This is a genomic window from Maritimibacter alexandrii (genome assembly GCF_005871115.1).
GTDB lineage: Bacteria > Pseudomonadota > Alphaproteobacteria > Rhodobacterales > Rhodobacteraceae > Maritimibacter > Maritimibacter alkaliphilus.
Genome location: NZ_SWKQ01000011.1, coordinates 167776 through 222625 on the forward strand (window position 1 = coordinate 167776; position 54850 = coordinate 222625).

Annotated in this window: 56 protein-coding genes and 1 tRNA gene (2 of these 57 running past the window's edge); 30 read left to right on the forward strand and 27 right to left on the reverse strand. The window is 65.3% G+C overall.

Annotated features, from left to right (window positions below):
• Positions 1 to 514 carry the beginning of a LysR family transcriptional regulator gene (locus tag FCT00_RS08880; protein WP_008335189.1) on the reverse strand. Its footprint begins 725 nt before the window's first position, so the window shows 514 of its 1239 coding nt (coding positions 1-514); the start codon lies at positions 512 to 514; its stop codon lies off the left edge, out of view.
• A 178-nt stretch (positions 515 to 692) separates the two neighbouring features.
• Between FCT00_RS08880 and FCT00_RS08885 the strand changes: the two genes are divergently transcribed.
• From FCT00_RS08885 to FCT00_RS08910, 6 genes are all read left to right on the forward strand, one after another.
• Positions 693 to 1430, forward strand: a complete 738-nt coding sequence (locus FCT00_RS08885) for a PIG-L deacetylase family protein (RefSeq protein WP_138422721.1) — start codon at positions 693 to 695, stop codon at positions 1428 to 1430.
• An 11-nt stretch (positions 1431 to 1441) separates the two neighbouring features.
• Positions 1442 to 2134: a 4-carboxy-4-hydroxy-2-oxoadipate aldolase/oxaloacetate decarboxylase gene (ligK, locus tag FCT00_RS08890; RefSeq protein WP_138422722.1), complete on the forward strand. Its 693-nt coding sequence runs from the start codon at positions 1442 to 1444 to the stop codon at positions 2132 to 2134.
• A 96-nt stretch (positions 2135 to 2230) separates the two neighbouring features.
• Positions 2231 to 3289, forward strand: coding sequence for a 4-oxalomesaconate tautomerase (locus FCT00_RS08895; protein WP_212748002.1), 1059 nt, complete (start codon positions 2231 to 2233; stop codon positions 3287 to 3289).
• Position 3290: 1 nt separating this feature from the next.
• Positions 3291 to 4184 (forward strand): amidohydrolase family protein, encoded by an 894-nt coding sequence (locus FCT00_RS08900; protein ID WP_138422723.1) that lies wholly within the window; start codon positions 3291 to 3293, stop codon positions 4182 to 4184.
• Positions 4185 to 4467: 283 nt separating this feature from the next.
• Complete coding sequence (locus tag FCT00_RS08905) at positions 4468 to 4827, forward strand: protocatechuate 4,5-dioxygenase subunit alpha (RefSeq protein ID WP_008335200.1); 360 nt, start codon at positions 4468 to 4470, stop codon at positions 4825 to 4827.
• 12 nt (positions 4828 to 4839) lie between these two features.
• The gene (locus tag FCT00_RS08910; RefSeq protein ID WP_138422724.1) at positions 4840 to 5688 is read left to right on the forward strand and encodes a class III extradiol dioxygenase family protein; all 849 of its coding nucleotides are present in this window, start codon (positions 4840 to 4842) and stop codon (positions 5686 to 5688) included.
• Positions 5689 to 5779: 91 nt separating this feature from the next.
• Here the strand turns inward: FCT00_RS08910 and FCT00_RS08915 are convergent, their stop codons facing one another.
• The 3 genes from FCT00_RS08915 to FCT00_RS08925 form a co-directional block, all read right to left on the reverse strand.
• Complete coding sequence (locus FCT00_RS08915; RefSeq protein WP_138422725.1) at positions 5780 to 7204, reverse strand: UdgX family uracil-DNA binding protein; 1425 nt, start codon at positions 7202 to 7204, stop codon at positions 5780 to 5782.
• Positions 7204 to 8436: a putative DNA modification/repair radical SAM protein gene (locus FCT00_RS08920; RefSeq protein WP_138422726.1), complete on the reverse strand. Its 1233-nt coding sequence runs from the start codon at positions 8434 to 8436 to the stop codon at positions 7204 to 7206. Before FCT00_RS08920 ends, FCT00_RS08915 begins: the two co-directional genes overlap by 1 nt.
• Before the next feature lie 76 nt (positions 8437 to 8512).
• Positions 8513 to 10138, reverse strand: coding sequence for an AMP-binding protein (locus FCT00_RS08925; protein WP_138422727.1), 1626 nt, complete (start codon positions 10136 to 10138; stop codon positions 8513 to 8515).
• Between the two features lie 100 nt (positions 10139 to 10238).
• Between FCT00_RS08925 and FCT00_RS08930 the strand changes: the two genes are divergently transcribed.
• Both FCT00_RS08930 and FCT00_RS08935 read left to right on the forward strand, forming a co-directional pair.
• Positions 10239 to 10892: a sulfotransferase family 2 domain-containing protein gene (locus tag FCT00_RS08930; RefSeq protein ID WP_138422728.1), complete on the forward strand. Its 654-nt coding sequence runs from the start codon at positions 10239 to 10241 to the stop codon at positions 10890 to 10892.
• A 206-nt stretch (positions 10893 to 11098) separates the two neighbouring features.
• A complete protein-coding gene (locus FCT00_RS08935; protein WP_171042949.1) occupies positions 11099 to 11752 on the forward strand; it encodes a Hint domain-containing protein in 654 nt (217 codons plus the stop codon).
• 159 nt (positions 11753 to 11911) lie between these two features.
• Here FCT00_RS08935 and FCT00_RS08940 read toward each other — a convergent pair whose 3' ends face one another.
• The 3 genes from FCT00_RS08940 to FCT00_RS08950 all read right to left on the reverse strand — a co-directional run bounded on the left by FCT00_RS08940 (position 11912) and on the right by FCT00_RS08950 (position 13899).
• Positions 11912 to 12409: a hypothetical protein gene (locus FCT00_RS08940; RefSeq protein ID WP_008335210.1), complete on the reverse strand. Its 498-nt coding sequence runs from the start codon at positions 12407 to 12409 to the stop codon at positions 11912 to 11914.
• Positions 12410 to 12730: 321 nt separating this feature from the next.
• The gene (locus FCT00_RS08945) at positions 12731 to 13438 is read right to left on the reverse strand and encodes an NUDIX hydrolase (RefSeq protein WP_138422730.1); all 708 of its coding nucleotides are present in this window, start codon (positions 13436 to 13438) and stop codon (positions 12731 to 12733) included.
• Between the two features lie 32 nt (positions 13439 to 13470).
• Positions 13471 to 13899, reverse strand: a complete 429-nt coding sequence (locus tag FCT00_RS08950; RefSeq protein WP_138422731.1) for a DUF983 domain-containing protein — start codon at positions 13897 to 13899, stop codon at positions 13471 to 13473.
• 222 nt (positions 13900 to 14121) lie between these two features.
• Between FCT00_RS08950 and FCT00_RS08955 the strand changes: the two genes are divergently transcribed.
• From FCT00_RS08955 to FCT00_RS08965, 4 genes are all read left to right on the forward strand, one after another.
• Positions 14122 to 14784 carry an EF-hand domain-containing protein gene (locus FCT00_RS08955; protein ID WP_138422732.1) on the forward strand — a complete coding sequence of 221 codons (663 nt, stop codon included), beginning with the start codon at positions 14122 to 14124 and terminating at the stop codon, positions 14782 to 14784.
• 86 nt (positions 14785 to 14870) lie between these two features.
• Positions 14871 to 15458: an RNA polymerase sigma factor gene (locus FCT00_RS08960; protein ID WP_008335217.1), complete on the forward strand. Its 588-nt coding sequence runs from the start codon at positions 14871 to 14873 to the stop codon at positions 15456 to 15458.
• On the forward strand, positions 15445 to 15840 hold the full coding sequence (locus FCT00_RS21435) for a hypothetical protein (protein ID WP_171042950.1): 396 nt from the start codon (positions 15445 to 15447) through the stop codon (positions 15838 to 15840). Before FCT00_RS08960 ends, FCT00_RS21435 begins: the two co-directional genes overlap by 14 nt.
• Positions 15837 to 16361 carry a periplasmic heavy metal sensor gene (locus FCT00_RS08965; RefSeq protein ID WP_171042951.1) on the forward strand — a complete coding sequence of 175 codons (525 nt, stop codon included), beginning with the start codon at positions 15837 to 15839 and terminating at the stop codon, positions 16359 to 16361. The genes FCT00_RS21435 and FCT00_RS08965 overlap by 4 nt, the downstream gene beginning before the upstream one ends.
• Here FCT00_RS08965 and FCT00_RS08970 read toward each other — a convergent pair.
• Positions 16358 to 17728, reverse strand: a complete 1371-nt coding sequence (locus FCT00_RS08970) for a diguanylate cyclase (RefSeq protein WP_138422734.1) — start codon at positions 17726 to 17728, stop codon at positions 16358 to 16360. The two genes, FCT00_RS08965 and FCT00_RS08970, sit on opposite strands and share 4 nt — an antisense overlap.
• Positions 17729 to 17826: 98 nt before the next feature.
• Here FCT00_RS08970 and FCT00_RS08975 point away from each other — a divergent pair, with 98 nt between their 5' ends.
• The 7 genes from FCT00_RS08975 (at position 17827) to FCT00_RS09005 (ending at position 24510) form a co-directional block, all read left to right on the forward strand.
• Positions 17827 to 18105: a DUF3572 domain-containing protein gene (locus tag FCT00_RS08975; RefSeq protein ID WP_138422735.1), complete on the forward strand. Its 279-nt coding sequence runs from the start codon at positions 17827 to 17829 to the stop codon at positions 18103 to 18105.
• Positions 18102 to 18794 (forward strand): HAD family hydrolase, encoded by a 693-nt coding sequence (locus tag FCT00_RS08980; protein WP_171042952.1) that lies wholly within the window; start codon positions 18102 to 18104, stop codon positions 18792 to 18794. Before FCT00_RS08975 ends, FCT00_RS08980 begins: the two co-directional genes overlap by 4 nt.
• Positions 18795 to 18956: 162 nt before the next feature.
• Positions 18957 to 19565: a heme NO-binding domain-containing protein gene (locus tag FCT00_RS08985; RefSeq protein WP_040885339.1), complete on the forward strand. Its 609-nt coding sequence runs from the start codon at positions 18957 to 18959 to the stop codon at positions 19563 to 19565.
• Positions 19562 to 20587: a GGDEF domain-containing protein gene (locus FCT00_RS08990; protein WP_008335227.1), complete on the forward strand. Its 1026-nt coding sequence runs from the start codon at positions 19562 to 19564 to the stop codon at positions 20585 to 20587. Before FCT00_RS08985 ends, FCT00_RS08990 begins: the two co-directional genes overlap by 4 nt.
• Before the next feature lie 166 nt (positions 20588 to 20753).
• The gene (locus FCT00_RS08995; RefSeq protein ID WP_171042953.1) at positions 20754 to 21428 is read left to right on the forward strand and encodes a response regulator; all 675 of its coding nucleotides are present in this window, start codon (positions 20754 to 20756) and stop codon (positions 21426 to 21428) included.
• 122 nt (positions 21429 to 21550) lie between these two features.
• Positions 21551 to 23638, forward strand: a complete 2088-nt coding sequence (locus tag FCT00_RS09000) for a 4Fe-4S binding protein (protein ID WP_138422737.1) — start codon at positions 21551 to 21553, stop codon at positions 23636 to 23638.
• Entirely contained in the window at positions 23635 to 24510 is an 876-nt protein-coding gene (locus FCT00_RS09005) for an FAD:protein FMN transferase (RefSeq protein ID WP_138422738.1), read from the forward strand. Before FCT00_RS09000 ends, FCT00_RS09005 begins: the two co-directional genes overlap by 4 nt.
• On the opposite strand, the gene FCT00_RS09010 is transcribed toward FCT00_RS09005, so the two are convergent.
• Together FCT00_RS09010 and pedF are read right to left on the reverse strand one after the other, a co-directional pair.
• On the reverse strand, positions 24507 to 25400 hold the full coding sequence (locus tag FCT00_RS09010) for a substrate-binding periplasmic protein (protein WP_138422739.1): 894 nt from the start codon (positions 25398 to 25400) through the stop codon (positions 24507 to 24509). The two genes, FCT00_RS09005 and FCT00_RS09010, sit on opposite strands and share 4 nt — an antisense overlap.
• 4 nt (positions 25401 to 25404) lie before the next feature.
• Positions 25405 to 26091, reverse strand: coding sequence for a cytochrome c-550 PedF (pedF, locus tag FCT00_RS09015; RefSeq protein ID WP_138422740.1), 687 nt, complete (start codon positions 26089 to 26091; stop codon positions 25405 to 25407).
• A gap of 190 nt (positions 26092 to 26281) precedes the next feature.
• On the opposite strand from pedF, the gene FCT00_RS09020 reads away from it, so the two are divergent.
• From FCT00_RS09020 to FCT00_RS09055, 8 genes are all read left to right on the forward strand, one after another.
• Positions 26282 to 27466: an ABC transporter substrate-binding protein gene (locus FCT00_RS09020; RefSeq protein WP_235888972.1), complete on the forward strand. Its 1185-nt coding sequence runs from the start codon at positions 26282 to 26284 to the stop codon at positions 27464 to 27466.
• Between the two features lies 1 nt (position 27467).
• Entirely contained in the window at positions 27468 to 28424 is a 957-nt protein-coding gene (locus FCT00_RS09025) for a YVTN family beta-propeller repeat protein (RefSeq protein WP_138422742.1), read from the forward strand.
• A 42-nt stretch (positions 28425 to 28466) separates the two neighbouring features.
• Positions 28467 to 28913, forward strand: coding sequence for a hypothetical protein (locus tag FCT00_RS09030; protein WP_138422743.1), 447 nt, complete (start codon positions 28467 to 28469; stop codon positions 28911 to 28913).
• An 18-nt stretch (positions 28914 to 28931) separates the two neighbouring features.
• Positions 28932 to 29663, forward strand: coding sequence for an ATP-binding cassette domain-containing protein (locus FCT00_RS09035; RefSeq protein WP_138422744.1), 732 nt, complete (start codon positions 28932 to 28934; stop codon positions 29661 to 29663).
• Positions 29663 to 30472 (forward strand): ABC transporter permease, encoded by an 810-nt coding sequence (locus FCT00_RS09040; RefSeq protein ID WP_138422745.1) that lies wholly within the window; start codon positions 29663 to 29665, stop codon positions 30470 to 30472. Before FCT00_RS09035 ends, FCT00_RS09040 begins: the two co-directional genes overlap by 1 nt.
• Before the next feature lie 71 nt (positions 30473 to 30543).
• Positions 30544 to 31116 (forward strand): tetratricopeptide repeat protein, encoded by a 573-nt coding sequence (locus tag FCT00_RS09045; protein ID WP_138422746.1) that lies wholly within the window; start codon positions 30544 to 30546, stop codon positions 31114 to 31116.
• Between the two features lie 138 nt (positions 31117 to 31254).
• Positions 31255 to 31632 (forward strand): c-type cytochrome, encoded by a 378-nt coding sequence (locus tag FCT00_RS09050; RefSeq protein WP_138422747.1) that lies wholly within the window; start codon positions 31255 to 31257, stop codon positions 31630 to 31632.
• Between the two features lie 339 nt (positions 31633 to 31971).
• Positions 31972 to 33738, forward strand: coding sequence for a PQQ-dependent methanol/ethanol family dehydrogenase (locus FCT00_RS09055; protein WP_138422748.1), 1767 nt, complete (start codon positions 31972 to 31974; stop codon positions 33736 to 33738).
• A gap of 247 nt (positions 33739 to 33985) precedes the next feature.
• On the opposite strand, the gene FCT00_RS09060 is transcribed toward FCT00_RS09055, so the two are convergent.
• The 5 genes from FCT00_RS09060 to FCT00_RS09080 form a co-directional block, all read right to left on the reverse strand.
• Positions 33986 to 34060: transfer RNA gene (locus FCT00_RS09060), tRNA-Glu, on the reverse strand.
• 76 nt (positions 34061 to 34136) lie between these two features.
• On the reverse strand, positions 34137 to 34667 hold the full coding sequence (locus tag FCT00_RS09065; RefSeq protein ID WP_138422749.1) for an AAA family ATPase: 531 nt from the start codon (positions 34665 to 34667) through the stop codon (positions 34137 to 34139).
• Entirely contained in the window at positions 34664 to 36412 is a 1749-nt protein-coding gene (gene recJ, locus FCT00_RS09070; protein ID WP_138422750.1) for a single-stranded-DNA-specific exonuclease RecJ, read from the reverse strand. Before recJ ends, FCT00_RS09065 begins: the two co-directional genes overlap by 4 nt.
• Positions 36413 to 36421: 9 nt before the next feature.
• Positions 36422 to 37366 carry a class II fructose-bisphosphatase gene (gene glpX / locus FCT00_RS09075; protein ID WP_008335360.1) on the reverse strand — a complete coding sequence of 315 codons (945 nt, stop codon included), beginning with the start codon at positions 37364 to 37366 and terminating at the stop codon, positions 36422 to 36424.
• Positions 37367 to 37502: 136 nt separating this feature from the next.
• The gene (locus tag FCT00_RS09080; RefSeq protein ID WP_040885911.1) at positions 37503 to 38189 is read right to left on the reverse strand and encodes an FCD domain-containing protein; all 687 of its coding nucleotides are present in this window, start codon (positions 38187 to 38189) and stop codon (positions 37503 to 37505) included.
• 195 nt (positions 38190 to 38384) lie between these two features.
• Between FCT00_RS09080 and dctP the strand changes: the two genes are divergently transcribed.
• Positions 38385 to 39371 (forward strand): TRAP transporter substrate-binding protein DctP, encoded by a 987-nt coding sequence (dctP, locus tag FCT00_RS09085; protein ID WP_138422751.1) that lies wholly within the window; start codon positions 38385 to 38387, stop codon positions 39369 to 39371.
• A gap of 54 nt (positions 39372 to 39425) precedes the next feature.
• Complete coding sequence (locus FCT00_RS09090) at positions 39426 to 39869, forward strand: type II 3-dehydroquinate dehydratase (protein ID WP_138422752.1); 444 nt, start codon at positions 39426 to 39428, stop codon at positions 39867 to 39869.
• Positions 39870 to 39999: 130 nt separating this feature from the next.
• Here FCT00_RS09090 and FCT00_RS09095 read toward each other — a convergent pair whose 3' ends face one another.
• The 6 genes from FCT00_RS09095 to FCT00_RS09120 all read right to left on the reverse strand — a co-directional run bounded on the left by FCT00_RS09095 (position 40000) and on the right by FCT00_RS09120 (position 47592).
• Entirely contained in the window at positions 40000 to 41292 is a 1293-nt protein-coding gene (locus FCT00_RS09095) for a homoserine dehydrogenase (protein WP_008335353.1), read from the reverse strand.
• Between the two features lie 193 nt (positions 41293 to 41485).
• Complete coding sequence (locus FCT00_RS09100; protein WP_138422753.1) at positions 41486 to 42277, reverse strand: crotonase/enoyl-CoA hydratase family protein; 792 nt, start codon at positions 42275 to 42277, stop codon at positions 41486 to 41488.
• Positions 42274 to 42723 (reverse strand): PaaI family thioesterase, encoded by a 450-nt coding sequence (locus tag FCT00_RS09105; protein WP_138422754.1) that lies wholly within the window; start codon positions 42721 to 42723, stop codon positions 42274 to 42276. Before FCT00_RS09105 ends, FCT00_RS09100 begins: the two co-directional genes overlap by 4 nt.
• Positions 42724 to 42789: 66 nt before the next feature.
• Entirely contained in the window at positions 42790 to 43440 is a 651-nt protein-coding gene (gene pdeM, locus FCT00_RS09110; protein WP_008335349.1) for a ligase-associated DNA damage response endonuclease PdeM, read from the reverse strand.
• 247 nt (positions 43441 to 43687) lie between these two features.
• A complete protein-coding gene (locus FCT00_RS09115) occupies positions 43688 to 46081 on the reverse strand; it encodes a ligase-associated DNA damage response DEXH box helicase (RefSeq protein ID WP_138422755.1) in 2394 nt (797 codons plus the stop codon).
• A gap of 185 nt (positions 46082 to 46266) precedes the next feature.
• Positions 46267 to 47592: a P-loop NTPase family protein gene (locus tag FCT00_RS09120; protein WP_008335347.1), complete on the reverse strand. Its 1326-nt coding sequence runs from the start codon at positions 47590 to 47592 to the stop codon at positions 46267 to 46269.
• A 138-nt stretch (positions 47593 to 47730) separates the two neighbouring features.
• Between FCT00_RS09120 and FCT00_RS09125 the strand changes: the two genes are divergently transcribed.
• Positions 47731 to 49356 (forward strand): hypothetical protein, encoded by a 1626-nt coding sequence (locus tag FCT00_RS09125; RefSeq protein WP_138422756.1) that lies wholly within the window; start codon positions 47731 to 47733, stop codon positions 49354 to 49356.
• Between the two features lie 15 nt (positions 49357 to 49371).
• Here FCT00_RS09125 and FCT00_RS09130 read toward each other — a convergent pair whose 3' ends face one another.
• The 6 genes from FCT00_RS09130 to FCT00_RS09155 all read right to left on the reverse strand — a co-directional run.
• Positions 49372 to 49887: a prepilin peptidase gene (locus FCT00_RS09130; protein ID WP_138422757.1), complete on the reverse strand. Its 516-nt coding sequence runs from the start codon at positions 49885 to 49887 to the stop codon at positions 49372 to 49374.
• Positions 49884 to 50747, reverse strand: coding sequence for a tetratricopeptide repeat protein (locus FCT00_RS09135; RefSeq protein WP_138422758.1), 864 nt, complete (start codon positions 50745 to 50747; stop codon positions 49884 to 49886). The genes FCT00_RS09130 and FCT00_RS09135 overlap by 4 nt, the downstream gene beginning before the upstream one ends.
• Before the next feature lie 66 nt (positions 50748 to 50813).
• Positions 50814 to 51392 (reverse strand): tetratricopeptide repeat protein, encoded by a 579-nt coding sequence (locus tag FCT00_RS09140; RefSeq protein ID WP_235888973.1) that lies wholly within the window; start codon positions 51390 to 51392, stop codon positions 50814 to 50816.
• Positions 51393 to 51438: 46 nt separating this feature from the next.
• Positions 51439 to 52413: a type II secretion system F family protein gene (locus FCT00_RS09145; RefSeq protein ID WP_008335341.1), complete on the reverse strand. Its 975-nt coding sequence runs from the start codon at positions 52411 to 52413 to the stop codon at positions 51439 to 51441.
• A 10-nt stretch (positions 52414 to 52423) separates the two neighbouring features.
• Positions 52424 to 53392 carry a type II secretion system F family protein gene (locus FCT00_RS09150; protein WP_008335340.1) on the reverse strand — a complete coding sequence of 323 codons (969 nt, stop codon included), beginning with the start codon at positions 53390 to 53392 and terminating at the stop codon, positions 52424 to 52426.
• A gap of 5 nt (positions 53393 to 53397) precedes the next feature.
• A protein-coding gene (locus tag FCT00_RS09155) for a CpaF family protein (RefSeq protein ID WP_138422759.1) crosses the window boundary here: on the reverse strand, positions 53398 to 54850 show its 3' portion. 32 nt of this gene lie beyond the right edge of the window; the window shows 1453 of its 1485 coding nt (coding positions 33-1485); the start codon falls outside the window, past its right edge — the gene reads right to left on this strand; its stop codon occupies positions 53398 to 53400.

Here is a 54850-nt window from a genome sequence, read left to right on the forward strand (position 1 = left end):
CCGAACGGGCGAAGGCCTCGGCCTGCGGGGTCAGTTCGATCCCGCGACGGCCCGCCGAGAACAGCTCCATCCCCGACAACTTTTCCAGATCGCGCCCGGCCCTGTGGATGGAGGGTTGCGAAATGCCCAGCGTTCGGGCGGCGAGGCTGAAGTTGCCCGCGTCCCGGATCGCAATGAGCGCGCGCAATTGGGCGGCCGTGACCCGCAGGTGGAAATCCGGCACCGGCTTGCCCTCGCGCCGCCCGATCCTGACCGCAAGCGCCGCGCCATGGGCCAGATGCCCGAACATGCGTCGCACCCGCGCCAGAAGCGCGCCACCGGCCTTGGTCGGGAACATGCCTTCGGTCCGCCGGTCGAGAAGTTTGGTCCCCAGCCGCGCCTCAAGCCCCGAGATCGCCTGCGTCACCGCAGGCTGGCTCAGGTGCACCTTATGGGCGGCGGCCGAAATCCCGTGGGCGTCGGCAACCTCCATGAAGGCGCGCAGATGCCTGAGGTTCAGGAATTCGACCGACATATCAGTTCCTTGTGCATGTGGAGTATTCTGAACCTGCCTCTCGCCTATAGCAAATATTTATGCGCGGCGCGTGGGATTCAAATGGAAAGGAACGTGCCGTCTGCACTAAGCCGTGAGCGATGGTCCGGGGTCGCCCGCAGGGCCGTGGCACGAACAGGATCCATGGGAGAGAGACGTTATGTCCGACAAGAAAACCGCCCTCGTCATTTCCGCGCACTCCGCCGACTTCGTCTGGCGGGCCGGTGGCGCGATCGCGAAGCACGCCAAGCTGGGCTACGACGTCACCGTCGTCTGCCTGTCCTACGGCGAGCGGGGCGAAAGCGCGAAGCTGTGGAAGCAGGAGGGCATGACGCTCGACAAGGTCAAGACCGAGCGGCGCAAGGAAGCCGAGAACGCGGCGTCGGCGCTGGGTGTCCACGACATTCAGTTCTTCGATATGGGCGACTACCCGCTGGAGTTCACCCGCGAATGCAAGGACAAGATGGTCGACGTGATCCGCGCGGTGCAGCCGAAGTTCATGTTCAGCCATTCGAAGTGGGACCCCTACAACACCGATCACATGAACACGACGCAGTTCGCGCTCGAAACCCGCATGATGGCGCAGGCCTGGGGTCATAATCCGGGCGAGAAGGTGCTGGGCGCACCCCAGCTTTACCTGTTCGAGCCGCACCAGACCGAGCAGATGAACTGGAAGCCGAACATCTTCCTCGACATCTCGGACGTGTGGGACAAGAAGTGGGCCGCCATTCAGTGCATGCAGGGGCAGGAGCATCTGTGGCACTTCTATGAGAACGTCGCTCAGAACCGCGGCAACCACTTCCGCCGCAACTCCGGCGGGCAGGCGGGCGGCAAGGCCGCGACCCACGCCGAAGGGTTCGAGGCGATCTTCCCGCGCACCGTGGACGAGCTGGACTGAGGGGAGGCCGAATGACCTATCAACCCGGAACCACCGGTATCGTCGTCCAGAACATCGAACGCGCCGACCCGGCCGTGATCGACGGTCTGGCAAAGTGTGGCGTGGCCACGGTGCATGAGGCGCAGGGCCGCAAGGGGCTTTTGAACAGCTACATGCGCCCGATCTATCCCGGTGCGCGCATCGCCGGCTCGGCCACGACCATCCTCGCCCCGCCGATGGACAACTGGATGATCCACGTGGCGATCGAGCAGTTGAAAGAGGGCGACGTGCTGCTTCTCGGCACGATCAGCCCGTCGGATGCCGGATATTTCGGCGACCTGCTGGCGACAAGTGCGATGGCGAGGGGCTGCCGGGGCCTCATCATCGACGCGGGTGTGCGCGACGTGGCCGATCTGAAAGAGATGGGCTTCCCCGTGTGGTCCAAGGCCATCGGGGCGCAGGGCACGATCAAGGAGACGCTCGGGTCGGTCAACGTGCCGGTCGTCTGCGCCGACGAGCTGGTGAACCCCGGCGACGTGATCGTGGCCGATGACGACGGAGTCGTCTGCGTGCGCCGCGAGGAGGCCGCAGAGGTCCTGAAAAAGGCGCAGGCGCGCGAAGCGAACGAAGCCGAGAAGCGGGCCAAGTTCGAGGCGGGCGAGCTGGGGCTCGACATCTATGGCATGCGTCCGCGGCTCGAGGAAAAGGGCCTGAAATACGTCTGAGGGTTTGCGCCGCGGGCCTTGGCCCGCGTCGCGAAAGCGGGGGGCCAGCCCCCCGCACCCCCCGGGATATTTCGGACCGGAAAGAGGAGGATCGCCGTGAGTGGTGGTGTGCGGTGTATGTGGATGCGGGGCGGGACCTCGAAGGGCGGGTATTTCCTGGCCGAGGATCTGCCGTCGGATGAGGCGGCGCGCGATGCGTTTCTGCTGCGTGTCATGGGCAGCCCTGATGTGCGCCAGATCGACGGAATGGGCGGGACCGATCCGCTGACCTCGAAGGTGGCGGTGGTGAAGCGGTCCGAGCGTGAGGGTGTGGACGTGGATTACCTGTTTTTGCAGGTTTTCGTGGATCAGCCCATCGTGACAGACAAGCAGAACTGCGGGAACATGCTGGCGGGCGTCGGCCCCTTCGCCATCGAGCGCGGGCTGATCGCGGCCACGGGCGATGAGACCAAGGTGTCGATCTACATGGAGAACACCGGGCAGGTGGCGGTCGCCGACGTGAAAACGCCGGGCGGGGTCGTGGCCTATGCCGGGGAGGCGTCGATCGACGGGGTGCCGGGGACGGCGGCGCCCATTCCGCTGGAGTTCAAGGACACGGCGGGGTCGTCCTGCGGGGCGCTCCTGCCGACCGGCAACGCTGTGGACACGGTCGAGGGGGTCGAGGTCACGATGATCGACAACGGCATGCCGGTGGTCGTGATGCGCGGCGCGGACATGGGGATCACGGGGGACGAAAGCCCGGAAGAGCTCGAGGCGAACGAGGGTTTGCGCGCGAAGCTCGAGGCGATCCGGCTGGCCTGCGGACCATTGATGAACCTGGGCGACGTGACAGAGAAATCGGTGCCGAAGATGACGATGGTCACGGCACCCAAGGCCGGGGGCGCGGTGAACACGCGCACCTTCATCCCGCATCGCTGCCACAAGACCATCGGTGTCTTGGGGGCGGTGAGCGTGGCGACCGCCTGTCTGCTCGACGGCTCGCCCGCGCAGGCGCTGGCCGAGACCGGGGAAGGGGCCGAGCGCAGCCTTTCCATCGAACATCCCACGGGCGAAATGACCGTGATCGCGAAACTGGATGCCGGCGGCACGCCGGTGTCCGCCGCCATTCTGCGCACCGCGCGCAAGCTGATGGACGGCGAAGTGTTTGGAGACTGAGATGACTGATGTGCAAGTGAAAGACGCCGACTGGCTGGATTTCCACCCGAACCCGAAAAAGCCGGACTTCAAGCTGCCCGAGGGGGCGGTGGACGCGCATTGCCATGTGTTCGGGCCGTCGCCTGAGTTCCCTTTCGCGCCGGAGCGAAAATACACGCCGTGCAACGCGGGCAAGGACAAGCTCTATGAGCTGCGCGATTTTCTGGGGTTCAGCCGGAACGTGATCGTGCAGGCGACGTGCCACGGTAAGGACAACGCCGCGATGGCCGATGCCTGTCGCACGGCGGGCGATCTGGCGCGGGGCGTCGCCAGCGTGCGTCACGACATCACCCGCGAGGAGCTGGCGGAACTGGACGATGCCGGGGTGCGCGGGGTGCGGTTCAACTTCGTCAAACGGCTGGTCGACGCGACGCCGCGCGAGCATTTCATCGAAGTGGCCGAGCGCATACAGGAATTCGGCTGGTCCATCGTCGTCTATTTCGAAGCGGCCGATCTGGAGGAACTGGTGCCGTTCCTCGAAAGCTTGCCGGGGATCATCGTGGTCGATCACATGGGGCGGCCGGATGTCGAGAAGGGTGTCGATCACCCGGATTTCCAGCGGTTCCTGAAGCTGATGGAGGACAACGACAACATCTGGTCGAAGGTGACCTGCCCGGAGCGTCTGTCGGTGCAAGGCCCGCCGGCCTATGACGACGTGGTGCCGTTCGCGCGCGAAGTGGTGAAGCGGTTCCCGGACCGGGTGCTCTGGGGCACGGACTGGCCGCATCCGAACATGAAAAGCCATATGCCGGATGACGGCAACCTCGTGGATTTCATCCCCAAGATCGCGCGGACGGCGGAGGAACAGCAGAAACTGCTCGTCGACAACCCGATGCGGCTTTACTGGGCGCGCTGAGCGCCAGACGGATTGCGTGGCCGGAGGGTCGGGGCGAGAGATCGCCTCGGCCCTTTTCTTTGCGCTATCAGTTTCAGGCAAATGGTGTCTGTCGTATTGAGATCGCTCGCGCTCGATCCGCCGCCTCTGTTGGCTTATCGGGCCCTTCCGGCGGGATGGTCCGATAAGTTTTGCGTATTCTTCATTCAATCTGCGCCCGGGCCGGTGCCGTTTGATTCAGGTCAAATTCCGGCAGCCACACGGCGTGCGACAAGCCATCAGGACATGAAAAGGAGGAACGGCCATGCATGATATGCCGGGCTACGATTACCACATCGACATTCCGGGCACGACGATCTTCGACGGCAAGCAGGCCATGAAGGGCTATGCGCTGAATAAGATGTGCTACGACTTCAACCGCGCCGAGAACCGCGAAGGGTTCAAGGCCGACGAAGAGGGCTGGATGGAGAAATACGGCCTGAACGACCAGCAGAAGACGGCCGTGCGCGAACGCAACGTGCTGGGCCTGATCGAGGCCGGGGGCAACATCTATTATCTCGCCAAATTCGCCGGGATCTTCGGGCTGGGCGTGCAGGACGTGGGCGGGCTTCAGACCGGCAAGACCACGGAAGAATTCAAGGAATACCTGGCGAGCCAGGCGTAAGGGGGACGGACAATGGCGAAAATTCTTGGCGGGATCACGACGTCCCACATTCCGGCGGTCGGCAACGCGATCCAGAAAGAGCTCTACGACGATCCGTATTGGAAGCCGTTCTTCGACGGCTATCCCAAGGTCCACCAGTGGATCAAGGATCACAAGCCGGACTATTGCATCAACATCTACAACGACCACGGGCTTGGCTTTTTCCTCGACCGGATGCCGACCTTCGCGATCGGCTGCGCGAACGAGTACCGCAACGAGGACGAGGGCTGGGGCCTGCCCGCGCTCGACCCGTTTCCCGGTGCGCCGGAACTGAGCTGGCATATCGCCGAGAGCATGGTCGCGGATCATTTCGACCTCACGACCTGTCAGGAACTTGCGGTCGACCACGGCTTCGTCGTGCCGATGCAGCTGTTCTGGCCCGGTGCGCCGCATCACCCGGACATGCCGAAAACGGTGCCGATTTCGGCCAACACGGTGCAGCACCCGATCCCGACGCTGGCGCGGGCGCTGGACTTCGGCAAGGCGTTGGGCAAGGCGCTGCGGTCCTTCCCCGAGGATGCGACGGTCGTGATCCTCGGCACCGGTGGGCTTAGCCATCAGTTGGACGGCGAGCGCGCGGGCTTCATCAACAAGGAATTCGACCGCTATTGCCTCGACAATATCGTGTCGAACCCGGAGGAGCTGACCAAGATCACCCGCATGGAGCTGGTCGAAAAGGCCGGCGCGCAGGGGACCGAGTTCCTGATGTGGATGATGATGCGCGGGGCGCTGGGCGATGACGTGAACGAGATCACCCGGAACTACCACATCCCGATCTCGAACACGGCCGCCGGTACGCTTTTGCTGGAATGCGCCGCTTGAGGTGAGGGTGGGAGCGAGGGGCCAGCCCCTCGCGCTCCCCGAGGTATTTTTGGACCAGAGAAGGGGGGTGCGGGGTTCGCGCTCCCTTTTTCTATGCCGAGAGAAGGCGGTTCGCGGTGCGAAGGTCTTCTATGAACCGGGCTTCTTCGTCGGCTTTCTGCACGGGGTCCGGCAGGCGGAGGATGAAGCTGGGGTGGATCGTCACGAAAAGCGGTGCCCCGTCGCGGGTTTCTTCCATCCGGCCCCGTCGTTTGAGGAGGTCTTTCCGGCTGCCCGTGAGGCTTTCGAGCGCCGTGGCGCCGAGGGCGACGACAAGGTCGGGGGACACGCGTTCGCGTTCGAGGTCGAGCCACCATCGGCAGTGGTCGATCTCATCCCGGTTCGGCGCCTGATGCAGCCGCCGTTTTCCGCGCGGGGTGAATTTGAAGTGTTTGACCGCGTTGGTGACATAGGCCGTGTCACGCGCGATCCCTGCGCTGGCGAGGGCGCGGTCGAAAAGCTGGCCCGCTGGCCCGACGAAAGGGCGACCTACGAGGTCTTCGCGGTCACCGGGCTGTTCGCCCACGAACATCAGGGGCGCATCCGCGGGGCCTTCGCCGGGAACGGCCTGCGTGGCGTTGGTGTGAAGCGGGCAGCGGGTGCAGGCGTCGAGCGCGGCGTGGAAGCGGTCTTGCGAGGCCGTGAGCGCCTCCTGCACCTGGGCCACGCGGGCCAGGACCTTTTCGGCGCGTGCGGGGGCTAGGGTGGGCGCGGCTTCGGCCATTTCGCGGGCACGGGATTGGGCGGTGGCGATGAGGTCGGGGATCAGCCCCGCCTCCGGCATGTTTTTCCAGTATTTCTTGGGCATCTCGGCCTGCATCGCCTTCGGCTTCAGCCGGGCCGGGTTGAAGATCGAGCGAAAATAGGTGCGCCAGAGATCCTCGGCCGGGTCGCCGGGCAGGTCGGGGCGCGGGGCGGGTTCGGTTAAGGTGAGCCTGCCGGAGGCGAAATGCGCAGTCAGATCGGGGGTGAAGATCGACCAGTCCATGTCGCCGAAGCGCTTGGCGAAAAAGGGCGCGGCGAGTTCGAGGATCGGGTGCGATGGCTCGAACCAGGCCGCGAAATGGCGGCGTTCGGTGTCGGAGCCCAGATCGCGGAACCGGACGAAGGCGTGCATCTTGTGGCGGTCGCGCCCGACCTCTTTCGCGAGCGCGTTCAGTTTCGCCGAACGCGGGTCGCCCCTGTCGGCAAGGAAACCGCGGTCGGTTTGCAGCGCCCAGAGCGCGGCGTAGAGGCGGGCGAAGCGTTCAGGGTCCGAATGAAACACCACCAGCCGCGCCAGGGCGACGAAAGACTTCGGCACGGTGATCTGCGCGGCCTTCGCAGGGGGCGGGGTGTCCGCGGCGAACAGATCGCGCGCCTCGGTGCCGCGAGACCACAGGATCGCCTCGGGCGGCGTGCGCGCCGTCAGATGCGCGCGGGCGGCGTCGCGCCATGCGTCGTAGACCCCGGTCTGCGGCAATGTGACGTGATGCATCAGAACAGGCTCAATTGCTCGGGCGGCGGGGCGAAGCGCGCCTTGAGGTCCGCCGTGTCGAGGTTGCGTGGCCGCCAGTCGAGCGTGGTGAGGAAGGGGCGGGCGTTTTTCAGGTTCGCGCCCATCCGCACGAGATCGTCGTAGCGCAGCGTGCGGTGGCGCCGGGCGGCGAGGATGCGTTTCACCGTTTTGGTGCCGAGGCCGGGGACGCGCAGAAGCGTTTCGCGCTCGGCCCGGTTCACGTCGACGGGGAAAGCATGGCGGTTGGCCAGCGCCCAGGCGAGCTTGGGGTCGATGGTCAGGTCGAGGTTGCCGTCTGGCCGCGCCGAGGTGATTTCGCCCACGTCGAAGCCGTAGAACCGCATGAGCCAGTCGGCCTGATAAAGCCGGTGTTCCCGCACGAGAGGGGGCGAGATCAGCGGCAGGGCGGCGGACGCGTCGGGGATCGGCGAGAAGGCGGAGTAGTAGACGCGTTTGAGGCCGTAGCTTGCGTAAAGCCGGGTGGAGCTTTGCAGGATCGTCGCGTCGGTCGCGCCATCCGCGCCCACGATCATCTGGGTCGACTGGCCGGCCGGTGCGAATTTCGGCGCGCGGCGGCCGGTGTGGGTTTTGTCGCCCGCCTCCTCCTTGCGCAGGCGAACGTCGGCCATCGCCTTGCGGATGCGGGCCGGGGATTTCTCCGGCGCGTAGGATTTGACCGCGGCGTCGGTGGGCAGTTCCACGTTGATAGACAGGCGGTCGGCATAGCGGCCTGCCTCGTCCAGAAGGTCGGGCGAGGCGTCGGGGATGGTCTTGAGGTGGATGTAGCCGCGAAAGCCGTGGTCCTCGCGCAGCATCCGGGCGATGCGCACCATGTCGGCCATCGTGTCGTCCGGGGTGCGGATGATGCCGGAGGACAGGAACAGCCCCTCGACGTAGTTGCGGCGGTAGAACTCGAGCGTAAGGGTGACGACCTCTTCTGGTGTGAACCGCGCGCGGGTCACGTTGCTGCTGACACGATTCACGCAATAGGCGCAGTCGTAGATGCAGAAGTTCGTCATCAGGATCTTGAGCAGGCTGATGCAGCGCCCGTCTGGCGCATAGGCGTGGCAGATGCCGGAGCCGGTGGTCGAGCCGATCCCTTTGCCGTCGCGCGAGTCGCGCCTCTGGCCCCCGCTGGAGGCGCAGGAGGCATCGTATTTCGCGGCATCGGACAGGATCGCGAGTTTCTGGTCGAGGGTCAGCGTGGCCATGTGTTCACTATATGTTCACGTTCCTGTCCGGGCAATCCGGGCATGCGGTGACATTTTAGTGACGTGAGAGTCTCGCTTACAAATCGGCGACCATCTTGCGCAATTCGAACTTCTGGATCTTGCCGGTCGAGGTTTTGGGCAACTCGGTGAAGACGACCTTTTTCGGGGTCTTGAAGCCCGCAAGCTGGGCGCGGGTGTGGGCGATCAGATCGTCCTCGGTGACTTGCGCCCCTTCCTTCAACTCGACGAAGGCGCAGGGCACCTCGCCCCATTTCTCATCCGGTTTGGCGACCACGGCGCAAAGCGCCACGGCGGGGTGATGCATCAGCACATCCTCGACCTCGACCGACGACACGTTCTCGCCGCCCGAGATGATGACGTCCTTCGCGCGGTCGGTGATCTTGATGTAGCCGTCGGGGTGCTGAAACGCGATGTCGCCGGAGTGGAAATAGCCACCCTTGAAGGCCTTGGCGGTTTCCTCGGGGTTCTTGAGGTAACCTTTCATCACCACGTTGCCGCGCGCCATGATCTCGCCCACCGTCTCGCCGTCCCACGGCACCTGCTGCATCCGGTCGTCCAGCACCGTGACCTCCTCCATATCCGCGTGACCCACGCCCTGACGGGCCTTGATCGCGTAGCGTTCGGTGTCGGGCTTGTCCTCCCACTCGTCTTTCCAGAGCGTCTCGGTGATGTGGCCGTAGGTCTCGGTCAGGCCGTAGACCTGACAGACGTGGAACCCCAAAGGCTCGATCCCCGCCAAAACGGCGGCAGGGGGAGGGGCGCCTGCCGTGTAGACCTCGACCGTGTGATCGAAGGCGCGGCGGTCGGCCTCTTTCGCGTTCACGATCATGCCCAGAACGATGGGCGCGCCGCCGAAATGGGTCACGCCCTCGTCCGCGATGGCGTCATAGATCGCCTTGGCCGTGATGTCGCGGCAGGTGACGATGGTGGCGCCGACGGCGGGCATGGTCCAGGTGTGGCACCAGTTGTTGCAGTGAAACAGCGGCACGATGGTCAGATAGCGGGTCTTGGGTGTCAGCGCCCATGCCACCGCGACGCCCATCGTGTGCAGGTAGGCGCCGCGATGGGAATAGACCACGCCCTTGGGGCGGCCCGTTGTGCCGGAGGTGTAATTGAGCGCGAGGCTTTCCCATTCGTCCTCGGGCATGATCCAGTCGAAACCGGGATCGCCGGAGGCCAGGAAATCCTCATATTCTTCGTGGCGTCCCGTGGCTGGAAAGCCCGCTTCGGGCGCTGCGACTTCCACCACCTTGGGTTTGGGGCCATTCATCTGGGTCAGGGCTTTTTCCACGACCGACAGGAACTGCGTGTCGCACAGGACGACCTTGGCCTCGCCGTGTTCAAGGATATAGGCGACGGTGCCGACATCGAGCCGCACGTTGATCGTGTTCAGGATCGCGCCGGCGGCGGGCACGCCCCAGCTTGCCTCGACCTGCGCCAGCGTGTTGGGGATAACCGTCGCCACAACGTCACCGGGGGCGACGCCGTTGCGCGCGAGGGCAGAGGCAAAGCGGGTGGCCCGGTCGAAGGTCTGGCCCCAAGTGAACCGGCGGTCGGCATGGACGACCGAGGTGCGTTCGGGAAACAGCCGGTTCGCGCGCCGGATATGCGACAAGGGCGTGAGCGGCACGAAGTTCGCCGCGTTCTTGTCCAGTCCGGTCTCATCCTTGAGCCAACCCATGATGTCCCTCCCGTAAAACCTCGGACCCCGATTAGGGCGGATCGGCCCCGCGCGGTCAATCCGGGTTTTTTCGTATGCGCCGGGGGTTTATGGTCGGCCCATGATCTTTTCACGCGGCCGCCGCTACATTTTCGTCCACGCGCCCAAGACGGGGGGCACGTCGCTGGCCCTCATGCTCGAGGATAAGGCGATGAAGGACGACATCATGCTCGGCGATACGCCGAAAGCGAAGAAGCGGCGCGGCAAGGTGAAGGGGATCGAGACATCCGGGCGGCTGTGGAAGCATTCGATGCTCTCCGATCTTTACGGGCTGGTGACGCAACAGGAGATGGAGGATTTCTTCGTCTTCACCCTCGTGCGCAACCCGTGGGACCGGATGGTGAGCTACTATCACTGGCTCCGGGCGCAGAGCTTCGATCATCCGGCGGTGGGCAAGGCCAAGGCGCTGGCCTTCGAGGATTTCGTGACCGACCCGATGATCCTGAGGTCGATGGAATTGAACCCCTATGGCCGCTATATCGAGGATCAGGACGGGATCGAGCGCGGGGATCATTTCATCCGGCTCGAGCACTTGCGCGAGGATCTGGAACTGGTCGAGGCCACACTTGGGGTGAAATTTCACGAAATTGCCCATGAAAACGCCTCGAATCGGGGGCGCGACTATCGAAGTGCCTACGATCAAAGGGGCCGCGAGGCGGTGGAAAAGGCCTGCGCCACCGATATCGAGCGGTTCGGCTACAGGTTCGACGGGTAAGTCTGTCGCGCTTGGGGCGACAATGGGGCGGACTGTGCCGGGATCGTGCGATAATTCGCAACATTGACTAAAATTCACCTTATTTCTGCCCGAGAATCTGCCCTGAGCCTTTCCAGTCTGTGAACAAGCGACGAGGCCACATGGGCTGCCACCCGGTCTTGTCGCGATCGAAGACTGGGGAATGACCGATGTTCGGGATGCACGACATGCGCGCCACAAGCGCCAGCCGCCAGCGGGCGGGGCGTTCCGACGACGTGTCGGGCGAAGCCTACCGCACCACCGGCCTTGTCGCCGGCACCCGGATCGCAACCGCGATGGGATGGCGGGCGGTCGAGGCGATCGCGGTCGGTGACCTCGTCCTCACCTTCGACAACGGCCTGCAACCGGTCGTCGCCGTGACCCGCACGCCGGTCGCCACACCCCTGCGCCCCTCGTCCCAGACCATGCCCGTCGTCGTGCCCGCCGGGGCCCTCGGCAACGCGACCCCCATGACGCTCACGGCCGAGCAGCGGGTCGTCGTCGAAAGCGACGCGGCCGAAGACCTGTTCGGCGATCCCTTCGCGGTGCTCAAGGCCCGCGATCTGGTGGGCTACGCCGGGATCGTGCAGGATGTGGCACAGGTGCACGACGTCCTTACACTCCATTTCGCCGAAGATCAGGTTCTGCACGCCGATGGCGGCGCGCTGATCGTGGCCACGGCGGATATCCCTGGCGAGACGACGCTCGCCTTCCTGACCAGAACGCCGAAACCGGCACCCTATGCAACCTATGACGGTCTGGCCGCACGTATGCTCGTGTCCGCCATGACCGACCCGGATGCCCGGCTGGGGGAGGGGGGGCTTTTGCGACCCGCCGCCTAGAACGGGCCGCGACGCGCGCCTTCCGCACCCTCGGCGCGCGTCGCGATTTCCCTTAGACCTTACCGAGTTTTTCGCGCTCGTTCCTGCCCCCCCATATCACCAGCGCGAAATGGCCCCGTCCGACCCCCTTGCCGGACGGGGCCTTCTTATATCCGGGGGTCAGTGATGGAATCGCTGTGTGGGGAAGGCGATGATGCCGTCATCCGAAAGCTGTTTCGAGGCATGGGACGACCCCGCGCGGGCGGCTTCGATCAGGTCACGCACGCCTTCGGGCGGATGGCCCGTCGCGGCGGCGATCACGTCGCGCATATGCGGGAACGAGTACGCCTGTTCGGTGAGTGCGGCGGCGCCATAGGCGGTCTGGCCGAGACCCGAGTAATGGCGCAGCGATCCCCCGGCGCGGCGCAACCGTCGTTCGAAGATCGAGCAGGCGATGAGGCAACAATCCGCAAGGCCCCGCAGTTCGCGCGCATCCGCCCGTCTATCCATCGCCGAGACCACCCGGATCGTCAGCCCGTCGACATGCACCTGTTCGCGCATGTAACGGGCGAGGGTGATCGCTATGTAGTGCCGCAAGGTATCGGTGAGCGTAATGCCCGTTTCCTGCATTCCATCGCCGACAAGGTCGTTGGCGGCGGCGACCAGCGCATCCTGCATCACGTGACCTCCTGTTCTTGTCTTTGGGTCCGTGCAGTCTCAACGCCGGACCATGGGAAAAAGGTTAACGCGCCGCCAAATTTGATCAAAAGAATTTTTCCGAGTGTGGCGAATGTGTTGCGGGATTGCCCGCGCCCTGTGCGCCTTTGCCCGAAAGCCGTGCGGTCTGTGGACGGTATCAAGCGGAGCGGGCGTGCGCCCGCGCATGTCTTGCGCGGGTCCGCCTGCGGCGGACACCGCGCGGATTGGGGAGGCCAGCCTCCCCGCGACGTCGGCACGCCGCCGTCGCCCCCCTCCGAGGTTTCTGGAAACGAAGAAGGATCAGGCGAGCGGGCTTTGGCCGCCGAGCCGGATGAAAAGCGACTCTTCCTCGTCGTTCTTGAAATAGGGCACCGATGCGGGGGCATCGAGATCGGGAAGGCGTCCCGCGATTTCGGCGAGCACGACCTGCGTGATGAACGGCAGGTCGAAATCGCGCACGTCGCTGAGTGCGATCCACTGAAGGTGGCTGAGTTCGTCTTCGGCCCGCGAGAAGTCGTCGGGATCGGTTTTGATCCGGGCCGCGTCGGCCACGAAGAACCGCGCGTCGAACCGGCGCGAGCGCCCCGGCGGCGTGATCGCGCGGAACACGAAGGCGAGCCCGTCCGGCGAGGGCAGGTAGCCGGCCCTCGCGAAGCCTTCCCATGTCGGCGGGGGGCTGGTCGGCCAGTCGCCGGGCGTGCCGAGGATCTGCCCGGTTTCCTCGAAAAGCTCGCGGATCGCGGCGGCGAGGAGTGCGGGGCCGATCCCGTCCTTGGCGTCCTCACCCAGTCGGGTACGGCAGGGCTCGGCCCCCTTGTCGCCCAGCGGCAGGCCGTGATCGGCCTTGTCGACCGCGCCGCCCGGAAAAACGAACTTGTTCGGCATGAACGCGGCCTTGGCGCCGCGCTGGCCCATCAGGACGCGCGGCTTCGTGTCCGCGTCACGGATCAGCACGACGGTGGCCGCGTCGCGGATCACCTTGGATTTGTCGATGGTCTCGGTCGCCATGGGCCTCCCTCGCGCGGGGGGAAGCGCCCGCGTCAGTATTCGCTCTTGGCCTCGGGCGGGGCGAAGCCATGCATCCGCTTGGCCCACTGCACCCCCACCATGAGGCCCTTGAACCTTGGCAGAAGGTAGAGGGAGAGCGCAACCGCGAGGATCGCCAGAACCGAGAACAGCACCATCGGATCGGGGCGGAAGATGGTGAAGCCGTAGTGGAAGAACGGCACCATCAGGTGACCGACCACGAGAATGGTGAGATAGGCCGGGCCGTCGTCGGCGCGTTGGTGGTGCAGTTCCTCGCCGCAGACCGGGCAGGTCTCGCGCACCTTGAGATAGCTTTTCATCAACGGGCCGGTGCCGCACTGCGGGCACTTGCGCCGCCACCCGCGCCAGACGGCGGGTTTCAGCGGGCGTTCGTCGCCGGTGTCGGTGGCGCGTGCCAGATCGGCGGTCGTCGAGGCGTCCATGCGTGTCTCTCAAAGTGGTCTCTTCGCTTTGGGTTTACCTAGGGACTTCGTGCCGGGTTGCCTATGGCGCGATATGTCGCGCCGCCCGGATCGGCGGAATGATGCGGGTTTTTTTCGTCATGTGCGACGGAACCGGGCGGGGTGCCCGTTTGAAGGTCATGCAGGGCGCGAGAAACGCCCGGCTTCAAGGCAGGACACCTTGAACCCCGAGAGGAGTAAGACATGAAACGAGCACTCAAGATAGCGGGCTACGGCCTTTTGACCGCATCGGCCCTGACTTTGGCCGCCACCGGCGTGGCCTCGGCCAAGCCCGGCGGGCACCGGTCCGACGACATGCGCGGCATGATGCGCGGGCCGCAGATGAGTTTCACCGAACTCGATGCCAATGGCGACGGGGCGCTCACGCCCGAAGATGCCGTGCAACGCGCGACCGAGCGGTTCGCCGAGGCCGATGCCGATGGCGACGGGTCGGTCACGCTTCAGGAGCTGACCGATGCCGGTGTGGCGCGGTTCGAAGAGAAGTATCAGCAGCGCGTGAACGCCGCGGCGCCGGGCGAAGTGCCGGGGCGTCCGTCGGATGCGCAGGTTCTGGCGCGGGCCGAGAAGATGGCGAGCGGTCTGCTCCAGCGCGCGGATACGGACGGGAACGGTGCGATCGACGAGGCCGAGATGCAGGCGATGCCGGGTCTCGACCGGCTCATCGCTCGGGCCGACACCGACGATGACGGAGCGGTCTCGGAAGAGGAGTTCGATGCGGCACGCCAGAAGGTGCTGTCGCGGATGGACCGGTTCGAAGAGCGCGGCGGGCGTGAAGGCCATTCGATGCGGGACGGTCACGGCCCGCGCGGGGGCGAGCGGATGCCGCAGATGCCCGACCGGCACTAAGAGTTGCGTGACCGGGGCGGGCCCCTTCGGGGGCCTGCCCATCCGGATTGCGCGCGAGAAGGGGACAGAGTTTACTACCGGACGCGATGGATATGGCATTCGACCAAGCCCGAGACGTCTCGGACGAGGCGCTTCTGGTCGCCTATGGCAACGGCGACCGTGAGGCGGCCCGGCTTCTGACCGCGCGCCTTGCGCCGCGGGTGCTGGGGTTCGCCGCGCGTATGCTGGGCGGCGACCGGGCCGAGGCCGAGGATGTGACGCAGGAGGCCATGTTGCGCCTGTGGCGTGTTGCGCCGGAGTGGCGGCAGGGCGAGGCGAAGGTAACGACATGGTTGTTTCGCGTCGCCTCGAACCTGTGCACCGACCGGTTGCGCAAGCGCCGGAGCGTGGACATCGACAGCGTGGCGGAACCCGAAGACGATGCACCGGGGGCCGTGGCGGGGCTGATCGAAGCCGACCGGGCGCGGGCGCTGGAAGGGGCGCTGGCGCAATTGCCGGACCGGCAGAGGGAAGCGGTGGTGCTCAGGCATCTCGAGGGGCTGACGAACCCCGAGATCGCCGAAGCGATGGAGATCAGCGTCGAGGCGGTCGAAAGTCTGACCGCCCGGGGCAAAAGGACGCTGGCCGGGATACTCTCCGGCCGGCGCGAGGAGTTGGGATATGGCTCGGATTGACGAAAATGGTCGCGACGACGTGATGCTAAACGGGTTCTTCGAAGCGGGGCGGGCAGACGCGCCCGTGCCGTCCTCGGATCTTCTGGCGCGGATCATGGTGGATGCCGAGGGCGAGGCGGTCGCGCGCGAACAGGTAAGGCCCGTGTCGCGCAGCCGGCGCGGATTGCTCGCGGCGCTGGCGGCGGTGATTGGGGGATGGCCCGCGCTCGCCGGAATGGCCACGGCCGCCGCGGCGGGGGTCTGGATCGGGGCGGCCCAGCCCGAGGCGCTGACCGTGTTGACGGGTGGTGTGCTTTCCACCTCGGCGTCGGATTTCGAACTGGAAGAGATCTATCCGGGCTATTCGGCCTATGTCACTTATCAGGAGGCGATGTCGCAATGAGCGGGACAGACACATCGACGCGGCGCGGGTTCCCGATCTGGGCCAAGGCGCTTCTTGCCATATCGCTCGCGCTGAACCTGCTTGTGGCGGGTGTGGTGGTCGGGGCGCGGTTCGACGGTGACGGGCCGAAGGGTCCGCCGGGCCGCTCGACACGGGATGCGCGGTCGTCCTTCGATCCGGCGCTGGGCCCGTTCTCGCGGTCGCTGCCCGATCCGTATCGTGAGCAGGCCGTCCAAGCGTTGCGCGAACGGGCGGGGGATTACCGCGACAACCGGGCGCAACTGGCCGATCAGCTGGCCACGATGCTGACGATCCTGCGGGCGCAGGAGTTCGACGAGGAGGCGCTGCGGGCGGTCATGGCCGCGCAGACCGAAGTGTTCGAACGGCGTGGCGAAATCGGGCGCGACGTGGTCGTGGAGCAGATCGCCGCGATGTCCGCCGACGAACGTGCGGCGCTGGCGGCGCGTATGGAAGAGGGGTTCAAACGGGCGATGGACCGGGCAAAGCCGCCAATACGCTAGGCCGCGCTGCGCTCGGGCGCGCAGGTCACGATGTTGCGCCCCCCGGCCTTGGACACGTAAAGCGCCCGGTCGGCCTGATCCCACAACTCGCGCGGGTTGCTTATCGCGCTGGAGCATAGCGCCATGCCGATGGACAGGGTGACCGAAATCGGGGTCTGTCCGTCACGGGCGTCGACCGGGGTATCGGCGACGGCGGCCCGCAGGCGCTCGGCGGTCAGCCGCGCCTCGTCCCCGGTGGTGTCGCGCAGCACGACAAGGAATTCCTCGCCCCCGATGCGCGCGACGAGGTCGATCTCACGCAAGGTGGCTTTCAGGCGGCGCGCGGTCTCCACCAGCACGTCGTCGCCGGCAAGATGGCCGAAGCGGTCGTTGACCGATTTGAAGTGATCGAGGTCCAGCAACAGCATGGCGCAGGATCGACGCGTGCCCCCATGTTCCTTCTGCATCCGGGCGAGGTAGCCGTCGGCGTAACGGCGGTTGAACAGGCCCGTGAGCGGATCGCGCAAGGCCTCGTCCAGTTGATCCTCGACGCGGGCGCGAAGCCGGTCGGTTTCCCGTTTCCGGTCCAGAAGCCGGTCCAGACGCGCGGCCAGTTCCGCGCTGGAGAAGGCGCCGCGCATCACGGCGTCCGCCCCGAAGTCGAAAGCCATGTCGGCGGTGTCGTCACGCTCGCGCGGCGTGTGCAGCAGGACGAGCGCGTGACGCGTCGATGGTCGGGCGCGCAATTCCGCGACAAGCCCAAGCGCCGCGCCGGGGTTGCCCGGTGTCAGCGCGATGACATAGGCGTCGCCCTCGGCTTCCGGTTCCAGCGCGGTCGCAGACGTGGCGAGCGTGACCTTGGCACCCGAGGCGGCGGCGATCCGGCTGCGCCAGCCCGGCCCCTCGGTCGCGGTGGGGGGAACCACCGTGATGCGGGCGCGTGGCGCGAACCCGGCGGATGCTTCGGCGAATGCGTCGGCTGCGCCCAGGGGCTGACGGCGCAAAAGCTCCTCCCGCTCGGCGCGTTTGCGGGTCAGGTTGCGCAGAAGGGCGAGCAGAAGGGCCTCGCCGGGAAGATCGGTCAGGCATTCCTCGGCCCCTGCCTCCAGCGCGGCGATCCGGGCCACCCTGTCGTCGGCCGCGCCGTAGATCACGACGGGCACCTCGGCCAGATCGGGCCGGGCCTTCAGGGCGCGGCAGGCGGCGATACCGCCCCCGGGAAAGTCGATGTCGATCAGGATGACATCGGGTTTGTCGGCGATGGCGCGCGTCAGCAGCTCGTCCCGCGTGCGCGCCTGTGTCACGCTGTGCCGCGCCGCCGCCAGCCGCGCCTTGAGCGCGATCCGGTCGGTGACGAGGTCGTCTGCGATGATGATGCGTCCGCCCATTCTTTTCTGCTCGATTTTGTATTAAGTGCTCCGCGATTGGGTAATCTTTGCCCAAGAAGTCTTAACAAAGGGTTTCTCCCGGTCGGGATGAGGGGCAGATGAAGCAGGAAATGGCCGAAACCATCGGTTTACAGGCACTTGGCTGGCTTGCGGGCAACGATGACCTGCTTCCGGTCTTTCTGGGGTCGACGGGCGGTGACGTGGGCGCGTTGCGGGAAGGGGCCGGTGATCCGCAGTTCCTTGTCGCCGTGCTCGACTTCATCACGATGGACGATGCCTGGGTCGTGGCGTTCTGCGATGCGTCCGGGCTGGACTATGCGCAGCCGATGCAGGCCCGGCAGGCGTTGCCCGGCGGGGGCGAGGTAAACTGGACATGAACCGCAAGGTGGATGCGATCCTGTTCGACAAGGATGGCACGCTGTTCGATTTCGATGCGACCTGGACGGTCTGGGCGAACACGGTCATCGAACGTCTTGCACAGGGCGACCCCGCGCTGGCGGACGCGATCGCGGAGGCGGTCGAGTTCGACCGGGCCACAGGCCGGTTTCGGGACGCATCGGTCGTGATCGCCGGGACGCCCGACGATGTCGCCAAGGCCGTCGCGCCGGTTCTGGGCATCGCGCCGGATGTGCTGATCGGTGGCATGAACGCCGCCGCCGCGACCGCGCCGATGGCCGAAGCCGTGCCTTTGGTGCCGCTTCTCACGGGATTGCGGGCCAAGGGTCTCAAACTCGGCGTGGCGACCAACGATGGCGAGGTTCCGGCGCGTGCGCATCTGGGAAGCGCAGGCGTTGTCGAGGCCTTCGATTTCATCGCCGGGTCCGACAGCGGCTGGGCGCCCAAACCGGACCCGGCCATGTGTCTTGCCTTTGCAGAGGCCATGAACATTGCGCCGCACCGAATCGCGATGGTCGGCGACAGCCTGCACGATCTTGTCGCCGCCCGCGCAGCCGGGATGCACGCGGTGGCGGTTCTGACGGGTCACGCCGATGAGCGCCGACTCACCGGACATGCGGATGTCGTTCTGCCCGACATCGGTTACCTCCCCGGTTGGTTGGGGCTTTGAGCGCACCACCGGAGGTGGATCGCGTTAACCTATTGATAACATTTGTTTTGAATTCTGCGCCGAGAACGCCGACTTTGCGCGCGGTCGGCGCCTCGTTCGACTGATTTTTCCGGTTTCTTAACCCCGCAACTCTAGTCTTAAGACTTAATTGAGGGTTCCAGCATGCATGGCATTATTTGCCGTTCTTTCGAAATGTTCGTGAGGTCCGCCTACGGGGCGGAGCTGTGGGGCGCGGCGCTGGATCAACTCGACCTGCCTTTCGATGGGTTCGAGACGATGTTCCAATACGACGACCATCTGGCGGATCGTCTCGTGTCCTGCTGCGCCATCCTTCTGGGCAAACCGCGCGACACGCTTCTGGAAGATTTCGGAACCTTTCTCATCACCGCTACGCCGTCCGGGCGGGTGCGCCGCCTGCTGCGGTTCGGCGGTCTCGACTACGAGGATTTCCTGCATTCGCTCGAAGACCTGCCGGGGCGTGTCGCGCTTGCGGTTCCCGACATCGGCCTGCCGGATCTCGTGCTCTACGAAATCGAACCCGGGCGCTTCGAACTCGCCTGCCGGAGCAAGGTCAGGGGCGCAGGGCATGTCATTGCGGGGCTCTTGCGGGCGATGGCGGACGACTACGGCGCGCTGGTGCTGCTCGACCACGTGGGCCGCCGCCGCAGTGTCGAGATTATCGACATCCATCTTCTCGAATCCTCGTATTCCGAAGGGCGCGGCTTCGATCTGAGCGAAGGCGGGCTGACGGCGGGGGGGCAGGTCGGATGAACGACATGACACCGCTGCGCGTGACCGTTTCGGGCCGCGGACTGGATCGGCTCATGCCCCTGCACCTGCTGCTCGATATGGAGGGGCGCATCGTGCAGGTCGGCCCCACGATGGCCAAGGTTCTGCAAGGGCAGACCTTTCTCGGCCAGCGGATGCTGGACCTGTTCGACCTCAAACGCCCGCGCGAGGACGAGATTTTGGCGCTGCTCGAAAAGGGGGCGACCGGCAAGGTGCTGCTGCGCCTGCGGGCCTATCCCCAGACGCAATTCATCGGAAGTGCGGTGACCTTGCCCGACCACGCGGGTGTGCTGGTCAACCTGTCCTTCGGCATCTCGACCTTCGACGCGGTGCGCGATTTCCGGCTCGCCGGCTCGGATTTCGCGCCGACCGACCTGACGCTCGAACTGCTCTATGTCGCCGAGGCGAATGCGGCGGCGATGGCCGAGAGCCGGGCCTTGAACGAACGGTTGCACGGAGCCAAGCAACTCGCTGAATCCGAAGCGCATACGGATGCGCTGACCGGGCTGCGCAACCGGCGGGCGCTGGATCAGGAACTCCACCGGCTGATCGAACGCCGGGTTCCGTTCACGCTCGCCCATCTCGATCTCGATTTCTTCAAGTCGGTGAACGACACGCTGGGCCACGCGGCTGGCGATTTCGTTCTGGGTCAGGTGGCCCGCGTTCTGGTGGAAGAGACGCGAACGAACGATGTGGTCGCACGGGTCGGCGGCGACGAATTCGTCCTCCTTTTCATCGGGTTGACGGATCGGGAGCGGATTTCGGCGCTCGCGGGTCGGATCATCGGACGGCTTGAGGAACCCATGCCGTTCCATGGCACGCCCTGTCGGGTGTCCGGGTCCATCGGCCTCGTGCTGTCGACGCAATACGAGCGGCCGGATGCCGAACGGATCATGGCGGATGCGGATACGGCGCTCTACGCGTCGAAAGAGTCGGGTCGGTCGCGGTTCACCTTCATCAACCCGAAGATCGGCACGATGGAATATGGTCCGAGGGCCGGGTGATCGCCCTAGATCGTGGCCTGAGCGGCGCCAGATCGAACACCGCCCCGCGGTCCCGAACCTCTCCGACCTTTCGCCAATATGAGGCGGGATCGTGCGTTGCTAGCCTCGATGCGTGACGAATGGGTGGCGAGGCGACCTCCGCGACCCGTCGCAGGCGACCGCAACCATGACGGAGGGGGCCTTGAACTCAGCTATGATCGTCGACGATCACCCGCTGTTCTGCGACGCACTTTCCATGACGCTCAGGGCCTCGATGGGGATCGAGCATGTGGTGACGGCGGGCACGCTGGAAGCGGCGTTGGATCACCTCGCCCGCGACACGGCCCCGGATGTCATTCTGCTCGACCTGAACCTGCCCGATGTTCACGGTCTCGAAGGGCTGGTCCGGCTCGTGAAATCCAGCGCCGAGACGCCCGTCATCATCGTCTCGTCCGAGACCGAGCCGCGCGTGGTCCGGTCGGCCATTCGGGTCGGCGCGGCGGGATATGTGCCCAAACATTCCTCGCGCGACACCTTTCGGCTGGCCCTGACCCAGATCATGCGCGGCGAGGTCTATGCGCCCGAGGTCGCGCTGTCTCATCAGACCGCGAACGCGCCGCTCACGGCCCGCGAAGACGCGCTCGTGCGGATTTCTCACCTGACCCGGCAACAGGCGCGCATTCTCCAACTCATCTGCGCGGGGCAGATGAACAAGCAGATCGCATATGAGTTGTCGATTGCCGAGACGACGGTGAAGGCTCACGTCACCGCGATCATGCGAAAGCTCGGGGTGCAAAGCCGAACGCAGGCCGTGCTGATCGCGCAGGAGGCGAATTTCAGTTCGCTGCTTCAGGACAACTGAGGCCGCGCGGCTCCAGCCTTTTGAGACAATCCCCCGGTTTTTCGCACAGATTCAAGATATCCTGAAGGTCGCTGGACCTTGGTCGTATAGGGCGCGCTGCGGGGCGGGAGTAGCGTCGCCCCATGTGGAGGATCATCACCGCTGTCTGGCTTGCCTGTTTGATGCTCGCCTGCGCGCCCGGCGCGAACGCGGCGGAATGGGCGCCTGCGTCGCGCGCCGAAATCGAAGGGCGGATCGTGCCGCCCTATGCGCTGGGCGCGCCCATCGGTGACGACGGCGTTTACCACTTGCTGAACTCGGGCGGTGCCGAGATCGGCTATGCCTTCCAGACCGGGCCGCTCGCCCCGCTGCCGGGGTTTTCGGGCAAGCCCATCGATATGCTCGTTCTGCTCAAGCTCGACGGAACCATCATCGACGTCCGCCTCCTGTCCCAGAAAGAGCCGGTGTTCGTTTCGGGTCTGGGCGAGGCACCGTTTCGGGCGTTTCTCGAACAATATCCGGGGCTTTCGATCACCCAGCCGCTTGTCGTCGGGGTGCCGTACGGCAAGGCGGGCGGTGGGTCCGACCTTGTCTATCTGGACGGGGTGACCAAGGCGACGGCGAGCGTGCGCATCGCCCATGAATCCATTCTCGCCGCCGCGCTACAGGTCGCGCGGGACAAGATGGCGGGGGTCGGCGGGGCTTCGACCGCGCCGGCGCGTCCAAAGATGGAATATACCGAGGCGCTCGACTGGCAGGCGCTTGTCGACGCAGGGATCGCAAGGCGCCTGACGGTGACAAACGCCCAAGTCGACGCGGCCTTTGCCGGCACCATCTGGGCCTCGGACGACCCCGAGGCGCGCGCCGATCCTGAGGGCCTGTTCCTCGACCTCTGGCTGGTCGACATCGGTCCGCCTGCCGTCCAACGCGCCATCTTCTCCTCGGACACGGTGGACGAGCTTGCGCGGCTTCACGCGGTCAGCCCGGATGACGAACCGATCCTCGTGATGGATGGCGGTCGCCATGGCCTCGTGTCAGCGGATTTCGTGCGGAATACCGCGCCCGACAGGGTCTCCGCCGTTCAGGGCGGTTTCCCGGTCTCGCTGCGGGATGCGGATATGTTTCCCGCTTTCCTGGCCGACGTGCCGGAGCATGACACCGCGATGATCCTGCGGGCCGATCGCAGGCTGGGGTTCGATCCGATCACGGAATGGGTGCTCAGGGTGCAGGCGGTGCGTGCGCACGGCATGTTCCAACCCGAGATCGGCGACGTGCATTTCGAGATCGCGTATCAAGCGCCGGAGCGGTTCTACGACGTGCCCGAGGTCGTGACACCGCGCCCCGCCTGGCAGGAGGCGCTCGTGAACCGGCGGGGCGACCTGATCGCGCTATCTGTGTTCCTCGTCGCGCTTCTGGGGCTCCTGGGTCCGGGGATGACCTGGTTCGCGGGGCTCGGATCATTCACCGCTATTCGGCTTGGCATTCTGGCTGTGGTCGTGGGGTTCATCGGATACTGGGGGCAGGGGCAGCTTTCCATCGTCACGGTCCTCGCCGTCCTGCGCGCGGCGGTCGGCGACGGGTCTTTCGCCGTTCTGCTCTACGACCCGTTCTCACTCCTCATCTGGGCGGTGACGATCCTCGGTTTCGTGCTGTGGGGCCGGGGGCTGTTCTGCGGCTGGCTGTGCCCGTTCGGCGCGTTGCAGGAGTTCGCGCATCACATCGGCCGCGCCCTCCGTCTGCCCGAGGTCGAGGCGGGGCCGCGGCTCGACCGGTGGCTCAAGAAGGTGAAATACGTCGCTCTCGCAGGGCTGATCCTGACCGCCTTCGTGGTGCCCGATCAGGCCGAGAAGGCCGCCGAGATCGAGCCGTTCAAGACCGCGATCACCGTCTCGTTTCAGCGCGAATGGTTCTATGTCGCCTATGCGGCGCTCTGGCTGGGGCTCGGCACCGTCTTTTTCAAAGGCTTCTGCCGTTATGTCTGCCCGTTGGGCGCGGTCATGGCCATCGGGGGGCTCTTGCGCACCCGCAGGTGGATCGCACGGCGGGTGGACTGCGGCTCGCCCTGCCAGTTGTGCAAGGTCAAATGCCGCTACGGTGCGATCAAGAAGACCGGCGAAATCCAGTATGACGAGTGTTTCCAGTGCCTTGACTGCGTGTCGATCCATGACGATCCGACCCGCTGCGTGCCGCTCGTCCTTGCCGAAAAGCGCCGCACCAAGGTGGCCGCATGAGCCTGACGCGCCGCAGGTTCATGGCCCTCGTGGCGAGCATTGCGATGCCGGGGGCGGCGGGTGCGGTGAGCCGCGAGGTCTGGCGCGGTCGTGCCTTTGGCGGTGACGTGTCGCTCGACTTGACCGGCCCGCGCGACCGTGTGGCGGCGGATCTCGTCAGGCTGACCGCTCGGATGCGCGAAATCGAGGCGCGCTTCACGCTCTACGAGGATGATGGGCCAATGGTGCGGTTGAACCGGATCGGGAAGGGGGCGCTCCACGGCGACCTGCGCCGGGTGATGGAGGTGTCGCGGCGGGTGCACGTCGTCACGAACGGCATGTTCGACCCCACGGTGCAGTCGCTCTGGGTGGCATTGGCCGAAGGGCGCGGCGCGGATCTGTCCGGTGTGGGACTGGATCGTGTGCGGATGACAGATACCGAGATCACGCTGGCGGACGGTCAGGCCCTGACCTTCAACGGCATCGCGCAGGGCTATGCCGCCGACGCCTTGCGCGCGATGCTTTCGGGCTGGGGCTACGCGACCGCTCTGGTCGACATGGGCGAACAGGCCGCGCTGGGCGGGCCGTTCCGGCTTGGGCTGGTGGACCCTGCGGCGGGGCGGATCGGTCAGGTCACGCTGACGGGACAGGCGGCCGCCACATCCTCGCCCGCGGCCATGACCATCGGGGGGCGTGCGCATATCCTACACCCGAAAGGCGGGCGCGCCATCTGGTCCACGGTGACGGTCATCGCAGCGTCCGCGACGCTTGCCGATGCGGCTTCGACCGCGTTCTGCCTGATGGAGCGGGACGCCATCAGGCAGGCCAAGGTCGCCCTCGGCCTATCCGATGTGCTGCTCGTCGATAAAGACGGCGACCTCACCCGGCTTTAGCGGTCCGGCGGCAGAAACGTCAGGCCATGGGCCTCGAACAGGGCCTCGATCCTCCCGTCTGCAAGCGCCTTTTCGATAGCGTAGTCAACGGCATATCCCAGATCGCGGTGTTGGTGGTTGATCGCGACGCCGACCGTCCAGCGCGACCGGACGAGGCCCGGATACGGTGGGACGTGGATGTCCTGTGCCTCGGTCAGCCCCGCTTCGAGAACCCCGCGCGGCCCCATCGCGGCCATGACCTCGCCCGCGACGAGGGCGGTCATGGCGGCTTCGGTCGTCGGGAACCGATGCACCTTGTCGCCCACCGCGCCCCGACCCACCGACGCGAGGTAGAAATCGGACAGCGAGTCGTTTTCGACCGCCACCGTGTCATAGCGGAAATAGGCTGGCGTCGGGCCGCCGTCCGGGTAGGCCGCGCGGTCAAAGGCGATGGCCAGTTCCTCGCCCGCGTATTGCCCGGTAAAGACGACCTGTTCGATCCGGCAGGTCAGTTCGCTGTCATAGGGCGCGTGCAGCATCACGTCGGACACGCGCCCGTTCACCACCGCGCCCTTCCAGACGTAGTTCATCAGGTCGGTGTCGAGGTTTTCGCCCGCCTGCACGAAGCGGAAGCGCGCTTCGACGCCGAGGTCGTCGGCGATGATCCTGCCGATCTCGATGTCGATGCCGACCGGCTGCCCGCCCGTTTCCACGGACCACGGCGCGAAATCCTCGTAGACCGCGAATTCGATCCAACCTTCGTCGATGATCCGGTCGAACTCCCGCCCGATATCCTGAGCGAAAGTGTTCTGCGGTTTGGGTTGCGGGACATAGTCCTCGCAACGCGCCAAGGCCGGCCCCGCGAAAGCAAGACCGGCCAATAGGCTCGTCAGAGCGAACAGGCGTGTCATGGCGTCAATGCGCGGCGGACAGGCCGACGGTCAGGATGTCGCCCGCCTGTTTCCACGTGGACTGATCGTCGGACAGGATTCGCGAAGCCTCGAAGGCGACGGAATCCGCGATGGGCGCGCCCGAGCCGGTTTCGACGGTCGCGGCGATGTCGGCCAGTTCGACCTTGAGCGCCTCGGGGTCAGCGACCGATCCGGACAGAAGCTCGTCCCGGATCGCACCGAGGCGCGTGGCATGATCGTCCAGCGCCCCGTCATCGGGCCGCGTCTCGACATAGGTGCGGATGGCCCACGCGGCTTTCTGGCCCAGAAGCTCGCCGAACGCGGGCATCTTGGTGATGCCGTTCTGGGTCATGCCGTGGCGGAACCGTTCGACATACCATTCGTCACCGTATTCGGCGGCTTCCAGATAACGCAGGTCCGGGGCCAGCCCGCCGGACACGACGCCCAGCCCATGACAGCGCGCGCAGTTCTGGGTGTAGCCCGACGCCCCGATCTCGATCGCTTTCAACCAGGTTTCCTCGCCCACCGCTTCGGCGCGGTACGGGTTTTCGATCAGCCATTCCTCGCCCACGTCGGGAAGGGCTTCGGTGTTCACGGGCTGGGGCGTGACGTCGCCGTGACCGATGGCCATCCCGCCAAGCGTCAAGGTTCCGGCGAGCGTCGTGGCCGTAATGAGAGCGAGTTTCTGCATGGTGTTCCTCCGCGTTTCTCGGCCCAACTATCGGCGCGCCGCCGCGTCGCACCATTAGACCTTGGTGCAAGCCAACCGGCCCGATACGGCGCAAATCGCCGGAATCACGCCGGAAAAGGCATATCTGCGACCTAGGTCTAATGGGCCGTCGCGATGTCCTTCCTCTAGCGTCGTCGGCGTGGAGGAGACGATGCGCAAGATCGTGCGGAATGCGGCCCCGTGGGCCATTGGTCTGACGCTGGCCTGTTCGGGCGGGCTACTTGCCGAACCGCTTCAGGTTCGCGTCGGCTACCTTCGGCTCGAGGAACCGCCGCGCGCGGTTCTGTCGAACCTCGACACCGTGCCCGCCGACCTCGGCATCGCCGGGGCAAGGCTCGGGTTGGCCGACAACGCGACCACCGGCGCCTTCATGGGGCATGACTACGCCCTCGAAACCGTTTCGCTTGCGCCGGGTGGCGACGTGGTGGCGGCGGCGCGTGACATGGCGGGGCAGGTCGATCTGATCCTCGCCGACATGAACGCCGAGGCGCTTCTGAGCCTCGCCGATCTGCCGGATGCCGCCGGGGCGCTCATCTTCAACGTCTCCGACGCATCCGAACGCCTGCGCGATGCCGATTGCCGCGCGAACGTGCTTCATACCGCGACCGAGGCCGCGATGCGTTCGGATGCGCTGATGCAGGTTCTGTTGGCGAAACGCTGGACGAAAGTGGCCCTGATCGAAGGGCCGGGGGGCGCGGACGCGGCGCTGGCCGCCGCCTACCGCGCATCTGCGCGAAAGTTCGGCGTCAGGATCGTCTCGGACGCCCGGTGGGACGACACCGCAGACCTGCGGCGCACGGCCTCGGCCGAAGTTCCGCTTCTCACGCAGGGGTTCAAGGATCACGACGTGGTGCTGGTGGCCGATGCCGCGGACGATTTCGCCCGCTACGTGGAGCACAACACATGGGTGCCGCGTCCGGTGATCGGTGTCACCGGCCTGACCCCTGTGGCCTGGGCCCCGGTGGTCGAACAATGGGGGGCGGCACAGCTTCAATCCCGCTTCTCCGACCTAGCGGGGCGCGACATGCAGCCCCGCGACTATGCCGCCTGGGCCGCCATGCGGGTGATCGGCGAAGCGGTGACGCGCACCAATACCGCCGATGCCTCCGCGCTGCGCGCCTACATCCTGTCCGATGCCTTCGAACTTGCGGCGTTTCAGGGCCGCCCCCTCAGCTTTCGCCACTGGAACGGCCAGATGCGCCAGTCGATCCCGGTGGTGAACGCCCGCGCGGTCGTCGGTTCGGCCCCGCTCGACGGGTTCGAACATGCCCGCAATCCGCTGGACAGCCTCGGCCTCGACGCGTCGGAAAGCGCCTGCACGGCCTTTGGAGATTGATATGCTTCGCACCTTCGCAACCGCCCTCTGCCTCCTGACGCCCCCCGCTCTTGCCGGAGAGATCTGGGTCACGAACGAGAAGGACGATACGATCAGCGTCATCGACATCGAGACGCTCGAAGTGACCCGCACGATCCCCACGGGCGAGCGGCCACGCGGGATCACCTTCAACTCGGATCATTCGCTGGTCTACATCTGCGCCTCGGATTCGAACGCGGTTCAGGTGATGGACCCGGACACGGGCGAAATTCTGCACGACCTTCCCTCCGGCGCCGATCCCGAGCAATTCGTGCTTGCGCCCGATGACCGTCACCTCTGGATCGCCAACGAAGACGATGCGGTCACGACGGTCGTCGATGTCGAAACCCGCACGGTGGTCGCGCAGATCAACGTCGGGATCGAACCCGAAGGCATGGCCGTGTCGCCGGACGGCAAGACGGTGATTACCACGTCCGAGACGACGAACATGGCGCATTGGATCGACACGGACAGCAAGACGATCCGCGCCAACACGCTGGTCGATGCGCGGCCCCGGCACGCCGAGTTCATCAAGGACGGGACCGAGCTGTGGGTGAGTTCGGAAATCGGCGGCACCGTCTCGGTGTTTTCCACGGTGAATCAGGCCCCTGTGGCCAAGATCGCCTTCGCCATTCAAGGCGTGCATGAAGACCTGATCCAGCCGGTCGGGTTCGAAGTGACACCGGATCAGAAGACCATCTTCGTCGCCCTCGGCCCGTCCAACCATGTCGCCGTGGTGAATGCCGAGACTTACGAGGTCGAAGACTACCTCCTCGTCGGGCGGCGGGTCTGGCACATGGCGTTTTCGCCGGATCACACCCGGCTTTTCACCACCAACGGCGTGTCCGGCGACGTCACCGTTATCGACGTGGTGCAACGGGAGCCGATCAAGACCATCAAGGTCGGCCGTTTCCCCTGGGGCGCGGCAACGCGACCCTGACGCAACGAGTGGCCATTGGCCCGGTTCATGGGAGGACCGAAAATGAAACGCATCACCCTGACTCTGGCGGCCGCCGTTTTCGCCTTACCGGCGCTTGCCGCCGACGACGGTGCCGCCGCGCGCTTCGGATTGGCGGGCATCCTGTCGGCCACCAATTCCGAAGACCTGCCGCCGATCATGCTGTCGGCGGGTCAACCGCTCGCCGATGCGCCGCTGGTTCTAAAGTCGGGCACCTATTACGAGATCGAGATCGAAGCAGACGGGTCGCAGGAGCTTGCGCTGGTCGGCGCGGGCTTTTTCCGGGCGATCTGGATCGACGAAATCGTGGTTGAAGGGCTTGAGATCCGCCCTCTCGGTATCGACAGTTTCGAGTTCGACGAGGCGGGCGTGATGGAGGTGGGCTTCGTCGCGATCAAACCCGGCAGCTACACCCTGAGCGTGCCGCAATCGCGCGGCGACCTTCAGACGCTTCAAATCACCATCGAATAGCAGGGTCAGGGGGAGCGGATGAGCGGTCTTTCGGTTCGAAACGTCACCTATCACTGGGGCAGGCACCGGGCGCTGGACGAGGTGTCGTTCGACGTGGCCCCCGGCGCGTTCTGTGCGCTCTTGGGCCCCAATGGCGCGGGCAAGTCGACGCTGTTCGGGCTGCTCACGGGGCTGTTCAGACCCGAGCGGGGCAGGCTGGTGCTGGCGGGTCACGACATGGACCGCGCGACCCGGTCGGCGCTTGCGGCCACGGGCGTCGTGTTCCAGCAACCCACCCTCGACCTCGACCTCTCGGTCTGGCGCAATATGCTTTATTTCGCCGGTCTTCAGGGACTCACCGGGCGCAGTATGCGTAGACGGGCCGAAGCGGCGCTGGCGCGTCTCGGGATGGAAGAGCGTGCGGGCGAAAAGGTGCGCGCGCTGAACGGCGGCCACCGTCGGCGGCTCGAAATCGCGCGGGCCCTGATGCACGACACGCAGGTTTTGCTGCTCGATGAGCCAACCGTCGGTCTCGACGCGCCGACGCGCCACGACCTGACAGCGCATGTCCACGCGCTTGCCCGCGACGAGGGGTTGAGCGTGCTCTGGGCCACCCACCTGACCGACGAGGTGGCACCGGGCGATCACCTCGTCATCATGCACAAGGGCCGCGTTCTGGAAGAGGGGCGCACCCCGGCGACGGGCCCCGCGCTGACCGCACATTTCCTTGCCATGACGGGCCGCGCGGTCCGGGCCGACGAGGCCGCCTGATGAAACACGCGCTGTCCGCTCTCATCTCGATCTGCCAGCGCGAGGGGCTTCGCTTTTTCGGGCAGACCGGGCGGCTGGTGGCGGCGCTCGTGCGACCGCTCATCTGGCTGTTCGTCTTCGCGGCGGGCTTTCGCGCGGCGCTCGGCCTGTCCATCACCCCGCCCTACGAGACCTATATCACCTTCGAGACCTACATCGTGCCGGGGCTGGTCGGGATGATCCTGCTGTTCAACGGTATGCAAAGCTCGCTGTCGCTGGTCATGGACCGCGAATTGGGCACCATGCGGCTGCTCTTGACCGCGCCGCTGCCGCGCTGGTGGCTTCTGACCTGCAAGCTGATTGCCGGCGCGCTGATGTCGGTGTTGCAGGCCTATGCATTCCTCGCCATCGCCGCCGTTTACGGCATTCGGTTTCCCGCGCTGGGTTACCTCACCGTCGCGCCCGTGTTGCTTCTCGCCGCCTTCATGGTGGGTGCGCTGGGGATCGCGTTGTCATCGACGATCAAACAGCTCGAAAATTTCGCGGGCGTGATGAACTTCGTCATCTTCCCGATGTTCTTTTTGTCCTCCGCTCTCTATCCGCTCTGGAAGATGGCCGAGGCGAGCGCGCTTCTGCACGACATCTGCGCCGCGAACCCCTTCACCCACGCGGTCGAAGCGGTGCGCTTCGCGCTTTACGTCCAGCCCAACTGGTTCGCGCTCGGCGTCACGGTGGCGGCAGGACTTGTCTTCATGGGGATCGCGCTGTGGGGCTACGATCCGGGGCGGGGGATGGTGCGACAGAAGGCCGGGGGACCGGCAGGGTCGTAGAAATTTCGCGACGTAGGTCGGATAAACGGGCGGGGCGGGCTGTGGCACACTCCCGGTGCGGAGGAAACCCGATGACCCGACTATCGCTGATCGCCACGCTGCTGTTGTGGGCCTTGCCCGCCGGTGCCGAAGACCTCGCCCTGGATCTGGGCGAGGGCACGACGGTGGACGATGGCGGCACGCTGAACCCGCACGAAATGTCGATGGCCCGCGTGATGGAGAATATCCGAGACGGGCAATCGGGCATGGTCCTGTGTTCCACCGGCTACCTCGTCACCAAGTCCGGGCGTCACGGTCTGGCCCGCGAACTGTTCACGCGCTGCGCCGAGGATGGCTATACCGGCGCGATGACATGGATGAGCCAGCTCGACGAAAACGGGTTGGGCGGTGCGCAGGATTTGGAAGCGGCGACCGAATGGAACCGCCGGGCCGCCGAAGCGGGCGATCCCGTGGGCAAGTTCAACCGGGGTCTCGACCTCATGCGCGGCCGGGGCGTCGCGCAGGATGAGGAGGCCGGACGCCGACTGGTGGACGAAGCCGCGAACGAGGGCCTTCCGGTCGCCGAACGCCTGCGCCGCGCCGACTACGATCTGGACGAAGTGACGCCCGATGCCGACGAATGGCGGTATCAGACCCTGTTCTGACGGGGATTCGCGACGAAGGTCGTATATGACCCCCGACGAAGGTCGGGGGTTTTGTTTGACGTAAATCAAGGGTTTAGGGCGGCATCGGGCCGATCCTGAGAACCGCGATCACCCAAGGTCGCGGCTCAGGAGTTCCAAATGATACGTCTAACCCTCGCCCTCGTCGCCTGTCTCTCCACCCCCGCCATTGCCGATGAATACGACGCGATAAAAGCGCAGGCCGGTGAACGGCTTTTCGACAAGGAATGTCACCGCTGCCACTCGGTCGAGGCCGACCGGGCCAGCTACGGCCCCTTGCTGAACGGCGTGCTGAACCGGGCAGCGGGAACCTTTGCCGACTATCCCTATTCGGATGCCCTTCGGGGCGCCGGGTTCGTCTGGACCTCCGGCGCGCTCAAGGCATGGATGGAGGACAACGACGGGTTTCTTCCGGGCACCAAGATGCGCCATGTCGGTATCGACGATCCCACCGTTCAGGACTTCATCGTGACCTATCTCGCCAGTTTGACCGAGTAAGTCGCGGCGACGCGGTCTGGGCGGCCGCACGGCGCATCGGTGCGCGCCGCATTCTCACGTCGGCTTCCCGGCCCGGTTTGACGATCCGCACCCTAAAAGTTTGCATCGAACATCCTAGAAGCGGGCGAAGGGCCCGCAAATAGGACCAAAGGACAAGGCGCGGTTTGCCGTCCGAAACCCTTGAAAACAAGGGGGTCGTAGAGGTCTTACGACCTTTAGCCAATTTGCCCGGGGATAGGGCTTGCCGATCATGAAAGCGGCTCGACCAGCGTCCGGTCACATCAGCGATCTCGGACGGGATCACGGGTCGGACGCCAGACTATCCATGGGAGGATACAGATGAACAGATTTGTCAAAGCCGCCGTCGCGGCGACCGTGGCCCTTGCCGCGTCCAGCCCGGCCTTCGCCAATGTGACGGAAGAGGACCTCGCCAACGACCGCGACACGCCCGAAAACATCCTGACCAACGGCATGGGGCGCGATCTTCAACGCTACTCGCCGATGGACACGCTGAACAAGGACAACGTGCAGAACCTCGTGCCCGCCTGGGCCTTTTCGCTCGGTGGCGAAAAACAGCGCGGGCAGGAGACGCAGCCGCTCGTTTATGACGGCATGATGTATATCACCGGGTCGTATTCGCGCCTTTACGCGATCGATCTGGAGACCGGGGAAGAGGTCTGGCAATTCGACGCGCGCCTGCCCGAAGGCATTCTGCCCTGCTGCGACGTCATCAACCGCGGGGCGGCGATCTTCGGCGACAAGATCTACTTCGGCACGCTCGACGCCCGCATCGTCGCGCTCGACCTCAAGACCGGCGATACCGTCTGGAACAAGAAGATCGCCGAATACAAGGAAGGCTATTCCTACACCGCAGCGCCGCTGATCGTGGACGGCCTTGTCATCACCGGGAACTCCGGCGGTGAATTCGGTATCGTGGGCGAGGTGCAGGCCCGCGACGCCGAGACCGGCGAACTGGTCTGGACCCGCCCGGTGATCGAAGGTCACATGGGCACGCTCAACGGTGAAGAAAGCACCATGACGGGCGAGCTTAACGCGACATGGCCCGGCGATATGTGGAAGACCGGCGGGGGCGCCACATGGCTTGGCGGCTCGTATGACGCCGACACCGATACGCTCGTCTTCGGCACCGGGAACCCGGCCCCGTGGAACAGCCACCTGCGCAACGCGGGCACCCCGACCGAGGGCAACGCGGGCGACAACCTCTATGCCGCCTCGCGTCTGGGCATCGACCCGGCCACCGGCGAGATCAAGTGGCACTTCCAGACCACCCCGCGCGAAGGCTGGGACTTCGACGGTGTGAACGAGGTCGTCGCGTTCGAGGATGCGGACGGCAACAAACGCTTCGCCACCGCCGACCGTAACGGCTTCTTCTACGTGCTGAACCGCGAAGACGGCGCCTTCGTGAACGCGACGCCCTTCGTGTCCGAGATCAGCTGGGCCTCCGGCATCGACGAGACGGGGCGTCCGATCTACAACGAAGACAATCGGCCGGGCAATCCGCTGGACGCCGAGAAGGGCGAGATGGTCTTCGCCGTGCCGTCCTTCCTTGGCGGCAAGAACTGGATGCCGATGGCCTTCAGCCAGAACACCGGCATGTTCTACGTCCCGTCGAACGAGTGGGGCATGGATATCTGGAACGAACCGATCTCCTACAAGAAGGGTGCCGCCTATCTCGGGGCCGGTTTCACCATCAAGCCGATCTTCGAGGATCACATCGGGTCACTGAAGGCGATCCAGCCGGAAACCGGCGAGATCAAGTGGGAATACAAGAACGACGCACCGCTCTGGGGTGGCGTGATGACCACCGCCGGGGGCCTCGTCTTCTTCGGCACGCCCGAGGGCAAGTTCATCGCGCTGGACGATGAGACCGGGGAAGAGCTGTGGTCGTTCCAGACCGGCTCCGGCATCGTCGGTCAGCCCGTCACCTACGAGATCGACGGTGAACAATACGTGACGGTCGTGTCCGGCTGGGGCGGCGCGGTTCCGCTCTGGGGCGGCGAGGTCGCGAAGAAGGTGAACTACCTCAACCAGGGCGGCACCGTCTGGACCTTCAAACTCCCGCGGCAGCTGGCCTCTGCCCAATAATCCTCCCGCTGCAAAAAGCGAACCAACTGACCCCGCGGCGCTCGCGGGGTCTTTTTTTTGCGAGATCCGGCTTTTTGGGCGGGGCAGGGTTTGCGTCGGTGCGCGGCGGCACGAGGCGCTTTGGAGGCTCGTTTGAGGAGGGACAGAGGTCGCAGGCCGAGGCCAGCCGCTCCGAATGGCGCTGCAAGATCGAACAGGTTGCGGGTGGTGCCTGCCAGTCCAGAAATCCCGAAGACTTATGGAAAAGTGGCAGCCCGTAGGGGAATCGAACCCCTCTTTCCAGGTTGAAAACCTGGCGTCCTAACCGATAGACGAACGGGCCGCGCTTGGCGTGAGGCGGGTTCTAGAAAAACGCCGGGTCGGGTGCAAGAGGGAAAATCGGCCCCGTGCAAAAAACTTTAGTCGCGGGTGGCGGTATCCCGTGCCGCCTCGAGGATCAGTGCGGTCGCGGCCTCGATCCCCGTGGTTGCGGTGTCGATCATAAGGTCGCACTGGTCGGACGGCAGATAGGTGCGGGCCTCGACGGCTTGCCAGTCGGGCAGGGTCATGCCCACGATGTCGGCGACGCGGGTTTCGATGCGTTTGCGGTGCGCGGCCACGTCCGAACAGGTCAATTCGACGATCAGGTGGGCGGCATTCAGGCCGGTCAGGGCCTTGGACCACAACCGTTCGGCTGCGGGCCAGCCGTGGACGGCATCGACCACCGCGGACTGCCCGAGGGTGAGCGCGTCGCGGGCCAGAGCGTAGGCGACCACATAGCCCGCGTCGCCGGACGCGCCGTCGAACTTAAACCCCCGCGTCTTCATCGCGGCCTCGATGGTGTCGATGCGCAGGTGCTGGGCGGGCAGGGCGGTCGCGACGGCCCGCGAAAGGGTGGTCTTGCCGGTGCCGGGTAGCCCGCAGAGCGTGATGAGCACCGGGCGGGTCATGCCCGCGCGGCGTCTTCGAGGCGAAGCTGGGGGATCGAGCGGCCTTGCCAGTGGTTGATCTCCAACCGTCCGGCAAGGTGGAACCGCGCGCCGCCGTGGCCCTCCAGCGCGGGGCCGAGCGGCCCGTCATAGGCGCCGAAGGCGATGGCGTCGATCTTGGCGCCCAGCCCGTCGCCGAAGCTGATCTTGAGGTGGCGGTCGCCCACGCGCTTGGCGAAGGCGATCTGCACATCGGGGAATGCGAAGCGCGGGGCGGGTGCGCCCGCGCCGAACGGTCCCGCCGCTTCGATCTCGTCTATAAGGTCCACGGTGGCCGCGCCGGGCATGAGAACCCCGTCCACCGCCAGATCGCGGGGGCCACCCGCGCCCGCGCCTTGGCGTGCCAGAAGCTCGGACAGGCGCGCCATGGCGGGTTCGAGTTGCGCGCGGCTCAAGGACAGGCCCGCCGCCATCTTGTGCCCGCCGCCCTTCTTGATCAGCCCTTCTGCGGCGAGTTTCTGGATCGACGCGCCAAGGTCGACGCCCGAGACCGAGCGGCCCGACCCCTTGCCTTCGTCGCCGTCGAAGCCGATCACGATGGCCGGGCGATGCGCCGCGTCCTTGAGGCGCGAGGCGACGATGCCGACGACGCCCGGATGCCAGCCGTCAGCGGCGGCCCAGACGAGCGGCGCGTCCAGCCCCCGCGCTTCGGCCTGATCCAGCGCGGCGAGGCGCACCTGTTCCTCGATTTCGCGCCGTTCGGTGTTGAGCTGGTCGAGACGCGCGGCCAGCGCGCCCGCTTCGGCCGGGTCGGTGCAGGCCAGAAGCCGCGCGCCGAGGTCGGCCTTGCCGATGCGCCCGCCCGCATTGACGCGCGGCCCCATGAGGAAGCCCAGATGGTACGGGCGCGGCGCCTCGTTCATCCGCGCCACGTCCGCCAGCGCCACCATGCCGGGGCGTCCGCGCTGGGCCATGATCTTCAAACCTTGTGTCACAAGCGCCCGGTTGGCCCCCACAAGCGGTGCCACGTCCGCCACGGTGGCGAGGGCGACAAGGTCGAGCATCCCCATGAGGTCCGGCCCACGTCGCCCGGCTTCGCGCATCTGGCGGCCCGCTTCGACGAGCATAAGAAACACGACCCCGGCGGCACAAAGATAGCCCGGCGCATCGACCTCATCCTGCCGGTTGGGGTTCACGACGGCCAGCGCGGGCGGCAGCGTTTCGCCGCCCAGATGGTGATCGAGCACCACGACCTCGGCCCCCTTGGCGTTCGCGGCTGCGATGGGCTCATGGCTGAGGGTGCCGCAGTCGACGCAGACGATGAGGCTGTGAGTCTCCGCCAGCGCCTCCATCGCCGGGACGTTGGGGCCATAGCCCTCGTCGATCCGGTCGGGAATGTAGAGCGTGATGTCGCGCCCCATCCGGCGCATCCAGTCGATGAGAAGCGCGGCAGACGATCCGCCGTCGACGTCGTAGTCGGCGAACACGGCCACGCGCTCGTTCTTGTCGACAGCGGCCAGCAGGCGTGCGGCGGCGCGGTCCATGTCGCGCATCGAACGCGGGTCGGGCAGCGTGTCGCGGATCGTGGGGGCGAGGAACCCTGCCGCTTCGCCCGCCTGCACCCCCCGGCGGGCGAGGACGGCGCAGACGGGCGCCGGCAGGCCGGTCGCCTGCACCAGCGCCTCGGCCTGTCGTTCCAGTTCGACCCCGGGGCCGGTCCAGCGCCGGCCCGTGAGGCTGCTGTCTACTTCGAGAAATGCGGCCACGTGGCCCCCTTACGCGCCCACCCACTCCTTCGGGTTGCGGTAGGTCATACGCCGGACCGAACCGGATTTCGAGCGCATCAGGATGGTCTCGGTGGTCAGGTGATGCGGCTCGCGGATGATGCCGCGCACGATCGACCCGTCGGTCACGCCGGTGGCGGCGAAGATCACGTCGGCGCGCACCATTTCGTCGCGGGAATAGACCTTGTCGAGGTCGGTGATCCCGGCCTTGGCGGCGCGGCCCCGCTCGTCATCGTTGCGGAACGTCAGTTGGCCCCACATCTGCCCGCCCATGCATTTCAGCGCAGAGGCGGCCAGAACGCCCTCGGGCGCGCCGCCCGATCCCATATACATGTCGATGCCCGTGGTCGGTTCGGCGCAATGGATCACCCCGGCCACGTCGCCATCGGTGATGAGGCGGATCGCGGCCCCGGTGGAGCGGATGTCGGCGATCATGTCTTCATGGCGCGGGCGTTCCAGCACGCAGACCGTGATGTCGGACGGCTCGCAGCCCTTGGCCTTGGCCAGCGCCTTGACGCGCTCCGACGGGCTCATATCGAGCGAGACGACGTTTTCCGGGTAGCCCGGCCCGATCGCCAGCTTTTCCATATAGACGTCGGGGGCGTGGAGCAGCGTGCCGCGCGGCGCCATGGCGATGACGGTCAGCGCGTTCGGCATGTCCTTGGCGGTCAGCGTCGTGCCTTCGAGCGGGTCGAGCGCGATGTCCACCTCGGGCCCGTTTCCGGTGCCGACCTCTTCGCCGATGTAGAGCATCGGGGCCTCGTCCCGCTCGCCCTCACCGATGACCACGGTGCCCTTGATATCGAGCAGGTTGAGCTGGTCGCGCATGGCGTTGACCGCGGCCTGATCGGCGGCTTTCTCGTCGCCGCGCCCCACCAGTTTGGCCGAGGCCATCGCGGCGGCCTCCGACACGCGGGCAAGGCCCAGTGACAGCATTCGGTCGGCAAATACGACGGGAGAAGCAGACATGTTCGGAAGTCCCTCAGAATTTTGGTTGGCCAACACCTAGCAGGCGGCGCGAGGGGGGCCAAGCGTCCCCAGCGCGTTTAGCGCAACCAGTGTTGCCCGTGTTTCAGGCAGGTATCCGACCGGAGGCCAGAATGTGTTCGACACCGCTGCCGATGTGGGAGGTCAGCAGGGATACGGCAGCCTCGGTGTCGCGCGCGATCACCAGATCGCGCAGCTTCGCATGTTCGTCGGCGGCCGGGCGGCCGCGAAAGTCCAGAACGATCATGTGATAGCGGATGAACCTGTCGAAGGCGTTGGAATGGGCGGCCATGAGCGACGGCGAGGCGCAGGCCGAAATGGTGGCATGGTGAAATTCCCAGTCCTGCTGCACCCAGTCGTTGACCGAGTTCATGTCGCCCGCGATCAATTGCTCTTCGACCGTGTGCAGCATGTAGTAGGACCGGACCACATCCGCCTCCCACGACAGATCCCCGGTGGCGAGCGACAGGCGAAGCGCCTGTGTTTCCAGCAAGGTGCGCAACGCAGCGATGTCGCGCAGGCCCGCGACCGAAACCGGCGCGACCTCGAACCCCTTCTGCCCTTCGGCGACCACGAGGTCTTCGACCCAGAGCCGCGTCAGAATCTCGCGCACCGTTCCGGCGCCAATGTCGTAGCGGTCCTTCAACTGGTCGATCCGCAGCTTTTCGCCCGGACCTACGATCCCGCGGATGATATCGAATTTCAGTCGTCTGTAGGCCGTTTCTCCGACGGTCTCGTTCATCGCGGCATCGGCGTAGGTTTTCTTGATCATCAGACAAAAGCCCATTTCTGGCGGTCATACGATTATTCCCGAAACACGCGTTAATGTCAGCCCGCGCGAAAGAAAAGCCGATGGTTGGCAAGCGCATCGGCCCTACCGCTTTCACTTTAAAGCCCCCGTCGAGTCGGCATATGAATTCCAAATCATCCGATGAAATTATATTCATCGGCTAAAGGGAGGAATGACATGACTTTCAGATTGGGCCGTCGCGCCCTTCTTTCGCTTGCGGTCGCCACGTCGGTCATGGCCGCCGTGCCCGCCACGGCTCAGGACACGGTCGAGCTGAACTTTTCCGCCGTGTTCTCGGCCAACGACATCCGCGCCGAGATGATGAACAAGTTCGCAGAGGCGCTGACCGATGAGTTCACCTTCAACGGCTATTACGGTGCGACCCTGTTCGCGCAGGGAACCGAGCTTGTGGCGATCCAGCGCGGCAACCTCGAAATGGGGAACATCGCGCCGCAGGATGTGTCGAACCAGCTTCCGGCGTTCTCGATCCTGACTTCGGCCTATCTGTTCCGCGATGCCGACCACCTGCGGACGTTCTTCAACTCCGAGCCGGGCGAGGAGATGAAGGCGATGGCGGAGGACGAGCTTGGGATCAAGATCCTCGGCCCGACCTACTTCGGCACCCGTCAGGTCGGCCTGCGAATCGACAAGGAAATCAACACGCCCGAGGATATGGCGGGTGTGAAGCTTCGGATGCCGGGCGGCGAGGCGTGGCAGTTCCTGGGCGAGGCACTGGGCGCGAACCCGACTCCGATGGCCTACGCCGAGGTCTACACCGGCCTTGCGACGGGCGCGATCGACGGGCAGGACAACCCGCTGCCCAACGTGCAGAACATGAAGTTCTACGAGGTCGAGACCCAGACGGTGCTGACCTCGCATCTTGTGGGATACGACCTGCTCGTGATCTCGAAAGAGGTCTGGGATGGCTTGTCGGACGAACAGAAGGCCACCGTGCAAAGTGCAGCGGACGAAGCGATCGCGTGGTCGACCGAACAGCATCTGGCGCAGGAAGCGGAACTCGTCGCGTTCTTCGAAAGCGAAGGGATGACGTTCAATACGCCGGATGTGGACGCGTTCCGCGCCTACGCGCAGGACAAGTATCTGAATTCGGATCTGTCGAAGGTCTGGCCCGAAGGGATGCTGGACAAGATCAACGGCCTGTGACGGCCCGAGGCGGCCTGAACGGCCGCCTCACTTCCCCATGAGAAGGACACCGTGATGAGCCGCGGTCTTTACGTTTTGAACGGCCCGAACCTGAACCGGCTCGGGCTGCGAGAGCCTGATATCTACGGTCACACGACGCTGGCCCAGATCGAAACCATGTGTCGGGCGGCGGCGGGTGACGCGCCGCTCGAGTTCCGGCAGACGAACGCGGAATACCAGCTGATCGACTGGATTCACGAAGCCTGCGACAGGGCCGACGCACTTGTCATCAACCCCGCAGGTCTCAGTTTTCGATCAATCCCGGTGCTCGACGCCCTGAAAATGTTCTCCGGGCCGCTCATCGAATTGCATATTTCGAACATCCATGCCCGGGATGAGATCTACCGGACGTCGCTGGTGTCGCCCATCGCGACGGCGGTCATCTGCGGGCTTGGCGCACGCGGTTATGGCCACGCGGTTCGCGCGGCCCTGGATCTCGTGACGGATCGCGCGGCTTGAGGTCGCCGGGCACGGTGACAGGCGAAATCGGTGGGGCGCGAAGCCTGCCTCAAATGGCCTGACGTTCACGACTGGCGGCCGGGGATTGCTCGGCCGCGCCGGCGCGCCCCTCGGGCGTCGGGGCTAACCGTCAGACTTCCTCGATACGGATCGCGACCGGATCGCCCTCGACGACGCCGGTGGCCCCGAGGCCCGACAGCGCCTCGTCGATCGCGGCGCGGGTGGTGGTGTGGGTCACGATGATGACGGGGGCGGTGCCTTCGTCATGGCCGTATTGGCGCATCCGGTTGATCGACACGCCCGCGTCGCCCAGAACGGCGGCGACTTTCGCGAGCGCGCCGGGTTTGTCCATCAGCGACATGCGCAGGTAATACGCGGCGGGAACGGTGGCCTTGGCGGGCTTTGCAGGCACCAGATCGGTGGCTCGTTTGCCGAAGGTCGAAATCGTGATGCCGCGCGCGATGTCCATGACGTCGCCCATGACGGCGGAGGCGGTCGGGCCTTCGCCTGCGCCCGCGCCACGCATGACGATCTGGCCGACGCTGTCGCCTTCGATCACCACCATGTTGGTGCCGCCTTCGAGCTGGCCCAGCGGTGAGGCGGCGGGGACGAGGCAGGGCGACATGCGCTGTTCCAGCCCACGGCCCGTCATCTGCGCGACACCGAGCAGCTTGATCCGGTAGCCCATGTCGGCGGCCTGCTCGATATCCTCGATCTTGATCCGCTCGATGCCTTCAAGCTCGACCCCGTCGAAGTTGACCTGCGTGCCGAAGGCGATGGAGGACAGGAGCGACAGCTTGTGGCCCGCGTCGATCCCGCCCACGTCGAGCTGCGGGTCGGCTTCGAGGAAGCCCAGCTTGTCGGCCTCGTCGAACACCACATCATAGGGCAGTTCGGCGTCGTACATGCGGGTCAGGATGTAGTTGCAGGTGCCGTTCATCACGCCCATGACGCGCGTGATCTCGTTCCCCGCAAGCCCTTCGGTCAACGCCTTGATGACCGGGATGCCACCGGCGACGGCGGCTTCGAACCTCAGCACCACATCGGCGGCCTCGGCGGCTTCGGCGATGGCTTGTCCGTGGTGAGCGAGCAGCGCCTTGTTGGCGGTGACGACGTGTTTGCCTGCGGCGATGGCCGCTTCCACGCTGGCCTTGGCCGGTCCGTCGGACCCGCCCATGAGTTCGACGTAGACGTCGACATCGTCGCGGGTGGCGAGCGTGACGGGATCGTCTTCCCAGTCGTACTTGCCAAGATCCACGCCGCGATCCTTGGCGCGGTTGCGGGCGGCGACGGCGGTGATCGCGACGGGGCGGCCCGTGCGTTCCTCGATCAGCTTGGCGTGTTTACGCACGATCTTGATGACGCCGACGCCGACGGTACCGAGACCTGCGATGCCGAGGCGAAGCGGGGCGGGGGTGGACATGGCGGATCTCCGTCGAAATTGCGCTGCGTCCACTTATCCAAAGGCCTTGCTGGGTGCAATGGAGGGTTTGCGCCGGGCTTGCCCGTCGCGAGGGGGCGGGCGCGGGCAAGCCCGCGCCCGCAAGGGGCGTTGCCCCTCGGCCCGCCAAGGCGGGCCTCACCCCAAGGTTTCCGGAAACAGAGAAGGGGCGCGGTCAGTCCGTGAAATTCGGGGCGCGCTTCTGCATACCTGCCATCACCGCCTCCATCTGGTTCGCGGTGCCGATGAGTTCCTGTTGAATGCGGCTTTCAGCAAGGAGCGTGTCGGCGGGGGAGGTTTGTTCGGTCTCGGATATCAGGCGTTTCGCGGCGCGGATCGCATCCGGGGATTTGCCGGCGATGGCGGTGGCGAGCTCCATCGCGCGGGCGAGCGGGTCGTCGGTGATTTCCGTCACCACACCCCAGTCAAGCGCCTGCTCGGCACCGAAAGTTTCGGCGGTATAGGTCAGGCGGCGCAGGATGTCGCCGCGCATCAGGCGGCGGGCGAGGTGCAGCCCGCCCATGTCCGGCACGATGCCCCATTTGAGTTCCATGACGGAAAAGCGCGCGTCGGGGGCGGCGATGCGCATGTCGGGGCCGAGCGCGATCTGGAACCCGCCGCCCAGCGTGTGGCCGTTGATTGCCGCGATGACGGGGACGGGGCATTCGGCCCAGACCATCGCGGTCGCCTGAAACTTGTTGGCGATGCCGTGGGTCCGGGGCATCAACCCGTCCCCCTGCGCGTCCTGCGCGATATTGGCCATCGACGCCATGTCGAGCCCGGCGCAGAAGGCTTTCGGCCCGCCGGTGAGGACGACGGCGCGCACGCCCTTGGTGGTCGAAACCTCTTGCCCCGCCGCGATGATCGCGTCGATCTGGTCCGGGTCCAGCGCGTTCATCTTGTCGTGCCGGTTCATCGTGACGAGCGCCACGTGGTCCTGAATGTCGATGGTGACGCGGTCGGTCATGTCGTTGGCTCCACGAGTGGGACGGGCACCATCGTGCCCATGAGTTTCGCGATAAGGGTGCGGGCGCCCGCGGTTTCGGACCACACGTCGGCCTCGACGATGGTCAGGCGGCGGCCGGGCCGGATCACGCGGCCGGTCGCCACGAGGCGCTCGCCACGCCCGGGGGCGAGGAGGTGGATCTTCATCTCGGAGGTGACGATTTCGTTCCCCGTGGGCAACAGCGACGAAGCCGCGTAACCCGCCGCCGAATCCCCGATCGAAAAGGCGAGGCCGGCATGGGTCGACCCTTGCTGTTGCAGGGTGCCGGGCGGGATCGTCGACACGATGGTGACGGTGCCGGGGCGCACGTCGGTCATGGTGGCGCCCAGCGTTTCCATCATCGGTTGCCGGGCGAAGCTCGCACGCACGCGCGCCTCGAAATCCGGGTCTTTCGGTGTGAAGTCCATGCCATCGCCTCCCTCGCTGCATCCTGTCGGGGCGCGGGGCGAGGGGCAAGCGTGACGCGGCGGCGGCTACCGCGGCATCGGGATCGCGAGCGGGCGCGTGCCGGTGAGGACCGCGACGGCGCCCGGTTGCATGAGCATGGTGAGGGCGCGGTCGTGGCTGCGCAGACCGCCGGTATAGGTGCCGTAGGCCGGCAGGATCACGCGGGCGTCGTCACGCAGCAGGCAGGGCCGGGCGCGCCCGGCGACCCGTGCCTTGGGGTGGTAATGCCCCGAGACCTCGCCCACCGCGCCGGGGGCGGCGATGTGCCGGAAGGTGAGGGGGCCGAGGGTCAGGTCTGCGCGGTGATCGCCGCCGAGTTCGACGGGGCCGGGGTCGTGGTTGCCTTCGATCCAGACCCAGCGGCGTCCGGCCATCAGGCGGGTGATCCAGAGCGCCACGCTGTCGTCCAGCCCATGCGCGGCCGCGTCGTCGTCGAAACTGTCGCCCAAGCAGATGACGGTCGTCGCCCCGGTCGCGTCGATGTCGGTTTCGAGCCGCGTGAGCGTATCCTGCACTTCGTAAGGGGGAAGCAGCGCGCCGGCACGCCGGGCGAACCGCTCCGACCGGCCGAGGTGCAGGTCGGAGACGACCAGCAGGCGTTCGGCGGGCCAGAACAGCGCGCCTGTCGGGCGGAAGGACAGGTCGGCGCCCGCGAAGGTGAAGGGGTGGTCGTTCATGATCTGTTCTGTGCCTTGCAGGGCTTGGGTTTGCAAGGGCGAGATGGGGTGGCGAGGTGCGAATTTGAACGTGGGAGAGAGCGGATGTGTTAACGCGTTAACGTTTTAGCGTCGGTGGATGGCTCGTAAGATCATGGTTCCATTGGAAATTGTCTGTATGCACCGATACTGGAATACTAGGATTCTAGTATCCTCGAGCCAGACGATACAGCGCTCGCTCCGCTGACGCCGCGCAAAGGTCACCACCCTATGCCAGCCCGGCTTCCTGCATCAGCCGTTCCGCCTCCATCTCCATCAGTGCCTCGCGTCCCATGCCGTCCACCGGCACCTTGCCGACTTCGAGGAACAGGGGGGCCGCGAAGGGTGTCACGCGGTCCAGCACCATATGGTCGACGCGGCCCTCGGTGCGCTCCAGCATTTCCTCGATCCGCCCGAAGTCGATCAGGCCGCGCATCGCCTCTTCGCGCGTGATGTTCAGAAGCAGGTGGTCGGGGTCGTAGCGGCGCAGGGTGTCGTAGAGGATATCGGACGAGAATGTGGCCTGCCGACCGCTCGCGCGCGTGCCGGGGAAGTTGCGGGGGGTCAGGCCCGCGATGTTGGCGACGGCCTTGAAGCTGCGTTTCATCAGAGCGTTTTCCGACAGCCACCCCTCGAGCCCGGCGACAAGATCGTCGCGGCTGAACAGAAAGGCGGGGTCGTCCACCGGATGAAGGCTCCAGATCAGGGTCGCATAATCGGTGGCGACGAAGCCGAGGGGGCCCAGCCCCGCGGTCTCCATCCGGCGGGTGAGGAGCAGGCCGAGCGTCTGCATCGCGCCGCGCCCGGCGAAGCCGTAAATGACGGTCTGCGCGCGTCCGTCGTGGGGAAAGCTCTCGACGAGGATACGGCCCGCTTCGGGCAGGTGGCTGACCTCGCGTTGCAGCGTGATCCACTCCTGCGTGTGACCGGGCAGAGCCGAGAGGTCGCGCCGGTGTATCAGGTCGAGGACACGGGCCGAAAGCTGGGTCGAAGTGGCGAATTTCGAGCCTGCGAAAACGGCGATCTTGGGCTTGCGCCCCTTATCGTTCGTCACGTCGACATGCATTTCCTTGAGGCTTTCGAACCGCACAATCTTGCCGCCCATCAGAAAGGTGTCGCCGGGGATCAGAGAGGCGGCGAAGCCCTCTTCGACCTCGCCCAGAAACTTGCGGTTCTGGCGCATCCGAACCTTGAGCGTGTCGGTGTCCTGAATGGTGCCGATGTTCATGCGGATCAGCGCGGCCGCGCGCGGGTCGCGAAGCTGCCACAGCCCGTCGGGGCGCTGTTTCAGGCGCTGCCAGCGGTCATAGGCGCGCAGGGCGTATCCGCCGGTCGCCACGAAATCGAGCGCCTCGTCGAACTGCGCGCGGGTGAGGCCTGCGTAGCCGCCCGCGCGGCGCACTTCGTCAAACAGCTCCACCTCGTCGAAGGGGCCCGAACAAGCCACGATCAGGATGTGTTGGCACAGCACATCACGTGGCCCCGGTCCGCGCGGATCGCCGTCGAGATCGCGGGCGAGGACGGCTTCGAGCGCGGCCTGACACTCGATCACCTCCCACCTGTTCGCGGGCAGAAGCAGCGCCTTGGACGGGGCGTTGTAGCGGTGGTTCGCCCGCCCGATCCGCTGCACCAGACGTTTGACGTTCTTGGGTGCGCCGATCTGGATGACAAGGTCCACATCGCCCCAGTCCAGACCCAGATCGAGCGTGCCTGTGCAGACGATGGCACGCAGCTCTCCTGCGACCATCGCGGCCTCGACCTTTTGCCGCTGTTCGCGGGCGAGAGAGCCGTGGTGGATGCCGATGGGCAGGCCTTCCTCATTCGCAAGCCACAGATTGTGAAAGAAAATTTCTGCCTGTGCGCGGGTGTTGTGAAAGATCAGCGTCGTCTTGTGGCGCTTCACTTCTTCCAGCACGTCCGGGATCGCATAGGCACCGCCACCGCCCGACCACGGCGGCGGGGTCTGGGTGGTAAGCATACGTATGTCCGGGTCCGGTCCGGGGTCGGCGGTCAGGACCGGACAACCGCCGGCCATGAAGAACCGGGCGAGCGCGGGCGGGTCTTCGACCGTGGCGGACAGGCCCACGCGGCGCAGGTCCGGGCGCATCGAGACGAGCCGCGCAAGGCAGAGCATCAACTGGTCGCCACGCTTCGATTCCGCAAGTGCGTGCAACTCGTCCACCACCACCCGTTCCAGCCCTGCGAACATGCGCGGTGCGTCCTCATAGGACAGGAGCAGCGCGAGGCTTTCGGGGGTCGTGAGCAGGATCTCGGGCGGGTCGGCGCGCTGGGCCTTCTTGCGCGTCTGGGTCGTGTCGCCGGAGCGGTCCTCGACCCGGATCGGCAGGCCCATCTCGTCGATCGGTCCGGTCAGGTTGCGCCGCATGTCGGCGGCCAGCGCCTTCAGCGGTGAGATATAGAGCGTATGCAACCCTTTTCGCGGGCGCTCGGCCAGTTCGACCAGTGTGGGCAGAAATCCGGCGAGCGTCTTGCCGCCGCCTGTCGGGGCGACCAGCAGTGTTGCGGGATCGTTGCCTAGCGCCAGCATCTCCATCTGGTGCGGATGGGTGGACCACCCCTTTTCGGTGAACCAGTCGGCGATGATCGGGGGCAGGGCGCTCATACGCCGACAGTATTTTCGCGCGCCGGCGAAGAAAACGCAAAAACCCGCGACGGAACGGCAAACCGCCCGCGTTTGACAAAGGACAGTTGGAATTCACGCCATGTCGGGGGAGTTGCGTTCGGCCCCGGCGGTGTGGAAAGAGCGGCGCGCCAGCCCCTTCAGGCGCGCCGCTCGCCGTTCTGGCGTCAGTGGATGATCTTCTCGTCCTTGACGAACATATTGGCCCAAGCCCGGTCGATCAGGTCCGGCGACATGCGATAGGGGATGCCTTCGAAGTCGCAGATCGCGATCATCTGGTCGATCAGGAACACCGGCTGATAGTTCGCATAGATGTTGTCGATCGTCGGGTATTTCTTCTTGAGCAAATGGATCAGCGCGGCTTCGTCCAGCTGCATCTTTTTCTTCTTCGCGACCATGGCGAAGATCTTGAGGAAATCCTCCTGCCCGGGGCCGTCGATCTTGATCTTGAAGAAGATCCGGCGCAGGGCCGCTTTGTCGAAAATCTCGTTCGGGTGGAAGTTGGTCGAGAAGATCACCAGCGTGTCGAACGGTACCTCGAATTTCTCGCCCGATTGCAGGGCGAGGATGTCCTTGCCTTCTTCCAGCGGCACGATCCAGCGGTTGATGAGCGCCTGCGGCGGCTCGGACTGACGGCCAAGGTCGTCGACGATGAAGACGCCGCCGGTGGATTTGAGCTGGAGCGGCGCGGTGTAGGTCCGCGCCGTCGGGTTGTAGACGAGGTCGAGCATGTCGAGCGTCAGTTCACCGCCGGTGATGACGGTCGGGCGCTGGCAGCGCACATAACGGCGGTCATAACGGTTCGACGTGCGGCGCAGGGAGTTCGGGTCGTCGACCTGATCCTCGGCCTTGGAATGCACGATGGGGTCGTAGACCGTGATGACCTGACCGGAATACAGGATCGCGCGCGGCACGTAGATCTTGTCGCCGAGCGCATCGCGGATGCCGTTCGAGATCGACGATTTACCGTTGCCCGGCGGGCCGTACATCAGGATCGACCGGCCCGAGCCGACTGCGGGGCCGAGGTGGTCGAGCAATTCGTTCGGCAGGATCAGGTGCCCCATGGCGCCGGTCAGCTGGTCGCGCGTGATCTGGATTTTCTTGATCGATTGGCGTTCGACCTGTTCGTAATACTTGTCGAGCGGCACGGGCATCGCGCCGTAGTATTCCGACTGCGACAGCGCGTCGAGCGCGCGGGCCTTGCCGCCATCGGACAGGCGATAACCCATTTCGTTGCCCGAAGTCGCGTGCAGCGTGCCGGTCGCCTCGACAAGCCCCTGATCGCGGGCGCTGTCGATCAGCTCCTGCGTCACGCGGGTCGGAAGGCAGAGGATTTTCTCCAACTGGCTGACATGCTCGGCGTTCATGCGGAACATGGTCTTCAACAAGATGTCGCGCATCATGACCGGGGTCAGACCGGTGTCTTCCATGTTCCGGCACGGCGGGGGCGGTTCGACACCGGAGGCCGGGGTCGGGGGGGTATCCATTTTCATTCGTCTGCTCGCTGCCTGATTTTTTTCCCAAATCTTTCCGCTTTGCGTCCTCGGCCCGTCCAAAACCCGGTATAGTCCGGGGCAAGGTGGCCGAAGCACCATCAACAAAAACCAAGAACTCGGCGAAAAGAGGGCAGAATGGGCAAGACAAATGATAAAATGCTGGCGATTGCGCTGGCATTGATGACGGTCCTGTTGGGCGGGGCCGCGCTTTTGAAGGGCGGGTTCTACCTCGGCAAGCACGAAGGCGACACGCTGCACCTCCTGCAAATGGTTCTGCGTATGGCCGACGGCGACTGGCCGCATCTGGATTTCGTCACGCCCATCGGTGTCCTTGCCATCGCGCCGATCGCATGGCTCGTCTCATTGGGCCTAGGGGTCGGGCACGCGATCCTGTGGTCGCAGGTGCTGGTCGCCCTGATCGCGCTGCCCGCGACATGGTATGTCGCCAAGACGCGGTTTACGGGCCTGTGGTCCTATGTGTTCGGCGCGGTGATCCTGATCCTGATCCTCGCGCTCGTGCATGGCGAGACGACGCGCGCCGTGTCGATTTCGATGCATTACAACCGCTGGGCCTGGGCGGCGGCGTTTCTGGCCATCGCGACCGCGGTGATGCCCGCGCGGGGCGGCAACCGGACGGTGGACGGGGTGATTATCGGCGTCGCCATGGCCCTGCTGCTTCTCACCAAGGCGACCTATCTGATCGCGTTCCTTCCGGCCATTCTGGTGGCGCTCATCGGGCGCAAGGCGTGGCGGACGGTGGTCGCGGGCCTGATCGCGGGGCTTGTCGTCATGGTCGCCGTCACGGTTCTGGCCGGCACGCCGATCTTCTGGCTCGCCTATCTGCGCGATCTCGCCACCGTCGCGGCGTCGGACGTGCGCCCGCAACCCGGCTATGCCTTCGGCGTCACTGTCGGCGCGCCTGCGTGGATGGGGGGGAGCCTCATGCTGATCCTGTCGGTGATCTGGCTGCGCCATGCGGGCCGGATGCTCGAAGGGCTGGTCATGCTGATCCTCGTGCCGGGGTTCTTCTACGTCACCTATCAGAATTTCGGCAACGATCCCCAGTGGTTGCCGCTTCTCGGGCTCATGTTGATCGCGCTCAGACCGGATGGCGAGGTGACCAACAGCTTCGGCTGGAACATGCGGGACGTCATGACCTACACCGCCGTCGCCGCGCTGGCCTTCGGGGCGCCGAGCCTCATCAATCTCGCCTATTCGCCGTTCCGCCACCTGACGGAAGACCCCGAGGACTACACCGCGCTTCTTCCCGGTTCCGGCGTGCACGAGGACATCGTGACCCCGAGCATCCGCGCCTATCGCATGGATGCGAAGGTGGCTCTGGATGGGCCGGACACGATCTATGGCGCGTTCTGGGACCCGGAATTCCGCCAGAACGAAGTGACCGAGTGGAAGGGCGAGACGCTGCCCAACTGCGCGAACGAGGTGGGCATGGTCGGCTGGTTTCAGGTGAACGCGCAGCTTCTGAACGAGACGGGGCTAATCGAGGGCAAGACCGCCTTCGTGGCCGATCTGCTCAACGCCTTCTGGCTGTTCGGCGCGTTCGAGCCGCTGCCGGGGAACGCGCCTTGGTATTACGGCAACCTGTCGGGGCTGGAGAACGCCGATTTCGTGGTCGTGCCGCTTTGTCCGATGTCGGTGACCACGCGCCACCTGATCCTTGCAGAACTGGACGAGGCGGATGTCGCCCTGACCGAAGTGGCCCGGACGTCGGAGTTCATTCTCTACGAAGTCGGGGACTGATCCCCGCGTGGCGGGTCAGACCCCGTTCAGCGCCACGAAGGCGAGGTAGGCGACCAACCCGATCCCAAGGCAAAGACCCATGGGGAAATCGTCGCGTTCCCAGCTTTCCCAGCCGGGCACCGCCGCGCGCACGAAGGACACGCGCTTGGCGATCCGGTGCAGGACGAAACCGCCGAGGATCGCGGCGGCGAAGATGAAGGCGAAGACCGACAGATCGCCGAGCGCCACGAAGGGCGCCATGGCGGCCGCGAATTTCGCGTCGCCCGCCCCCAGAAGCCCGGCGGCGTTCATCACGAAGCCGACGAGCAGGATCACCGCGAGGTGGACGTAGCGCCAGAGGTAGTCGGGAAGGGTGATGACCGACATCGCGACCGCCGCCAGCCCGACCACGGCATAGACGCCGAACAGCGCCATCACCGCCTTGTTCGGGATCTTCATCCGGCTCATGTCGCTGATCGCGACCCAGACCGAAATCACGGCGGCGAAGGGCAGGAACATGAGCCCGAGAAGGGCGGGCTGAACGCTCATCATCCGTTCGAGACGTTCGATTCCAACGCCCGCATGGCGCGGACGGCTTCCTCGAAGTGCTGCGGGTGGGTGTCGATGGCTTCCTGCAACAGCGTCTTGCCGATCACGACGTCGCCCTGCTTGATCGCGGCCAGCGCCATGGTGTGGAGCAGTTGCGCGCGCTCGACCTGGCTCATCTCGACCACGGGCAGGTCGTATTTACCCTGCGCGCCGCGTGCCATGACGAGGTTGTTCTTGGCGGTGAACATGCCCGCGTCGTAACTCAGCGCCTCACCGAACAGCTTCTCCGCGCCGCCGAAATCGCCGCGCGTCAGTTTGGAATAGCCCCAGTTGTTCAGCGTGCCAGCAGGCTGCGTGGTCAGGCCCACGGCCGTTTCATAGAAACTGTCGGCCCGCTTCCAGTCCTGATCGCTGTCGGCCACCATCGCTTCGAGCTTGTAGCGCATGAAGGTCTCATGCGTCGGCGGCACCTTGTCGAGTTCGGTCTTGGCTTTGGCCCAGTCACCCGCCCGGATATAGGCGTCGGCAAGGTTCACGCGGTCTTCGGCGGTCCCCTCGGGGCCGTTCGCAACCTCGGCCCAGACGGTCGTGGCTTCCGACGCTTTTCGCGCCTTAATCAGCGATTGGGCTAGGCCACGCTTGAAATCGACCCGGTCGGGGGCCTGCGCGGACGCGCGCCGGAAATAGGCGACCGCTTCTTCCGGGTCGCCCACGGTCAGCATGATGTCGTTGAGGTTCGACTCGTCGATGACGTTCACACCGGCGACCGCACGTTCGACTTCTTCATCCGACATCTGGCTTTCGCAGCCGGACAGCGCGACGAGCCCCATCAGGGCGGCGGACACGACGAAGGGATGGCGCATGGCCTGTATCCTTTTCCTGCTCTCCTCGGCGGATCCGCTTATTGTCTGCTGCGCCGTTTTCGGCGTCTATCGCGTCCCGAGCAGGAGGTAGTCTCCGCGCCCACGACGCATCAGGGCGAATTCCGCTTTTTCTTCCTCACCATCATACGCAATGTTTTCCTGCTTTGATAGCGCGAGGTTGAGGTTTTCGCGTATGGAGTCCGATTTGCCACTGTCCGCGCCGAAGGCGATCTTGAACACGCGCACGGCCTCGCCGACATTGCCGGTTTCCATCAGCACGACGCCCAGGTTGTTCCATGCGGGGGCGAATGTCGGGTCGTCCTCGACCGCCTGACGCAACAGGCGTTCGGCCTGTCCAAGGCGCCCGAGATACAGGTTCGCCGAGCCCATGGCCGACAACGTGTCGACACTGATCCCGTCTTCGGCGGCGGCGCGCAGATAGGCCTTGAGCGCCAGTTCGTATTCGCCCGCTTCCATCAGCCTGTGGCCGACGATCAGCCCATCGACGCTGTCCTCGCCCGCCACGCGGGCATCGGGGGCATAGGCGTTGCCGCCACTGTTGCCGAGGCCCTTTGCATTTTCGCAGGCGGCGAGCGCGAAACTCGCCGCCAGCATTGCGATAATGGATGTGCCTGTCCGTGCCATGCGGCGCGTCCCTTGTTTTTTGCAAGGCGCGCTGCTCGGTCGCGCCCTAGAAGCTGATATTCTTCAGCGTCTTGTACACTTCGTAGACGGAGGGGCCGATCAGGATGATGAGAAGCGGCGGAACCGTCAGCATCATTGTGGCAAGGGTCATCTTGGTCGGCAAGGTGTTTGCCTTTTCCTCGGCCCGCATCACGCGCTTGTCACGCATTTCGCCGGCATAGACGCGCAGCGCTTCTGCGATGGAGGTACCGAAACTGGTCGACTGGATCAGCACGGTCACGAAGGACTGCACGTCGGCCACGCCGCAGCGTTCGCCCATGTCGCGCAGAACCTGAATGCGGTCCTTACCGGCCTTGATCTCCCAGCTCACGATCTCGAACTCGTCGGCCAGCGCCGGATAGCCCGCGCGGATTTCCTTTGCGACGCGGATGATCGCCTGATCGAGCGATTGACCGGCCTCGACGCAGACCAGCATCATGTCGAGCGCGTCGGGGAAACCGTTCGTGATCTCTTCCTTGCGGCTGTCGACACGGCGCGTGACCCAGTATTTCGGGGCGACGTAACCCACCGCGCCGGGGATGAGCACGGTCATAATCATCTTCTGGGTCGAGGTTTCGCCGTCGTTCGTGATGAAGGAATAGATGAGACCGGCGAACAGCAGGCCGAGACCCAGCGCGAATTGCGCGAAGTGATAGGTGCGCACCGCGTTCTTGCCGGGATAGCCCGCCTGAAGCAGCCGAAGCTGGATCGCGGAATATTCCTCGCTGTCCTCGGGTTCGAGGAAGCTTTTGTATTTCTCCAGCTTGTCGCCCATCCCGCCGCTTTCGGTGCGGCGCAGCGCCATATGCTCTTCTTCCAGTTCCTTCTGGCTTTTCTTGAGCTTGTTCAGCGGGTCTTCCTCGCGCTTGAACAGCAGGGGCAGGGCGCCGACGATCAGCAGAACGCCCAATCCGCCAAGCGCCATCAGGGGGCCGAAGGGGCCGAACTTGTCGGTCAGGATCGCGGTGAGTTGGTCGATCATCTCTCTGGTCTCACACCTTGATGTTCGTCAGCGCCTTCATCACGAAGTAGTTCGCGATGAGAAAGCCGAGACAGACGAGCGCGGCGGGAATGAAGAACCCGGTTTCCTTCACGTCGTCGTAATAGTTGGGCTGGATTACGTTGATCATGACGATGGCGAGGATCGGGAAGCCCGACAGGAAGGTGCCGGACCATTTCGCTTCGGCGGTGATCGCCTTGACCCGGCGGAACAGCTTGAAGCGCGAGCGGATGACCTTGGCCAGACCGTCGAGAATCTCGGCAAGGTTGCCGCCCGAGGTCTGTTGGATCGTCACCGCGACCGCGAGGAAGCGCAGATCCTGCATATCCATGCGCTCCGCCATCGCCTTGAGGCTGTCGCCGATGTCGCGGCCATAGGCGCTTTCATCCGCGATGATCCCGATTTCCGAGCCGAGGGGATCTGGCACCTCTTTCGCGACGATCTGGATCGCGGACGAGAACGGGTGGCCGACGCGCAGCGAGCGCACCATGAGTTCCACGGCGTCCGGCAACTGTTCCTCGAACATCGCCATGCGTTTCTTGGCCTTGCCGTTGATCCAGACGTAGACGCCGCCGACACCCATCGCGATGGACAACAGTATGCGCACGCCGGTGCCCGCGCCGGTCCCCATCGTGAGGCCGAGATAGGCGACGACGGACAACCCGGCCATCAGCATCATGATCTGCTTGGGCGTGAAGGCGATGTTGGCCTTCTGCGCCTTTTCGGCCAGCAGCGAGTAGAGCGGCATGCCCTTCGCGTTCATGTGCTGGTGCATCTCCTTGCGAAGCTGCTCCAGCACCTGTTCGCGGCCCGCGCCCTTTTCGAGCATGTCGAGGCGGCGGTTCACCCGGCTGTTCAGGGAAATCGACTTGCCGAAGACGGTCAGGTAGATGCCCTCGACCAGCAGGAGCACGGCGATGAAGATGACGCCGTAGATGATGATGTCTGTCGAGAACGGCATCCGGGTTACTCCGCGGCGATGGGTTCGAAAATGGAGGCGGGCAGGTTGTAGCCCCACTGGCGGAAACGCTCGGAGTAGTGCGAGCGCACGCCGGTCGCGTTGAAGCGGCCGATGATCTTGCCTTCGGGCGTCAGGCCGAGGCGCTCGTAGCGGAACACCTCCTGCATCGAGATGACGTCGCCTTCCATGCCGGTGATCTCGGTGATCGACACCATGCGGCGCGACCCGTCCTGAAGGCGGCTGGCCTGCACCATGAGGTTCACAGCCGACGAAATCTGCGAGCGGATCGCCTTGATCGGCATTTCGATCCCGGCCATCGCGACCATGTTTTCCAGACGGGACACGGCATCACGCGCCGAGTTGGCGTGGATCGTGGTCATGGAGCCGTCGTGGCCGGTGTTCATGGCCTGAAGCATGTCGATGACTTCCTCGCCGCGCGTCTCGCCGACGATGATCCGGTCCGGGCGCATACGAAGGGCGTTTTTCAGACAGTCGCGCTGGCTGACCGCACCCTTGCCCTCGACGTTCGCCGGGCGGCTTTCCATCCGGCCCACGTGGGTCTGCTGGAGTTGCAGTTCCGCCGTATCCTCGATGGTCAGGATGCGCTCGCTGTCGTCGATGAAGGACGACAGGGCGTTGAGCGTGGTCGTCTTACCGGAGCCCGTCCCGCCCGACACGATCACGTTCAGACGGCAGGCGACGGCGGCTTGCAGATAGGCGGCCATTTCCTCGGAAAAGGCGCCGAACTGTACCAGATCGTCGATGGCCAGCTTGTCTTTCTTGAACTTACGAATGGACACGAGCGAACCGTCCACGGCGATCGGCGGCACCATCGCGTTGAAACGCGAGCCATCGGCAAGACGGGCGTCCACCGACGGGTTCGATTCATCGACGCGCCGACCCACGGCCGACACGATCTTGTCGATGATGCGCAACAGGTGGCGCTCGTCCTTGAAGGTCACGTCCGTCAGGCTCAGTTTGCCCGCACGTTCCACGAAGATCTGCTTGGGACCGTTCACCAGAATATCGTTGATGGTGTCGTCTTTCAGCAGCGGTTCGAGCGGGCCGAGCCCGGTCACCTCGTCATACAGTTCGGCGTTCAGGGTCTGGCGCTCTTCGCGGTTCAGAACCACGTTCATCTCGGACAGCACTTCGGACGCGATCGACTGAATCTCGGCGCGCAGTTCCTTTTCCGGCGCGGTCTCCAGCGCGGACAGGTTCAGGTTGTCGAGCAACTGCTTGTGCAGCTCGACCTTGATTTCCATAAGCCGTTCGCGCCGCTTGCGTTCCTTGTCCTGCGGCGTGGGAATCGCGGCCACTTTGGGCTTGGCGTCCACGACGGGCTTGGGCGCGGGTTTTGGCGCGCTGGCAACGGGTTTGGGCGCGGGCGCCGGGGCAGCGGGCTGGCCGCCCTCGACCGTTTCCAGCTTGGGCGCGCCGCCGCTTGTCGGTTTCTGG

What these genes read in the sequence shown, in the direction of transcription:
- FCT00_RS08920 (WP_138422726.1), bottom strand. Translation starts at nt 8,436, where the DNA reads ATGGCCACGCTGACCCTCGACCAGAAACTCGCGATCCTGTCCGATGCC.
- FCT00_RS08980 (WP_171042952.1), top strand. Translation starts at nt 18,102, where the DNA reads ATGAACCGCAAGGTGGATGCGATCCTGTTCGACAAGGATGGCACGCTG.
- FCT00_RS08905 (WP_008335200.1), top strand. Translation starts at nt 4,468, where the DNA reads ATGCATGATATGCCGGGCTACGATTACCACATCGACATTCCGGGCACG.
- FCT00_RS09135 (WP_138422758.1), bottom strand. Translation starts at nt 50,747, where the DNA reads ATGCGCCATCCCTTCGTCGTGTCCGCCGCCCTGATGGGGCTCGTCGCG.
- FCT00_RS09010 (WP_138422739.1), bottom strand. Translation starts at nt 25,400, where the DNA reads ATGACACGCCTGTTCGCTCTGACGAGCCTATTGGCCGGTCTTGCTTTC.
- FCT00_RS08970 (WP_138422734.1), bottom strand. Translation starts at nt 17,728, where the DNA reads ATGGGCGGACGCATCATCATCGCAGACGACCTCGTCACCGACCGGATC.
- FCT00_RS08965 (WP_171042951.1), top strand. Translation starts at nt 15,837, where the DNA reads ATGAGCGGGACAGACACATCGACGCGGCGCGGGTTCCCGATCTGGGCC.
- FCT00_RS08940 (WP_008335210.1), bottom strand. Translation starts at nt 12,409, where the DNA reads ATGCAGGATGCGCTGGTCGCCGCCGCCAACGACCTTGTCGGCGATGGA.
- FCT00_RS08995 (WP_171042953.1), top strand. Translation starts at nt 20,754, where the DNA reads ATGACGGAGGGGGCCTTGAACTCAGCTATGATCGTCGACGATCACCCG.
- FCT00_RS08955 (WP_138422732.1), top strand. Translation starts at nt 14,122, where the DNA reads ATGAAACGAGCACTCAAGATAGCGGGCTACGGCCTTTTGACCGCATCG.
- FCT00_RS08990 (WP_008335227.1), top strand. Translation starts at nt 19,562, where the DNA reads ATGAACGACATGACACCGCTGCGCGTGACCGTTTCGGGCCGCGGACTG.
- FCT00_RS09105 (WP_138422754.1), bottom strand. Translation starts at nt 42,723, where the DNA reads ATGGACTTCACACCGAAAGACCCGGATTTCGAGGCGCGCGTGCGTGCG.
- FCT00_RS08935 (WP_171042949.1), top strand. Translation starts at nt 11,099, where the DNA reads ATGCGCGCCACAAGCGCCAGCCGCCAGCGGGCGGGGCGTTCCGACGAC.
- FCT00_RS09120 (WP_008335347.1), bottom strand. Translation starts at nt 47,592, where the DNA reads ATGAAAATGGATACCCCCCCGACCCCGGCCTCCGGTGTCGAACCGCCC.
- pdeM (WP_008335349.1), bottom strand. Translation starts at nt 43,440, where the DNA reads ATGAACGACCACCCCTTCACCTTCGCGGGCGCCGACCTGTCCTTCCGC.
- FCT00_RS08985 (WP_040885339.1), top strand. Translation starts at nt 18,957, where the DNA reads ATGCATGGCATTATTTGCCGTTCTTTCGAAATGTTCGTGAGGTCCGCC.
- FCT00_RS08915 (WP_138422725.1), bottom strand. Translation starts at nt 7,204, where the DNA reads ATGCATCACGTCACATTGCCGCAGACCGGGGTCTACGACGCATGGCGC.
- FCT00_RS21435 (WP_171042950.1), top strand. Translation starts at nt 15,445, where the DNA reads ATGGCTCGGATTGACGAAAATGGTCGCGACGACGTGATGCTAAACGGG.
- FCT00_RS09005 (WP_138422738.1), top strand. Translation starts at nt 23,635, where the DNA reads ATGAGCCTGACGCGCCGCAGGTTCATGGCCCTCGTGGCGAGCATTGCG.
- FCT00_RS09055 (WP_138422748.1), top strand. Translation starts at nt 31,972, where the DNA reads ATGAACAGATTTGTCAAAGCCGCCGTCGCGGCGACCGTGGCCCTTGCC.
- FCT00_RS08975 (WP_138422735.1), top strand. Translation starts at nt 17,827, where the DNA reads ATGAAGCAGGAAATGGCCGAAACCATCGGTTTACAGGCACTTGGCTGG.
- FCT00_RS08950 (WP_138422731.1), bottom strand. Translation starts at nt 13,899, where the DNA reads ATGGACGCCTCGACGACCGCCGATCTGGCACGCGCCACCGACACCGGC.
- FCT00_RS09025 (WP_138422742.1), top strand. Translation starts at nt 27,468, where the DNA reads ATGCTTCGCACCTTCGCAACCGCCCTCTGCCTCCTGACGCCCCCCGCT.
- FCT00_RS09035 (WP_138422744.1), top strand. Translation starts at nt 28,932, where the DNA reads ATGAGCGGTCTTTCGGTTCGAAACGTCACCTATCACTGGGGCAGGCAC.
- FCT00_RS08925 (WP_138422727.1), bottom strand. Translation starts at nt 10,138, where the DNA reads ATGGGTTGGCTCAAGGATGAGACCGGACTGGACAAGAACGCGGCGAAC.
- FCT00_RS09100 (WP_138422753.1), bottom strand. Translation starts at nt 42,277, where the DNA reads ATGACCGACCGCGTCACCATCGACATTCAGGACCACGTGGCGCTCGTC.
- FCT00_RS09050 (WP_138422747.1), top strand. Translation starts at nt 31,255, where the DNA reads ATGATACGTCTAACCCTCGCCCTCGTCGCCTGTCTCTCCACCCCCGCC.
- FCT00_RS09115 (WP_138422755.1), bottom strand. Translation starts at nt 46,081, where the DNA reads ATGAGCGCCCTGCCCCCGATCATCGCCGACTGGTTCACCGAAAAGGGG.
- FCT00_RS08900 (WP_138422723.1), top strand. Translation starts at nt 3,291, where the DNA reads ATGACTGATGTGCAAGTGAAAGACGCCGACTGGCTGGATTTCCACCCG.
- FCT00_RS08885 (WP_138422721.1), top strand. Translation starts at nt 693, where the DNA reads ATGTCCGACAAGAAAACCGCCCTCGTCATTTCCGCGCACTCCGCCGAC.
- FCT00_RS09065 (WP_138422749.1), bottom strand. Translation starts at nt 34,667, where the DNA reads ATGACCCGCCCGGTGCTCATCACGCTCTGCGGGCTACCCGGCACCGGC.
- FCT00_RS09145 (WP_008335341.1), bottom strand. Translation starts at nt 52,413, where the DNA reads ATGATCGACCAACTCACCGCGATCCTGACCGACAAGTTCGGCCCCTTC.
- FCT00_RS08960 (WP_008335217.1), top strand. Translation starts at nt 14,871, where the DNA reads ATGGATATGGCATTCGACCAAGCCCGAGACGTCTCGGACGAGGCGCTT.
- FCT00_RS09130 (WP_138422757.1), bottom strand. Translation starts at nt 49,887, where the DNA reads ATGATGAGCGTTCAGCCCGCCCTTCTCGGGCTCATGTTCCTGCCCTTC.
- FCT00_RS09045 (WP_138422746.1), top strand. Translation starts at nt 30,544, where the DNA reads ATGACCCGACTATCGCTGATCGCCACGCTGCTGTTGTGGGCCTTGCCC.
- FCT00_RS09000 (WP_138422737.1), top strand. Translation starts at nt 21,551, where the DNA reads ATGTGGAGGATCATCACCGCTGTCTGGCTTGCCTGTTTGATGCTCGCC.
- pedF (WP_138422740.1), bottom strand. Translation starts at nt 26,091, where the DNA reads ATGCAGAAACTCGCTCTCATTACGGCCACGACGCTCGCCGGAACCTTG.
- FCT00_RS08930 (WP_138422728.1), top strand. Translation starts at nt 10,239, where the DNA reads ATGATCTTTTCACGCGGCCGCCGCTACATTTTCGTCCACGCGCCCAAG.
- FCT00_RS09140 (WP_235888973.1), bottom strand. Translation starts at nt 51,392, where the DNA reads ATGGCACGGACAGGCACATCCATTATCGCAATGCTGGCGGCGAGTTTC.
- FCT00_RS09090 (WP_138422752.1), top strand. Translation starts at nt 39,426, where the DNA reads ATGAGCCGCGGTCTTTACGTTTTGAACGGCCCGAACCTGAACCGGCTC.
- FCT00_RS08910 (WP_138422724.1), top strand. Translation starts at nt 4,840, where the DNA reads ATGGCGAAAATTCTTGGCGGGATCACGACGTCCCACATTCCGGCGGTC.
- FCT00_RS09080 (WP_040885911.1), bottom strand. Translation starts at nt 38,189, where the DNA reads ATGATCAAGAAAACCTACGCCGATGCCGCGATGAACGAGACCGTCGGA.
- ligK (WP_138422722.1), top strand. Translation starts at nt 1,442, where the DNA reads ATGACCTATCAACCCGGAACCACCGGTATCGTCGTCCAGAACATCGAA.
- dctP (WP_138422751.1), top strand. Translation starts at nt 38,385, where the DNA reads ATGACTTTCAGATTGGGCCGTCGCGCCCTTCTTTCGCTTGCGGTCGCC.
- FCT00_RS09125 (WP_138422756.1), top strand. Translation starts at nt 47,731, where the DNA reads ATGGGCAAGACAAATGATAAAATGCTGGCGATTGCGCTGGCATTGATG.
- glpX (WP_008335360.1), bottom strand. Translation starts at nt 37,366, where the DNA reads ATGCTGTCACTGGGCCTTGCCCGCGTGTCGGAGGCCGCCGCGATGGCC.
- FCT00_RS08945 (WP_138422730.1), bottom strand. Translation starts at nt 13,438, where the DNA reads ATGGCGACCGAGACCATCGACAAATCCAAGGTGATCCGCGACGCGGCC.
- FCT00_RS09020 (WP_235888972.1), top strand. Translation starts at nt 26,282, where the DNA reads ATGCGCAAGATCGTGCGGAATGCGGCCCCGTGGGCCATTGGTCTGACG.
- FCT00_RS09040 (WP_138422745.1), top strand. Translation starts at nt 29,663, where the DNA reads ATGAAACACGCGCTGTCCGCTCTCATCTCGATCTGCCAGCGCGAGGGG.
- FCT00_RS09095 (WP_008335353.1), bottom strand. Translation starts at nt 41,292, where the DNA reads ATGTCCACCCCCGCCCCGCTTCGCCTCGGCATCGCAGGTCTCGGTACC.
- FCT00_RS09030 (WP_138422743.1), top strand. Translation starts at nt 28,467, where the DNA reads ATGAAACGCATCACCCTGACTCTGGCGGCCGCCGTTTTCGCCTTACCG.
- FCT00_RS09150 (WP_008335340.1), bottom strand. Translation starts at nt 53,392, where the DNA reads ATGCCGTTCTCGACAGACATCATCATCTACGGCGTCATCTTCATCGCC.